51 protein-coding genes and 2 pseudogenes (2 of these 53 running past the window's edge) are annotated in these 55,474 nt (G+C 72.8%); 31 read left to right on the top strand and 22 right to left on the bottom strand.

Translation table 11 applies throughout. The features are described from left to right. Positions 1–3,278, top strand: partial view of an SAV_2336 N-terminal domain-related protein gene (locus tag ACFVWY_RS09430; protein WP_389868984.1) — the 3' portion only. It extends 64 nt beyond the left edge of the window; 3,278 of the gene's 3,342 nt are visible here — the last part of the coding sequence; its start codon lies off the left edge, out of view; it ends in the stop codon at positions 3,276–3,278. A 171-nt stretch (positions 3,279–3,449) separates the two neighbouring features. Here ACFVWY_RS09430 and ACFVWY_RS09425 read toward each other — a convergent pair whose 3' ends face one another. Next, positions 3,450–4,655 carry a lipid-transfer protein gene (locus tag ACFVWY_RS09425; RefSeq protein WP_389869032.1) on the bottom strand — a complete coding sequence of 402 codons (1,206 nt, stop codon included), beginning with the start codon at positions 4,653–4,655 and terminating at the stop codon, positions 3,450–3,452. Between the two features lie 29 nt (positions 4,656–4,684). Next, positions 4,685–6,868: an acyl-CoA dehydrogenase gene (locus ACFVWY_RS09420; RefSeq protein WP_389868982.1), complete on the bottom strand. Its 2,184-nt coding sequence runs from the start codon at positions 6,866–6,868 to the stop codon at positions 4,685–4,687. A 327-nt stretch (positions 6,869–7,195) separates the two neighbouring features. Here ACFVWY_RS09420 and ACFVWY_RS09415 point away from each other — a divergent pair. After that, positions 7,196–8,893 (top strand): annotated as a pseudogene (locus tag ACFVWY_RS09415) (MFS transporter); the annotation flags it as partial. Between the two features lie 224 nt (positions 8,894–9,117). Here the strand turns inward: ACFVWY_RS09415 and ACFVWY_RS09410 are convergent. Next, positions 9,118–10,215: a hypothetical protein gene (locus tag ACFVWY_RS09410; RefSeq protein WP_389868979.1), complete on the bottom strand. Its 1,098-nt coding sequence runs from the start codon at positions 10,213–10,215 to the stop codon at positions 9,118–9,120. A 160-nt stretch (positions 10,216–10,375) separates the two neighbouring features. Between ACFVWY_RS09410 and ACFVWY_RS09405 the strand changes: the two genes are divergently transcribed. Beyond that, positions 10,376–10,939 carry a hypothetical protein gene (locus ACFVWY_RS09405; RefSeq protein WP_389868977.1) on the top strand — a complete coding sequence of 188 codons (564 nt, stop codon included), beginning with the start codon at positions 10,376–10,378 and terminating at the stop codon, positions 10,937–10,939. Between the two features lie 30 nt (positions 10,940–10,969). Then, the gene (locus tag ACFVWY_RS09400; protein WP_389868976.1) at positions 10,970–11,608 is read left to right on the top strand and encodes a hypothetical protein; all 639 of its coding nucleotides are present in this window, start codon (positions 10,970–10,972) and stop codon (positions 11,606–11,608) included. Between the two features lie 141 nt (positions 11,609–11,749). Here ACFVWY_RS09400 and pepE read toward each other — a convergent pair whose 3' ends face one another. Together pepE and ACFVWY_RS09390 are read right to left on the bottom strand one after the other, a co-directional pair. Then, on the bottom strand, positions 11,750–12,478 hold the full coding sequence (gene pepE, locus ACFVWY_RS09395) for a dipeptidase PepE (protein WP_389868973.1): 729 nt from the start codon (positions 12,476–12,478) through the stop codon (positions 11,750–11,752). A gap of 38 nt (positions 12,479–12,516) precedes the next feature. Continuing rightward, the gene (locus ACFVWY_RS09390) at positions 12,517–13,344 is read right to left on the bottom strand and encodes an IclR family transcriptional regulator (RefSeq protein ID WP_389868971.1); all 828 of its coding nucleotides are present in this window, start codon (positions 13,342–13,344) and stop codon (positions 12,517–12,519) included. A 164-nt stretch (positions 13,345–13,508) separates the two neighbouring features. Here ACFVWY_RS09390 and ACFVWY_RS09385 point away from each other — a divergent pair, with 164 nt between their 5' ends. The 4 genes from ACFVWY_RS09385 (at position 13,509) to ACFVWY_RS09370 (ending at position 18,169) form a co-directional block, all read left to right on the top strand. Next, the gene (locus tag ACFVWY_RS09385; protein WP_389868968.1) at positions 13,509–14,465 is read left to right on the top strand and encodes a DUF1177 domain-containing protein; all 957 of its coding nucleotides are present in this window, start codon (positions 13,509–13,511) and stop codon (positions 14,463–14,465) included. Then, positions 14,465–15,853 (top strand): cytosine permease, encoded by a 1,389-nt coding sequence (locus ACFVWY_RS09380; RefSeq protein ID WP_389868967.1) that lies wholly within the window; start codon positions 14,465–14,467, stop codon positions 15,851–15,853. Before ACFVWY_RS09385 ends, ACFVWY_RS09380 begins: the two co-directional genes overlap by 1 nt. Further along, on the top strand, positions 15,850–17,184 hold the full coding sequence (locus ACFVWY_RS09375; protein ID WP_389868965.1) for a M20/M25/M40 family metallo-hydrolase: 1,335 nt from the start codon (positions 15,850–15,852) through the stop codon (positions 17,182–17,184). Before ACFVWY_RS09380 ends, ACFVWY_RS09375 begins: the two co-directional genes overlap by 4 nt. A 223-nt stretch (positions 17,185–17,407) precedes the next feature. Then, entirely contained in the window at positions 17,408–18,169 is a 762-nt protein-coding gene (locus ACFVWY_RS09370; protein ID WP_389868963.1) for a MerR family transcriptional regulator, read from the top strand. A gap of 93 nt (positions 18,170–18,262) precedes the next feature. On the opposite strand, the gene ACFVWY_RS09365 is transcribed toward ACFVWY_RS09370, so the two are convergent. Further along, on the bottom strand, positions 18,263–18,832 hold the full coding sequence (locus tag ACFVWY_RS09365; RefSeq protein WP_389868960.1) for an SMI1/KNR4 family protein: 570 nt from the start codon (positions 18,830–18,832) through the stop codon (positions 18,263–18,265). A gap of 446 nt (positions 18,833–19,278) precedes the next feature. Here ACFVWY_RS09365 and ACFVWY_RS09360 point away from each other — a divergent pair, with 446 nt between their 5' ends. The 6 genes from ACFVWY_RS09360 to ACFVWY_RS09335 all read left to right on the top strand — a co-directional run bounded on the left by ACFVWY_RS09360 (position 19,279) and on the right by ACFVWY_RS09335 (position 23,514). Continuing rightward, positions 19,279–19,869 (top strand): hypothetical protein, encoded by a 591-nt coding sequence (locus ACFVWY_RS09360; RefSeq protein WP_389868957.1) that lies wholly within the window; start codon positions 19,279–19,281, stop codon positions 19,867–19,869. A gap of 452 nt (positions 19,870–20,321) precedes the next feature. Continuing rightward, entirely contained in the window at positions 20,322–20,723 is a 402-nt protein-coding gene (locus ACFVWY_RS09355) for an ArsR/SmtB family transcription factor (RefSeq protein ID WP_389868955.1), read from the top strand. Continuing rightward, complete coding sequence (locus ACFVWY_RS09350; RefSeq protein WP_389868952.1) at positions 20,720–21,181, top strand: SRPBCC family protein; 462 nt, start codon at positions 20,720–20,722, stop codon at positions 21,179–21,181. Before ACFVWY_RS09355 ends, ACFVWY_RS09350 begins: the two co-directional genes overlap by 4 nt. Before the next feature lie 47 nt (positions 21,182–21,228). Beyond that, positions 21,229–21,588 carry a VOC family protein gene (locus ACFVWY_RS09345; RefSeq protein ID WP_389868950.1) on the top strand — a complete coding sequence of 120 codons (360 nt, stop codon included), beginning with the start codon at positions 21,229–21,231 and terminating at the stop codon, positions 21,586–21,588. An 84-nt stretch (positions 21,589–21,672) separates the two neighbouring features. Beyond that, the gene (locus ACFVWY_RS09340; RefSeq protein WP_389868947.1) at positions 21,673–22,596 is read left to right on the top strand and encodes a 4-hydroxybenzoate octaprenyltransferase; all 924 of its coding nucleotides are present in this window, start codon (positions 21,673–21,675) and stop codon (positions 22,594–22,596) included. A 27-nt stretch (positions 22,597–22,623) separates the two neighbouring features. Further along, complete coding sequence (locus tag ACFVWY_RS09335) at positions 22,624–23,514, top strand: oxygenase MpaB family protein (RefSeq protein WP_389868945.1); 891 nt, start codon at positions 22,624–22,626, stop codon at positions 23,512–23,514. A 139-nt stretch (positions 23,515–23,653) separates the two neighbouring features. Here the strand turns inward: ACFVWY_RS09335 and ACFVWY_RS09330 are convergent, their stop codons facing one another. Further along, positions 23,654–25,849, bottom strand: coding sequence for a tetratricopeptide repeat protein (locus ACFVWY_RS09330; protein ID WP_389868942.1), 2,196 nt, complete (start codon positions 25,847–25,849; stop codon positions 23,654–23,656). A 146-nt stretch (positions 25,850–25,995) separates the two neighbouring features. Beyond that, complete coding sequence (locus ACFVWY_RS09325) at positions 25,996–26,469, bottom strand: hypothetical protein (protein WP_389868941.1); 474 nt, start codon at positions 26,467–26,469, stop codon at positions 25,996–25,998. A 691-nt stretch (positions 26,470–27,160) separates the two neighbouring features. Here ACFVWY_RS09325 and ACFVWY_RS09320 point away from each other — a divergent pair. Beyond that, positions 27,161–27,415 (top strand): hypothetical protein, encoded by a 255-nt coding sequence (locus ACFVWY_RS09320; RefSeq protein WP_389868938.1) that lies wholly within the window; start codon positions 27,161–27,163, stop codon positions 27,413–27,415. Positions 27,416–27,799: 384 nt separating this feature from the next. Here ACFVWY_RS09320 and ACFVWY_RS09315 read toward each other — a convergent pair. Next, positions 27,800–28,623 (bottom strand): annotated as a pseudogene (locus tag ACFVWY_RS09315) (IS5 family transposase); the annotation flags it as partial. Positions 28,624–29,307: 684 nt separating this feature from the next. Here ACFVWY_RS09315 and ACFVWY_RS09310 point away from each other — a divergent pair. Continuing rightward, positions 29,308–29,469 (top strand): hypothetical protein, encoded by a 162-nt coding sequence (locus ACFVWY_RS09310; protein WP_389868935.1) that lies wholly within the window; start codon positions 29,308–29,310, stop codon positions 29,467–29,469. Positions 29,470–29,664: 195 nt separating this feature from the next. Here the strand turns inward: ACFVWY_RS09310 and ACFVWY_RS09305 are convergent, their stop codons facing one another. From ACFVWY_RS09305 to ACFVWY_RS09295, 3 genes are read right to left on the bottom strand one after another with little or no spacing between them, the layout of a single operon-like run. Beyond that, a complete protein-coding gene (locus tag ACFVWY_RS09305) occupies positions 29,665–29,889 on the bottom strand; it encodes a DUF397 domain-containing protein (RefSeq protein ID WP_389868933.1) in 225 nt (74 codons plus the stop codon). A gap of 42 nt (positions 29,890–29,931) precedes the next feature. Further along, the gene (locus ACFVWY_RS09300; protein ID WP_389868931.1) at positions 29,932–30,141 is read right to left on the bottom strand and encodes a DUF397 domain-containing protein; all 210 of its coding nucleotides are present in this window, start codon (positions 30,139–30,141) and stop codon (positions 29,932–29,934) included. A 5-nt stretch (positions 30,142–30,146) separates the two neighbouring features. Further along, positions 30,147–31,019: a helix-turn-helix domain-containing protein gene (locus ACFVWY_RS09295; RefSeq protein ID WP_389868929.1), complete on the bottom strand. Its 873-nt coding sequence runs from the start codon at positions 31,017–31,019 to the stop codon at positions 30,147–30,149. Positions 31,020–31,303: 284 nt separating this feature from the next. Here ACFVWY_RS09295 and ACFVWY_RS09290 point away from each other — a divergent pair, with 284 nt between their 5' ends. From ACFVWY_RS09290 to ACFVWY_RS09280, 3 genes are all read left to right on the top strand, one after another. Beyond that, the gene (locus tag ACFVWY_RS09290; RefSeq protein ID WP_389868926.1) at positions 31,304–31,663 is read left to right on the top strand and encodes a hypothetical protein; all 360 of its coding nucleotides are present in this window, start codon (positions 31,304–31,306) and stop codon (positions 31,661–31,663) included. Positions 31,664–31,665: 2 nt separating this feature from the next. Beyond that, positions 31,666–31,866 carry a hypothetical protein gene (locus tag ACFVWY_RS09285; RefSeq protein ID WP_389868924.1) on the top strand — a complete coding sequence of 67 codons (201 nt, stop codon included), beginning with the start codon at positions 31,666–31,668 and terminating at the stop codon, positions 31,864–31,866. Between the two features lie 97 nt (positions 31,867–31,963). Next, positions 31,964–33,142, top strand: coding sequence for a methyltransferase domain-containing protein (locus tag ACFVWY_RS09280; protein WP_389868922.1), 1,179 nt, complete (start codon positions 31,964–31,966; stop codon positions 33,140–33,142). Between the two features lie 18 nt (positions 33,143–33,160). On the opposite strand, the gene ACFVWY_RS09275 is transcribed toward ACFVWY_RS09280, so the two are convergent. Next, positions 33,161–34,486 carry an MFS transporter gene (locus tag ACFVWY_RS09275; RefSeq protein ID WP_389868919.1) on the bottom strand — a complete coding sequence of 442 codons (1,326 nt, stop codon included), beginning with the start codon at positions 34,484–34,486 and terminating at the stop codon, positions 33,161–33,163. Beyond that, positions 34,483–35,094: an ArsR/SmtB family transcription factor gene (locus ACFVWY_RS09270; RefSeq protein ID WP_389868918.1), complete on the bottom strand. Its 612-nt coding sequence runs from the start codon at positions 35,092–35,094 to the stop codon at positions 34,483–34,485. Before ACFVWY_RS09270 ends, ACFVWY_RS09275 begins: the two co-directional genes overlap by 4 nt. A 465-nt stretch (positions 35,095–35,559) precedes the next feature. On the opposite strand from ACFVWY_RS09270, the gene ACFVWY_RS09265 reads away from it, so the two are divergent. The 4 genes from ACFVWY_RS09265 (at position 35,560) to ACFVWY_RS09250 (ending at position 39,321) form a co-directional block, all read left to right on the top strand. Continuing rightward, entirely contained in the window at positions 35,560–36,147 is a 588-nt protein-coding gene (locus ACFVWY_RS09265; RefSeq protein ID WP_389869030.1) for a class I SAM-dependent methyltransferase, read from the top strand. A gap of 37 nt (positions 36,148–36,184) precedes the next feature. Beyond that, positions 36,185–37,141 carry an N-acetylmuramoyl-L-alanine amidase gene (locus tag ACFVWY_RS09260; RefSeq protein ID WP_389868917.1) on the top strand — a complete coding sequence of 319 codons (957 nt, stop codon included), beginning with the start codon at positions 36,185–36,187 and terminating at the stop codon, positions 37,139–37,141. Positions 37,142–37,341: 200 nt separating this feature from the next. After that, positions 37,342–38,187, top strand: coding sequence for a DUF5336 domain-containing protein (locus ACFVWY_RS09255; RefSeq protein ID WP_389868916.1), 846 nt, complete (start codon positions 37,342–37,344; stop codon positions 38,185–38,187). 123 nt (positions 38,188–38,310) lie between these two features. Further along, the gene (locus ACFVWY_RS09250) at positions 38,311–39,321 is read left to right on the top strand and encodes an LLM class F420-dependent oxidoreductase (RefSeq protein ID WP_389868913.1); all 1,011 of its coding nucleotides are present in this window, start codon (positions 38,311–38,313) and stop codon (positions 39,319–39,321) included. 15 nt (positions 39,322–39,336) lie between these two features. On the opposite strand, the gene ACFVWY_RS09245 is transcribed toward ACFVWY_RS09250, so the two are convergent. From ACFVWY_RS09245 to ACFVWY_RS09225, 5 genes are all read right to left on the bottom strand, one after another. Beyond that, positions 39,337–40,122, bottom strand: coding sequence for a maleylpyruvate isomerase family mycothiol-dependent enzyme (locus tag ACFVWY_RS09245; RefSeq protein WP_389868911.1), 786 nt, complete (start codon positions 40,120–40,122; stop codon positions 39,337–39,339). A 40-nt stretch (positions 40,123–40,162) separates the two neighbouring features. Then, a complete protein-coding gene (locus tag ACFVWY_RS09240) occupies positions 40,163–40,729 on the bottom strand; it encodes a hypothetical protein (RefSeq protein ID WP_389868910.1) in 567 nt (188 codons plus the stop codon). A gap of 131 nt (positions 40,730–40,860) precedes the next feature. Then, positions 40,861–41,934 carry a prenyltransferase gene (locus ACFVWY_RS09235; protein WP_389868908.1) on the bottom strand — a complete coding sequence of 358 codons (1,074 nt, stop codon included), beginning with the start codon at positions 41,932–41,934 and terminating at the stop codon, positions 40,861–40,863. Next, positions 41,931–42,686, bottom strand: coding sequence for a class I SAM-dependent methyltransferase (locus ACFVWY_RS09230; RefSeq protein WP_389868907.1), 756 nt, complete (start codon positions 42,684–42,686; stop codon positions 41,931–41,933). The genes ACFVWY_RS09235 and ACFVWY_RS09230 overlap by 4 nt, the downstream gene beginning before the upstream one ends. A 73-nt stretch (positions 42,687–42,759) precedes the next feature. Continuing rightward, a complete protein-coding gene (locus ACFVWY_RS09225; protein ID WP_389868904.1) occupies positions 42,760–44,067 on the bottom strand; it encodes a glycosyltransferase family 4 protein in 1,308 nt (435 codons plus the stop codon). Between the two features lie 237 nt (positions 44,068–44,304). Here ACFVWY_RS09225 and ACFVWY_RS09220 point away from each other — a divergent pair, with 237 nt between their 5' ends. From ACFVWY_RS09220 to ACFVWY_RS09185, 8 genes are all read left to right on the top strand, one after another. Beyond that, positions 44,305–44,922 carry a TetR family transcriptional regulator gene (locus ACFVWY_RS09220; RefSeq protein WP_389868902.1) on the top strand — a complete coding sequence of 206 codons (618 nt, stop codon included), beginning with the start codon at positions 44,305–44,307 and terminating at the stop codon, positions 44,920–44,922. Between the two features lie 177 nt (positions 44,923–45,099). Beyond that, positions 45,100–45,477, top strand: coding sequence for a DUF4190 domain-containing protein (locus ACFVWY_RS09215; protein WP_389868899.1), 378 nt, complete (start codon positions 45,100–45,102; stop codon positions 45,475–45,477). 218 nt (positions 45,478–45,695) lie between these two features. Next, the gene (locus ACFVWY_RS09210) at positions 45,696–46,937 is read left to right on the top strand and encodes a substrate-binding domain-containing protein (RefSeq protein WP_389868898.1); all 1,242 of its coding nucleotides are present in this window, start codon (positions 45,696–45,698) and stop codon (positions 46,935–46,937) included. Positions 46,938–46,940: 3 nt separating this feature from the next. Further along, positions 46,941–47,732 (top strand): ABC transporter ATP-binding protein, encoded by a 792-nt coding sequence (locus ACFVWY_RS09205; protein ID WP_389868896.1) that lies wholly within the window; start codon positions 46,941–46,943, stop codon positions 47,730–47,732. After that, entirely contained in the window at positions 47,729–48,502 is a 774-nt protein-coding gene (locus tag ACFVWY_RS09200; protein WP_389868894.1) for an ABC transporter ATP-binding protein, read from the top strand. The genes ACFVWY_RS09205 and ACFVWY_RS09200 overlap by 4 nt, the downstream gene beginning before the upstream one ends. Next, complete coding sequence (locus ACFVWY_RS09195; protein WP_389868892.1) at positions 48,502–49,389, top strand: branched-chain amino acid ABC transporter permease; 888 nt, start codon at positions 48,502–48,504, stop codon at positions 49,387–49,389. Before ACFVWY_RS09200 ends, ACFVWY_RS09195 begins: the two co-directional genes overlap by 1 nt. Beyond that, positions 49,386–50,546: a branched-chain amino acid ABC transporter permease gene (locus tag ACFVWY_RS09190; RefSeq protein WP_389868890.1), complete on the top strand. Its 1,161-nt coding sequence runs from the start codon at positions 49,386–49,388 to the stop codon at positions 50,544–50,546. The genes ACFVWY_RS09195 and ACFVWY_RS09190 overlap by 4 nt, the downstream gene beginning before the upstream one ends. After that, positions 50,543–51,427, top strand: a complete 885-nt coding sequence (locus ACFVWY_RS09185; protein WP_389868889.1) for an alpha/beta fold hydrolase — start codon at positions 50,543–50,545, stop codon at positions 51,425–51,427. The genes ACFVWY_RS09190 and ACFVWY_RS09185 overlap by 4 nt, the downstream gene beginning before the upstream one ends. A 4-nt stretch (positions 51,428–51,431) precedes the next feature. Here the strand turns inward: ACFVWY_RS09185 and ACFVWY_RS09180 are convergent, their stop codons facing one another. From ACFVWY_RS09180 to ACFVWY_RS09170, 3 genes are all read right to left on the bottom strand, one after another. Next, positions 51,432–53,405, bottom strand: a complete 1,974-nt coding sequence (locus tag ACFVWY_RS09180; RefSeq protein WP_389868886.1) for a helix-turn-helix domain-containing protein — start codon at positions 53,403–53,405, stop codon at positions 51,432–51,434. Positions 53,406–53,434: 29 nt separating this feature from the next. Next, complete coding sequence (locus tag ACFVWY_RS09175) at positions 53,435–54,265, bottom strand: 3-hydroxybutyrate dehydrogenase (RefSeq protein ID WP_389868885.1); 831 nt, start codon at positions 54,263–54,265, stop codon at positions 53,435–53,437. 243 nt (positions 54,266–54,508) lie between these two features. Beyond that, on the bottom strand, positions 54,509–55,474 hold the 3' portion of the coding sequence (locus tag ACFVWY_RS09170; RefSeq protein ID WP_389868883.1) for an aldo/keto reductase. 21 nt of this gene lie beyond the right edge of the window; the window shows 966 of its 987 coding nt (coding positions 22–987); its start codon lies off the right edge, out of view; its stop codon occupies positions 54,509–54,511.

Below are 55,474 nucleotides of genomic sequence, written 5' to 3'. Positions count from 1 at the left end.
TGGACGCGGACCAGTTGCTGGACGTGCTGTGGCTGGCGCGGAGTCTGCCCGCGGGGCCCGGCGCCCCGCTGCACCGGGAGCGGGCCGAGGAGCCCTCGCCCGTCACCGGTCCGGACGCGGACGGGCAGGAGGCGCCGGTGCCCCGGCCCCCGGCGGAGTCCGACGACAGCGGTCTGCCCGATCTGACCGCGCCGTCCCTGTACGCGGCGGCGCGCCAGCCCGCGGCGCCGGAGCCGGCCCGTGCCAGGCCCGGCCGCGATTCCCGCAAGGCCATGCCGGTGCGGATTCCCAAGGAGAAGGCGCTCGCCGACGAGCTGGCGCTGGGCCGGGCGCTGCGGCCGTTGCGCCGCCGCCGGGACAGCCGCCACCTGATGGAGATCGACGAGGAGCTGACGGCCGCCGAGTTCGCGCAGACCGGGCTCGCCGACGTGGTGCAGCGGCCGGTGCGGGAGCGCTGGCTGAGCCTGGTCCTGCTCGTCGACGACGGGTTGTCGATGCTGTTGTGGCACCGGCTCGGGGCGGAGCTGCGCGCCCTGCTGGAGCGGCTGGGCGCCTTCCGGGTGACCCGGGTGCTGGGGCTGGACACCGGGGGCGTGCGGCCCCGGCTGCACGCCCGGCCGTTTCGTCCGGACGGTCCCGGACTGCCGCTGAGCACGGTGAACGACGCTTCCGGCCGGACGCTGCTGCTGGTGGTGAGCGACGGGATGGGAGCCGCCTGGCGGTCCGGGGCGATGCACGCTCTGCTGACGCGGCGGGCGGCGCGGGGGCCGGTCGCCGTGCTGCACACGCTGCCCCCGGAGATGTGGGAGTCATCGGGGATCTCCGCCGAGCGCTGGCAGGCCACCACCCGGCGGATCGGCGGCGCCAACGCCTCCTGGCAGATCGCCGACCCGGTGCTGCCGCCGGGGATCGCCCGCTTCGAGGGCGTGCCGGTGCCGGTGCTGGCACCGGAACCGGCCTCGCTGCGCGACTGGGCGCGGCTGCTCGCCTCGCCCGGTACGACGGTGGAGCTGCCGCTGCTGGTCCGGCCGGACCAGTACGGGGCGCCGGACGTGCCGTCCCGGGACTCGGGCAGCGCGCAGCACTTCCGGGACGCGGCGACCCCGGAGGCGTACCGGCTGGCGGCCCATCTCGCGGCGGTGGCGCCGTTGTCGGTGCCGGTGATGCGGCTGGTGCGGAGCGCGGTGCCGTGGCAGGCCAGTACCTCGCATCTCGCGGAGGTCTTCCTCGGTGGTCTGATCCGGCCCCGTCCGGCGCCGGTGCCGGGGCCGTTGCCCGCCAAACACCGGATCTTCGACTTCTCCGAGGAGACCAAGACCGTCCTGCTCGACGCGGTACCACCGGCCGAGCTGCTGCGGACGAGCCGCCGGATCGGCCACCGGCTCGACGAGCTGGCCGGTCACTCGCCGGACTTCCCGGCCTGGCTCTCCCATCCCGACGGCCCGGCGGAACTGCTGGACTCCCAGCAGCCGTTCACCCATGTGGAGCGGCGGCTGCTGACCCGGTTCGGGGTGTCGTTCGGTGATTCCCCGACCGGTCTCGGTCTCGGCCGGGACACGGAGCCGGAGGCGCCCGAGGAGGCGGACGGCTGGGGGCCGCTGCGGCCGGAGGACCCCCGGCGGATCGGCCCGTACACGCTGCGCGGGCGCCGCCGGGGCCACCGCACCGTGGTCTACCGGGGCTTCGACGCGCAGGGCGGCGAGGCGGCGCTGCGCATGACGCACCCCGGGGTGCCGCCGGTCCACCAGTGGCTGGTGGAGGTGGAGGCGGAGGCGCTGGCCCGGCTCCAGGGGCGGTACGCGCCCGCCCTGCTCGGCACCGGCGAGCTGGACTCCGTGCCCTGGCTGGCGATGGCCACGGTCGCGGACACGGACGCCCCGCAGGCGCAGCCGCCCCGGCTGGAGGACATCCTCAACCGGGCGCTCACCGACGGGGTGGCCCCGTTCGACACGTTGCGCGGGCTCCTCGTGTCGTTCTATCTCGCGAACGCGCTGGCGCTCTGCCATGTCAACGGGCTGGTCCCGGCGGAGTTCGGCGCCGACAGCGTGTTCGTGCTGCGCCGCTCCGTGGTGCTGGGCAACCTGTCGGACTGCGCTGTGGACGGGGAGTACCGGGGGCAGGGGCCGGTGCCGACCCGTGAGGACAACATGCGCTCGCTCGGTGAGCTGCTCCAGCTCATCAGCAGCAAGGCGGGCTGGGATCTTCCGGGCATGCCGGAGGGGATGCACCAGTGGCAGGGCGACACCTGGGCGGAGCTGCGGCTGCTGGTGCTCCGCTGCCTCGATCCGGACCCGGCGCGGCGCCCCATGGCGGGCGAGGTCGGCGAGGTGCTCGGCAAGTACATCGCGCGGGCCCGTGCCCAGCAGCGGGAGCGGGCCGGGGCGCCGGGGCGGCCGGTGCCGGTCCGCCGGGCGGCTCCCGTCCCGCTGGCCCCGCAGCCACAGCCGGGTGCTCCGGAGGGCGGGGGGAAGGGGCCGCGGCTCGCCCGGTTCGGGGCGACCAGGAAACGGGCGCTGGAGCAACTGGCCCGCTTGCAGGCCCCGATGACGTACGGCAGGCGACTGGCCCTGATGGGCGCGTACTACTACGGCGGGCGGGCCACCACGACGATGGTGCTGGGGCAGCTGCTGGCGTCGGTGCGGGACGAGCCGGTGCTGGCCCTGGACGCCGCCGCGTCCGCGGGGGACCTGTCCTCCTTCCTTCCGTCCGGGAGCCGGCCCGTGCTCCGCGACCTGGCGGCCCTGCCGCCCTCGGCTCCGTACGAGGAGGTCAGGGCCTGTACGGCCCGGCTGGCCTCGGGGCTGGAGCTGGTCGCGCATCCCCGGGGCCATGTCAGCCCGAGTCCCACGCACGACCACGACTACGTGCGCGCCCTGGAGCTGATCGCCCCGTACTACTCCTTCGTGCTGAGCGACTGGGCGCCGCTGCGACTGAGCGGCGCGGCGGACGTGGTCCTGGACCACACCGACGAGCTGATCGTCTGCTGCAGCACCACCGACGTGTCCGTGGAGGCGGCGGCGCGTCTGCTGGTGGAGCTGCGGGAGTCGGGGCGCGCGGAGACGGCGGACCGGGCGGTCGTGGTGGTCACCGACATCGACGGCCGCAAGGGGCGGATGCCGGCCGGCCTGGCCGACCGGCTGGGTACCGCCCCGGACCAGGTGGTGCGCGTCCCCTTCGATCCGGTGCTCCGCTCCCCCGGCTGGGACCTCGGCCGGCTGAAGCCCGCCACCACGGAGGCACTCCTGGACCTCGCGGAACGGATGATGCCGCCCGCGTGACCCCGGTTCCTAGGGCCTCTCGTTTGGATCATGCCGGGCTCGCGGGGGCCGGCACGCACATCTGCCGCGTTGTCGTCAGTCACCGACGCTCCGCGTCGGCTCCTTCCTCCGCCTTGCAGCTGCACGCACCAGCCCCCGCTCCCTGATCCAGCCTGATCCAAACGAAAGACCCTAGGCGTCCGGGCGCCGGAGCAGGGTCACCACGGCGGCGCCGCCGAGGCCGATGTTGTGGGCGAGACCGGTGCGGGCGTCGTGCACCTGGCGGTCGCCCGCCTCACCCCGCAGCTGCCAGGTGAGCTCCGCCACCTGCGCGATGCCGGTCGCGCCGAGCGGGTGGCCCTTGGAGATCAGACCGCCGGAGGGGTTGACCACCCAGCGCCCGCCGTAGGTGGTGGCGCCGGACTCGACGAGCTTCCCGGACTCGCCCTCGCCGCACAGCCCGAGCGCCTCGTAGGTGAGGAGTTCGTTGATGGAGAAGCAGTCGTGGAGCTCGATGACGTCCAGGTCGGCGGCCGAGATCCCGGCGGACTCGTACACCTGGCGGGCGGCGTCGCGCGACATCGGCAGTCCCACCGTGTCGATGCAGGTGCCTGAGGCGAAGGACTCGCCGGTGTCGGTGGTCATGGCCTGGGCGGCGATCTCCACCGCCCGGTCGCCGAGCCCGTGGCGCTCGACGAAGCGTTCCGACACCACGACGGCGGCGGCGGCGCCGTCGGAGGTGGGTGAGCACTGGAGCCTGGTCAGCGGGCGGTGCACGGTCTTCGCGGCCAGGATCTCCTCGACCGTGTACGGGGCCTGGAACTGGGCGTACGGGTTGTTCACCGAGTGCCGGTGGTTCTTGGCGCCGACGGCGGCGAGCTGCGCCTCGGTGGTTCCGTACCGTTGCATGTGCTCGCGGGCCGCGTTGCCGAAGATCTGGGCGGTGGGCGGGCTCATCTCGAAGCCGTGGGCGGCGGCCATGACCCCGTAGTGCCGGGCGACCGGCGAGGTCGCGAAGTCGGCGGCGCCGCCGTCCGCTCCTTTGCCGCCGAGCGACCCGCGCGCCATCTTCTCGAAGCCGAGCGCGAGGACGCAGTCGCTGCCGCCGCCCTCGACGAACTGGCGGGCCGCCATGAGGGCGCTGGAGCCGGTGGCGCAGTTGTTGTTGACGTTGTAGACGGGGATGCCGGTCAGGCCCAGTTCGTAGACCGCGCGCTGTCCCGCGGTGGAGGGCTGGAAGCAGTAGCCGACGACGGCCTGCTGGATCTGTCCGTAGTCGAGCGCGGCATCGGCGAGTGCGGCCGTCCCGGCCTCCTTCGCCATGTCCCAGTACTGCCAGTCGCGGGACTCGGGCTTCTCGAACTTCGTCATGCCGACGCCGACGACGTACGCCTTCATGAGCTTCATCGGTTTCATGGGGAGTTCCTTCAGTCGCGCGGAAGGCCGAGGATGCGCTCGGCGACGACATTGAGCTGGACCTGGGTGGTACCGCCCGCGATGGTCAGGCAGCGGGACATCAAGAAGCCGTGCAGGGCCCGTTCCTGGGGTCCTTCGCCGGTGGCGCCCGCCGGTCCGAGGAGTTCGAGGACGAGTTCGGCGACCTTCTGCTGGTGGGTGGTCTGGACGAGTTTGCGTACGGAGGCCCCGGCGCCGGGTTCGAGGCCGGAGACCTGCCTCAGGGTGGTGCGCAGTCCGATGCAGCCGAGCGCGTGGGCCTCGGCGGCGAGCGCCCCGATTCGGGCCCGGCAGGCGCCGTCGAGTTCGCCGGAGCGGGCGATCAGCGCTTCGAGGCCGGTGTCGAAGGTCATCTGGTCGGCCATGTGGACGCGTTCGTTGCCCAGCGTGTTGCGGGCGACCCGCCAGCCGCCGTCGGGTGCGCCGACGAGGGCGTCGGCGGGCAGCAGGGCGTCGTCGAAGTAGACCTCGTTGAAGAGGCGGTCGCCGGTGATCTCCCGCAGCGGCCGGATGTCGATGCCCGGGGTGTTCTTCATGTCGACGAGGAAGTAGCCGAGGCCCTGGTGCTTGGGGGCGTCGGGGTCGGTCCGGGCGAGCAGGATGCCGTGGTCGGCCCACTGGGCGGCGCTCGTCCACACCTTCTGGCCGCTGATCCGCCAGCCCTCCTCGGTGCGTTCCGCCCGGGTGCGCAGCGAGGCGAGGTCGGAGCCCGCGCCGGGCTCGGAGAAGAGCTGGCACCACAGGAGTTCGCCGCGCAGGGTGGGCAGCAGGTAGCGCTCCTGCTGCTCGGGCGTGCCGTGGGCGATGAGCGAGGGCACCACCCAGGTGGCGATCCCGAGGTCGCTCAGCCGTACTCCCTGTTCGGCCAGCTCCCGCTGGACCGCGAGCTGTTGTACGGGCCCGGCCCCCAGTCCGTGGGGGGCGGGGAGGTGCGGGGCGGCGTAGCCGGTGGGGGCGAGGGCGCGGCGGGCGGCCTTCGGGTCGAGTCCCCGGGCTCCGGCTACGGCCTCGCGGGCGGCGTCCCGGTACGCGGTCGCCCCGGCGGGCAGTTCGAGGGCGAGCCCGCGCCGCGCCCCGCCCTCGGCGAGCCGGACGGCGCGCAGCCGGTGGGTGTCGCCGGAGCCGAGCAGCTGGCGGGCCACCAGGGCGCGGCGCAGGTACAGGTGGGCGTCGTGCTCCCAGGTGAAGCCGATGCCGCCGAGGATCTGGATGCAGTCCTTGGCGCAGCCGTACGCGGCTTCGAGGGCTTCGGACGCGGCGAGGGCGGCGGTCATGGACCGTACGTCGGGGCCGGTCCCCTCCTCGTCGGCGGCGCGGGCGGCGTCCCAGACCAGCGCGCGGGCCCGTTCGACCCGTACGAGCATGTCGGCGCAGAGGTGCTTGACGCCCTGGAACTGCCCGATCGGGCGGCCGAACTGTTCGCGCACCTTGGCGTGTTCGGCCGCGAGGTGCAGGGTCTGGGCGGCGGTCCCGCAGGCTTCGGCGGCGAGCAGGACGGCGGCGAGGTCGCGGACGCGGGCGGTGTCGGCCGGTACCAGCCGGGCGGCGGGGACGAGCACCCCGGAGGCCTGGACCTCGGCGGTGGGCCGGGTCGGGTCGGCGCCGTGGTGCGCGCGGACGGCCAGGCCCTCGGTGGCGGTGTCGACGGCGAACCAGAGGGTGCCGGTGGCCGAGGCGGCGGGCAGGAGCAGCAGGTCGGCGTCGGCGCCGGAGAGCACGGGGGACGCGGTGCCGTCGAGGAGATGGCCGTCGCCGTGCTCGACGGCGGTCAGGCTGCCGGGGCCGAACGCCACGGCGCCGACGCGCGCTCCCGACGCGAGGGCGCGGGCCTGGCCGGGCGGCCCGGACTCGCCCAGGACGGCGGCGGCGAGGGAGCTGGCCAGGTAGGGGCCGGGGAGGGCGGCCCGTCCGGCCTCCTCAAGGACCACGGCCAGGTCGAGGAGACGGCCTCCCGCGCCGCCGTGCTCCTCGGGGAGGTGGAGGGAGAGCAGGCCCTGTTCGGCGAGGCCGTCCCAGTATCCGGGGCGCACGCCCGGGGTAGTGGGGGCCTTCGCGTCGAGCAGCCTGCGCACCTCCTGCGGCGGTACGGCGCGCGCCAGCCAGCCCCGTACGGACTGCGCCAACTCCCTGTGCTCTTCGGTGATACCGATGCCCATGCGGATCCTCGCCGGTCGCAGCCACTGGAACGGGCGCAAGAGTAGAACACGTTCCATTCTGACGGAAGGTCAGACGCGGAACAGGACAGCGGAAGGCCGGACGAGGGGGCGCGTGGCGGAGGTCCGGGCGAAGCGCCGGGCCGGGCGGCCAAGGCGCCCCGCGCGCCCAACGAGTGCGCCGTCGTGCCCCGTTCGTACCGCGGTCACCGGAATACGCCGCGCGCCAGAAAGGTTTCATGCTGCACACAGTCGGCGGCCGGGGCTGCCCGCCCGCACCGCCCGCACGCCTCTTTCCGACCCCGACCACGCCGCCCGGAGGCCGCACGCATGCCACAGACGAACGAACAGCACGCCGGGGAAGTCCTCGCTCCCCGACCGCGCGGGACCGGCCACAGGGCCGGTCGCGGGATCGTCCCCGTGCTCGCCTTCGCGGGCATCACCGTCGCGGTGATGCAGACCCTGCTCGTCCCCGTCATCAAGGATCTGCCCGCCCTGCTGCGCACCGACCCGTCGAACGCCACCTGGGTGATGACGGCGACGCTGCTCGCGGGGGCTGTCGCCACCCCGATCATGGGGCGGCTCGGCGACCTCCACGGCAAGCGGAAGATGCTGCTCGCCAGCCTCGCCGTGATGGTGACCGGCTCCCTGATATGCGCCTTCACCGACGAACTCGTGATCATGATCGGGGGACGCGCCCTCCAGGGCTTCGCCATGGGCGCCATCCCGCTGGGCATCGGCATCATGCGCGACGAACTGCCCCGTGAGCGGCTCGGTTCGGCGATGGCGCTGATGAGTTCCTCGATCGGGGTGGGCGGTGGGCTGGCGCTGCCCGCCGCCGCGCTGGTCGCCCAGCACGCCGACTGGCACACCCTGTTCCTCGGCGCGGCCGGTCTCGGGGTGCTGTCGATGGCGCTGACCGTCGTGGCCGTGCCGGAGACCACGCTGCGCGCCCCCGGTCGCTTCGACCTGCCCGGCGCGCTGGGGCTCTCGCTCGGGCTGGTCTGCCTGCTGCTGCCGGTCACCAAGGGCGGCGACTGGGGCTGGACCTCGGCCGCCACGCTCGGCCTGCTCGCCGCCGCGCTGCTGATCCTGGTCCTGTGGGGCCTGTTCGAGCTGCGCAGCCCGACCCCGCTGGTCGACCTGCGCACCAGCGCCCGGCGCGAGGTACTGCTCACCAACCTCGCCTCGATCATGGTCGGGGTCGCGTTCTACGCGGTCTCCCTGGTACTGCCGCAGCTGCTCCAGCTGCCGGAGTCCACGGGCTACGGGCTCGGTCGGTCGATGGTGGTCGCGGGGCTGTGCGTGGCGCCGCTCGGCGTGACGATGATGCTCGTCGCCCCGCTGTACGCCCGGCTCTCCGCCCGCAGGGGCCCCAAGGTCTCGCTCATGCTCGGCATGCTGGTGATGGCCGTCGGCTACGGGGCGGGGCTGGGGCTGATGAGTGCCGCCTGGCAGACCGTGGTGATCGCGGTGGTGCTCGGGGCGGGCATCGGGCTGGCGTACTCCTCGCTGCCCGCGCTGATCATCGGGGCGGTGGACCCGTCCGAGACCGGTGCGGCCAGCGGACTGAACACCCTGATGCGGTCGATCGGCACCTCGGTGTCGAGCGCCGTGATCGGCATGGTGCTGGCGGACACCTCGGTGCGTTCGGGCGGGGCGGAACTTCCCTCGATGGAGGGGTTCCGCATCTCGTTCCTGATCGCGACGGGTGCGGTGGTGATCGGGCTGGTGCTGGCCGCTTCGCTGCCGTCACGGCGCGAGGCGGTGCACCCGACGCTGCTGGCGAGCAGCGAGGAGGAGGCCCCGGCGCCCGTCACCTCGCGCCCGGTGGCCGGCTCGGGGGGCTTCCGGGGGCGGGTGCTGGCCCCGGACGGCGCCCCGGTGGCCCGTGCCAATGTGACGCTGATCGACCACCGGGGGCGGCAGGCCGGTCTCGCCGTGGCGGGCGAGGACGGCCACTACGTCCTGGCCGCCCCGCACGGCGGGAGTTACGTACTGGCGGGCTCGGCGAGCGGGTTCGCCCCGTGCGCCCGCCCGGCGGCGTACCCGGGCGACGGGCGGGCGGTGGACGCCGATCTGGTGCTGGAGGTCAGCGCGCCGGAGCGCCGGACCGCGGTGTCGTCGTAGGCGGCCACGCGGATCCGGCCCCCGGCGCCGGTTCGTGCGGCGGGGAAGGGGGCGCGGACCATCGGTGCGCAGACCATCGGTGCGCGAACCGGAGGGCGCCGGTTCCCTCGCCGCAGCGGGGCTCAGCACGGGACGTCCCCCCGGCAGCGCCACCGCACATCGCGCGGATACGCGTGCGCGTTCGGCGAGAGCTGGTGCACGGCCCAGTCCTGCGTGTCCCCCAGGGCCAGGAGGCCATCGGCCTGATAGGCGGCCTGCGTGCGGTCGGCGACGCAGTCCGCCGGGTCGGTCACCTGGCTGTCATGGGCGGGAACGGTGCCCCGCCACAGGCCGTCGGCCTTCTGGCACGCGTGGTACTGCCCCGCTCGGACGTAGCTGAGCTTCGTCGTGACATCGACGGCCTCCGGTCCGGGATTGGTGATCTTCAGGGCGAAGAGCACCCTCTCGTCCTCGACCCTCAGACACGTACGCAGCAGCACCCCGGCCGTAGTGGAACGAGCGGGACCGCACCGGCTCTGCGGCCCGAGTGCGTCGATCTGGGCCTGATCGGCCTGCTCGTCCCCCGTCCGGGCAAAGGACGAGCCGCCGGGAGACCCGCCCCGGTCCGCACCGGCCTCCGCCGCCACGGGCCGGGCCAGGTTCTTCCCGGTCCACACGGCCAGGCCCAGCATGGCCAGCAGGCCGGCCATGGCGAGCCCCTGACGGCCGCGCGAACGACGGGGCGCGGGAGCTCCTCGCGAGTCCCGCCCAGGGCCCCCGTCGGCCGGCGGGGCGGGCGAGGGGGGAGAGGCACGCGCCCGCTCTTCGCCGGGGACGCCGCCGGGCCGTGACGAGGAGGTGCGGCCGGACGGTACGGGCGGGTCCGTTCCGCGCGCGGTGCCGCTGTCCGGGACCGGATCCGGGGGCGGTGCGAGGGCGGCCTCCAGCTCCCGCCGCCGCAGGGTCCACTCCTCGACCGCGGCGGTCATCCGGTCACCGCTGGACTTCGCGTACCGCAGGCAGGCGCTCACGTACGCCAGCGTGATCTCCGGCGAGGGCGGCGCCTGTCCGCTCGCCGCGCCGGACAGGGCCGAGGAGGAGTACGGCGCGAGTCTCCCCATCTCCTTGTACGTGGGGTTCCCGCATGCCGTGCGCAACTCCCGCAGCCCGCAGGCGAACCTCTCCACAGGCCCGTCATCGGGATCGACCGGCCGTTCCTTGCGCCCCTGCCTGTTCGCCACCCGCGTCCTCCGCTCCACAGCTTGATGACCAGTTCGATGACCGGCCCGCCCAGAGGTGCAGGTCATCAAGGGCCGGGCCAAGCTTCGGACACCGAGCCGCCCGGCCGCCAGCCAGAGGCCGGAGACGGGTTACGGAGAGAAAGGGAGTTCGATGATCAGCATGCGCAAGCGCCTGACGCAGACGGCGGTGTCGGCAGCGGGAGCAGTGGCGATCCTGGCGGGGGGCGCCGTGGCGACCCCCACCCCCGCACGGGCGGGGTCGGCCGACTGGGGCCGGGCGTGCATGTTCAACGCCCCGAAAGTCGTGCCCAAGGCGGGCCATGTCGCCTGGGCCGTCAAGGTGCCCAAGGAGAAGGACCACTGGATCTGGGGCTCGTTCAACCGGAACGAGGCGTGGATCCACGGCGGCACCTGGAAGAATGTGCGGGCGTCCTTCAGCCCGGCCGCGGGCTACACCCGCTACCGCTGCACCTACACCCGCGACGGCAACGTCCGTAACGCCCAGGCCGCCTACAAGGCCGTCCGCGGCAGGGGCTACAGCCTCCTCACCAACAACTGCCTGCACATGTCGATGGCCGTCTTCAAGGGATACAGCTCCATCCTGCGACGTGACACACGGCTGCCCTCGGCAACACCCGGGGCGGGGACCATGGGCCGCCCCAACGACTACTTCACCACCACTCTGGACAAGGCCCACTGGGAGCGGATCCACCGTCTGCCCTGAGCGGCCGCACAAGAGAGAAGGCGGAATCGAATGAGCGAGCTCCTTCGAGTCGTGGCCCCGGCCGGGTCCTGCATCGTCGCTTTCGCGGCTTTGATGGTCACTCTTCGCGCCTGGCGGAGATCACGCCTGACCGCCCGGCTGGAAGTCGTCCGCGGCCTCCACGCGGAACTCGTCACCGACGCGGCGGCCAGGGACCGGCACACTCTGGGGTCGCTGCACTGGCAGAACCGTGACATCAACCCCGACGGGGCGGAGCGCGGTGACGTCATGTGCGCCTACTTCGCGATGCTGTGGCGCTTCGAACAGCTTCACGCGGGCCGGAGGGTGCTCCTCGAAGAGGTGAACAGCAAGCGGGATGTCGCACTGAAGATGCTGGACGAGCAGGTCTACACGCATGTGGCCGAGTACGTGTGCACCTTCTCGACCATCAAGGAGAAACTGACCGCGTCGAACAGGGACGACACGGTGTTCGACGGCACGTACGTCAAGACCTTCGACCAGCTTCGGGAATCGCTCGCGGACAGCTTCGAGGACCCCGAGAAGAGGGCGCGGCTCGGGGCGCACACCAACAACACCGAGAAATGCAACTGCAAGTGCCACGAGGTGTCGGCGAAGCCGCCCCTCCCGCCGCAGCGGCCCGGCGGGGCACCGGTGCGGACGGGCGCCTGAGCGGCCCCGGTCCGTGCCCCGGCGCTCGCGTCGGCGACCAGCCCTGTCCGCGCGACGCGGACAGGGCTCCGGCGCGGGGCCACCGCCCGAGAGGGCCGCGGCCCCCGGGCACGGCAAAGACGGCCGGTCCGGTGCCGGAGGTCAGCGCGCCGGGGTGTCGAACCGCGGTGCCGTCGCGAGGAGTCCCGAGACGTCCGAACCCGCCGCCAGCTCCCGGGGCGGCGCGCCCCGGGTGAACAGCCGGGCGGGCCGGGCGCCGTCCACCCGGGCCCGGTTCCCCTCGACGCGCAGCCACGAGCCCTCGCGCAGGCCGAGTACGGGTACGTCGTTCTCCTCCAGGAACTCCGTCAGCCGCTCCTCACGGGTCTCGCCCTTGTGGGTGCTGGCCGGATCCGGGTCCAGGTAGTGCGGGTTGATCTGGAACGGGACGAGCCCGAGCGTCTCGAAGGACGGCGGCTGCACGATGGGCATGTCGTTGGTGGTACGCAGGGTGGGCGCGGCCATGTTCGTCCCCGCGCTGGCCCCCATGTACGGCAGCCCGTCCCCGGCCGCCTCGCGCACGGCCTCGCGCAGACCGGTCCGGTACAGCGCGCTCAGCAGCCGGAAGGAGTTGCCGCCGCCGATGAACACGGCGTCGGACGCGGCGAGTCCGGCCACCGGGTCGGCGTCCTCGTGGATCCCGCGGACGGTGATCCCGGCCGGTTCGAGGGCGGCGCGGACACGCGCGGTGTACGCGTCGTGGTCGGCAAGCGCGTAGGGGACGAAGGCCAGCCGGGCTCTCTCGGGCAGGAACGCGGTGACGGTGTCGAGGGCGTGCTCCAGATAACCCCGGCCGTGCTGGGTGGAGTTGGAGAGCAGCAGCAGATTCATCGGGTACCTCTCGGTTCTCTTCCGGTCTCTTGCGGACGTCAGGTCGTACGGGGGCGGCGGGCGCGCGCCTTCGGGCGCTGAGGCGGACGGGTGAGCCGCTGCTCCAGCAGCCCCGCCGCGTGGCGCAGCGCGTCGAGCCGGTCCTCCGGCGCCCCCGCGAAGAGCTGCTCGGCGCCGCCGAGGCTGAGGCTGCCGTAGGGCTCGCGGCCGAGGAAGACGGGCACGGCGACGGTGGCGATGCCGGTGTCGTACTCGCCGACCGTCCAGGCGTACCCCTGGGCACGGACCTTGAGGAACTCCTCCTCCAGGCGGTCCGGGTCGGTGACCGTCCGGTCGGTGAAGCGGGCCATCGGGCGGCCCCGGAAGAGCCGGTGGCGCTGTTCGTCGGGCAGGTAGGCGTAGTACGACTTGCTGGTCGCCCCGGCGTGCGCCGGGTAGAGCTCACCGACCAGCGGGTAGTAGCGCAGCGGCCCGGCCTCACCCTCCTCCGCGGCGACGCACCGCATGTGGAAGCTGTCCGGCAGGCAGAACAGCACGGTGTCGCCGGTGACCCGGCGCAGTTCCTCCAGCACCGGCCCGGCCAGCAGTTCCAGTGAGCCGGAGCGCTCCCAGAGCCTGCCCAGACGCAGCACGGCGGAGCCGATGCGGTAGCGGCGGGTGGCCGGGTCGGAGACCAGGAAGCCGCGCCCGGCGAGGGTGGCGAGCAGCCGCTGGGCCACCGAGGTGTCCCAGCCGAACTCCTCGGCGACCTCGGTGACGCCCCAGTCGGGCCGGGTCCGCTCGAAGGCGAGCAGCACGAGGAGCGCCCGGTCGACGGTTTGCAGGGCCCCGGCGGGGGTGCGCCGGTCCAGATCGAAGTCCGCCATCGTCATCTCACCATTCAGACCTGAATTGCAAATAACGGGAAACTGTTGCGCTCAACGCTATCCGATCCCGAATGTGGCCTCAGCACCCCGCCCCGCGCTTCTCCCCCGTCGAGCGTCGGCCGGGGCCCGGATCAGCGGGACCGGATGAGCGAGAAAGGCCCCCCATGTTGAAGTACGTGCTGGATGTCGTCGACCTTCTGGACGATCCCCAGGCCCAGGGCAGGACGGTGGTCGAGTACCTCGACTCCGTGAGCGGGGCCGAGGGCTCGTCCGCCGAGGTCACCACGGTCGCTGGCGAGCAGGGCTCGACGGACTTCGTGAGGGTCCGCATCCCGGGCTCCTGCGGCCGCGCGTCCGGCGGCGAGGCCCGCACCCTCGGCGTGGTCGGCCGGCTCGGCGGCATCGGCGCCCGGCCCGAGGTGACCGGCATGGTCTCCGACGCCGACGGCGCGGTCGCCGCGATCGCCACCGCCGCCAAGCTGCTCGACATGCGCCGCCGCGGCGATGTGCTGCCCGGAGACGTGGTCGTCGCCACCCACATCTGCCCGGACGCGCCGACCGAGCCGCACGACCCGGTGCCGTTCATGGGCTCGCCCGTGGACATCGCGACCATGAACCGCCACGAGGTGACCGACGAGATGGAGGCCGTGCTCTCCATCGACACCACCAAGGGCAACCGGATCATCAACCACAAGGGCCTCGCCCTCTCGCCCACCGTCAAGGAGGGCTGGGTGCTCCGGGTCAGTGAGCGGCTCGGCGAACTGCTGGCCGTGGTGACCGGTGAGCCGTTGGTCACGTACCCCGTGACCACGCAGGACATCACCCCGTACGGTAATGGGGCACACCACATCAATTCGATTCTCCAGCCCGCCACCGCGACGGCCGCCCCGGTCGTCGGCCTGGCCATCACCTCGGCCGCCGCGGTGCCCGGGTGCGGCACGGGCGCGAGCCACGAGACGGACATCGCGTCCGCCGCCCGCTACGCCGTCGAGGTCGCCAAGGCCTTCGGCGGCGGCCACCTGGACTTCCACGACGCGGTGGAGTTCGGCAACCTCGTCCACCGCTACGGGTCTCTGGCACACCTCCAGACCCTCGGCCGCACCCCCCAGCAGGAGTCCTGATGGCAGCCACCCCGCAGGCCGAGGCCGTGGCCCACGAGACCAAGAGCATCGGCAGCGACGACTACGCGCTCTCCCGCGTCCCGCGTGACAAGCGCTTCGGCTTCTGGTCCATGCTGCTCCAGTGGCTGGCCCAGTCCGGTTCGATCTCGCAGTTCACCCTGGGCGCCACCATCGGCGTCGGGATGACCTTCGGGGACGCCTTCCTCGCCTTCACGCTCGGCGCGGTGATCCTGGAGATCGTGATCTTCGCGATCGGCCTGGCCGGGATGCGCGAGGGCCTGGCGACCCCGATGCTGACCCGCTGGGTCGGTTTCGGCCGCAACGGCTCGGCACTGGTCAGCTTCGTGATCGCGGTCAGCCTGGTCGGCTGGTTCGGCGTCCAGAACACGATCTTCGGCAACAGCGTCTCGGCGCTGGTCGGCGGCCCGTCCTGGATGTGGTGCGTGCTGGCCGGTGTCGCCATCACCGCCCTGGTGATCTTCGGCTTCAAGTACATGGCCGTCTTCGCCAAGATCGTCACCCCGCTGTTCTTCGCGATGGTCGCCTGGTCGGTGATCTCCACGCTGAAGGACCACTCCCTGAGCGAGCTGATCAGCTCCCCGCCGCCGGGCCAGACCATCCCGCTGGCCGTCGCCGCCACCGCCATCGCGGGCGGCTTCATGACCGGCGCGATCGTGGCCCCGGAGATGACCCGGTACAACAGCAAGGGCTCGCACGTCTTCGTGCAGAGCGCCTCGTCGATGATCCTCTCCGAGTACATCGTCGGCATGACCGGTGTGCTCCTGGGCCACCTGGTGAAGAGCAGCGAGGTGTCGCACATCGTGCTCTCCACCTCCGGCGTCTTCGGCGTCCTGGTGGTCCTGATGTCCACCGCGAAGATCAACGACTGGAACCTGTACGGCTCCTCGCTCGGCGTCGTCAACTTCTTCCAGGTCGTCTTCGGCAAGCGGCTGCACCGCGGTGTGGTCACCATCGTCCTCGGTGTGGCGGGTACGGTCCTGTCCGCCGTCGGGATCATGACCCACTTCACCGAGTTCCTCTCCGTGCTCGGTGTGGCGATCCCGCCGATCGGCGGGATCATCGTGGCCGAGTACTGGATCGTGAAGCGGATGCGCAAGCCGCTGGACGAGACCCGTGCCTCGGAGACCCTGCCGGCCTCCTCACCGACCTGGGTGCCGATGTCCCTCGCCATCTGGATCGCCGCGTTCTGCGTCGGCAAGTTCTACGACGGCGGCATACCGGCCCTGAATTCCCTGGCCACCGCCTTCGTCCTGTACTGCGTCCTCGGCCTGCTGGGCTGGGTGAAGCCGTACGGCACCTCCGCCCTGGACGACGCGGACGACAGCGCCCCCGCCGCCCGCGCGACAACCTCTGTGGGAGCAGCATGACCACCCCCGACCCCACCACCACCGCCCCGCTCGTCCCGGCGTCCGCCGAGGCCCAGGACGAGGTCATCGGGCTCTGCGCCGAACTGATCCGCTTCGACACCTCCAACCCGACCAGCGACGAGCGCGCCTGTGCCGACTGGGTGGTCGGCCGCCTCGCCGAAGTCGGCATCGCGTCCGAGCTGGTCGAATCGGCCCCGGGCCGGGCCAGTGTGATCGCCCGGATCGCGGGCGCCGACCCGGAGCGCGGCGCGCTGCTGGTCCACGGCCACCTGGACGTCGTACCGGCTGACGCCGCCGAGTGGCAGGTCCCGCCGTTCTCCGGCGAGATCCGCGACGGCTATCTGTGGGGGCGCGGCGCGATCGACATGAAGGACACGGTGGCCGTCATGCTGGCCACCGCCCGCCACTTCGCCCGTTCCGGCACCCGGCCCTCCCGGGACCTGGTCCTGGCCTTCGTCGCCGACGAGGAGGCGGGCGGAAAGTTCGGCGCGCACTGGCTGGTCGAGCACCGCCCGGAGCTGTTCGCCGGGGTCACCGAGGCGATCGGCGAGGGCGGCGGCTTCTCCTTCGCGATCGACGGCACCCGCCGCCTGTACCCGATCGAGAACGCCCAGCGCGGCATGGCCTGGATGGAGCTCACCGCCACCGGCCGGGCCGGTCACGGCTCGTCCCCCAACGACGAGAACGCCGTCACCGACCTCGCCGAGTCACTGGCCCGCATCGGCCGCGAGACCTTCCCGGTCCGGCTGATCGAACCGGTACGCGCCCTGCTGGAGGAGGCCGCCCGGCTCTACGGTGTCGAGTTCGACGAGCACGACATCGAGGGCAGCCTCGCCAGGCTGGGACCGGTCTCCGACTTCATGCAGGTGGTGCTCCGCAACTCCGCGAACCCCACCATGTTCACCGCGGGCTACCAGACCAACGTGATCCCCGGAAAGGCGACCGCCCGGGTGGACGGCCGCTTCCTGCCCGGTCACGAGCAGGAGCTGATCGACACGATCGACAGGCTCCTCCTCCCCTCGGTCAGCCGGGAGTGGGTCAACCACGACATCGCGATGGAGACCACGTTCGACGGCCCGCTGGTCGACGCCATGTGCGCCGCCGTACGCGCCGAGGACCCGGACGGCCACCCCGTCCCGTACTGCAACCCGGGCGGCACCGACGCCAAGGCCTTCACCCGCCTCGGCATCCGCTGCTTCGGTTTCAAGGGCCTGAAGCTCCCGCACGACCTGGACTACGGCCGCCTCTTCCACGGCGTGGACGAACGCGTCCCGCTGGAGGGCCTGCGCTTCGGCGTCCGCGTCATGACCCGACTCTGGCAGAGCTGCTGACTCCCCACTCGGCACTCTGCCAGGGGCCCCGACCCGGGCCCACCCCCCGTACGCCCCCGCCGGAACCATGCCTCCGGCGGGGGCGTACGTACGGGGCCGCCCCGGTTCGCGCGGTTCACGCGGACGCGCGGAGTACCGGTTGCGGCTTGCGGTTTCCGCTGCGTCAACTTCTACCGTCCTCGGTGTGGCCGGAGAGACCGGCCCGGCGATGTGAGGCGGGGCCATGACCTGGTCGATCGCGGATGTGGCCCGGATGTCCGGCGTGACGTCCCGGACGCTGCGGCATTACGACGAGATCGGCCTGCTGCCACCGGCGGGGACCGGGAGCAACGGGCACCGCTTCTACGAGGAGGCCGATCTGCTGCGGCTCCAGCAGATCCTGCTGATGCGGGAGCTGGACCTGGGGCTGCGCGAGATCCGGGCGGTCCTGGACAGCCAGGTGGATCAACTGGCCGCGCTCCGCGAGCACCACCGGCGGCTGCTCGCCGAACGCGACCGCCTGGACACGCTCGCCCGCACGGTGGGCCGGACCATCGCCGAACTGGAGGAAGGCAAGGACGGCAACGACATGGCAGAGATCAACAGGCCGGAGAACCTGTTCGAGGGGTTCGAGCCCGGCCGCCACGAGGCGGAGGCACGCCAGCGGTGGCCGGAGCAGTGGGAGCAGTCCCAGCGGGCCGTCGCGGGGATGACCGCCGAGGGCATGGAGCAGTGGCAGCGTGAGGTGACGGCGCGGATGATCCGCATGGCGGAGTTCATGGCGGCCGGCACACCCGTCGCCGATCCCGCGGTGCAGGCCGAGGTGGATGCCCTCTACCAGGGCGTGTGCCGGTTCTGGACCCCGTGCGCGGACGCGTACAAGGGGCTGGGCCAGACCTACGTGGACGACCCGGGGTTCCGGGCGAACTTCGACAGGGTCGCCGACGGACTGGCCGTCTACCAGCGCGACGCGATGGCCGTCTACGCCGACACACGGCTGAGCTGACCGGCGGTTGACGCGGCCGGGGGCTGCGGACCCCCGGCCGCGGGCGACCAGCGGCTCCCGCCTGTGTCACCGGCCCGCGGACGGCACCGGGCTTCATCCCCAGCCCGGCGGCAGCAGGTCCCAGGAGTCGCGTCCCAGCCACTCGCCGAAGGTCACCGGCCGTGCGCCGCCGGTGTGGTCGAGGGACAGCGGAAGAATCCGGTCGCAGGTGGCCCGGCCGTCCCACCACATCGTGCCCGCCAGCGGGCCGGTGACCGCCAGCAGCGTGGCGAAACCGCAGCCGTGCTCCCTCACGACCACGGCCCCGGCCGTCTTCCGGTCCTCGAACGCGTCGTACTCCTCGCCCCAGGCCGCCATGGCCCGTGCGAACGCCGCCTCATCCGGGTGGTCCCCGGCCCGCGGCTCGCGCCGCCAGAACTCCTCGTCGGCTTCCGCGTAGGAATCGGGATGGGGGAAGGGCACGGACAGCAGATCGCGCCGCCCTTCCTCGTTCTGCGCCCACCACCAGCCGGTTTCCGTCTTCGCGAGCCGGGATACGGCCCCACCGGCACTCACCTGGGACAAGTGGCGGCGGTACTCCCGCGGGAAGGACACCTTGAGCTGGGCTTCGGCTTCGGCTATCTCCGCCTCGGTGAGCGGCGGGGGCACAGCGGGCAGTTTCATGGGGCCTGAGGCTAGGCGACGTCCCATGCCGACGGGGACCTGGGGCTCGGGCGCCGTACTCGGACCACGCCCACCAGCACGGTGACCAGCCCGGGCACTGCCCCGTGCGGGGAGCTGGACAGATCTCGCGCCGCCCGCGCCCGTTCCATGGCTGCTGTCCGGCCCGTTGCCGGACGCGGCTTCCTTCATGGACCAGGGCTACGAGCTCCTGACGAGGGCCGGACGCGGCCGAGCGCCGTACGCACGTGACGGACGACCGCTGGCGTCGGCGGACCGCGCTGCCCTCTGGCCGGACGCCGGGTGCCGGGTGCCGGGCGGCCATGGTCGGCTCTGCCTGGCCGATACCCCGGTCAGGGGCCCTGACCCGGGCCCACCCCCCGTACGCCCCCCGCCCGAACCCATGCCTCCGGTGGGGGGCGCGTCTCCTGGTCGGTAGAGTGCCGGGCATGGGTGCAACGTCCGCGAATCGGCCCGCCGGGCGCCCCGCCTCGTGGTGGCGCGAACAGTGCCTCCGGCTGCTCGACGCGGATGAGGGGTACGAGCTGTATCGCGCGGCGAAGTCCTGGCGCGTCAGCGGCGGAGGATCGTTCACCCCGGATGCCTGGCTGATGGATGTGTGCTCGGCCCTGCTGCTCCATCAGCCGAAGATCGCGCTGCACTGCTGCGACCTGGCGCTGAGCACCTGGATGGAACGGCCCGGCGACCGGGCCGTTCTGCGCTTCGTCCGTGGCCTGGTGATCGCCGACCACATCAGGGATCCGCTGCGCGCCCTGGACGACCTGGAGTGCGCACTGCACGGCCCGGACTGGCTGGCGGCGCAGGCCGCGCCCGAGCTGGACCGGGTAACGGCGCAGGCGCGGCGTTCACGGGTGCGCGGGCCCCGCGCCACTCCCGCGCCCGAGCTGGACACGGACTACCGGGAGCTGATCTCCTCCCGGGCTTCGTCCCCCGCTCCGGCCCGGACGGCTCCTCTGTCGCCGGACGGAGCGGTTCCCTCGCTCTGGAGCCCGGCCATGAGCCGCCTTCGGCGTCCCTGACCTCCGCGCGTCACGCTGCCCCCGGGGCTCACCCCAGCCCGGCGGAAGCGTGACGAAACCGCAGCCGTGCTCCTGCGCGACCGCGGCCCCGGCCCCGGCCCCGGCCCTGGCCCCGGCCGTCTTGAGGCCCTCGATCGGACCCCTCGCGCTCGTGACGCTCGTCGCACGCGTCGTTCCACGCGGCCGTGGCCTGCGAGAACGCCGCCGCCTCCGGGTAGTCCCCGGCCCTTGGCCCGCGCCGGTCGAGTGTCCCGTCGGCTTCGCGTAGGAGCCGGGACGGGGGAAGGGCACGGACAGCAGGTCGCGCCGTCCTCCCCATGAAGACGTCAGCGGCTGCGGCCTCTCCCGGCCCGCCGCCGGACACCAGGTGGTCCGGTCCGGGCCGGATCCGCCGACGACAGAAACTTAACCAATCTCTTGACTATTGAGGGATCGGCGTCATAGTTAAGTACATGCCTAAACAACAGGTGGATCTTGACCGGGTCTTCCAGGCACTGGCGGACGCCACCCGCAGGGACATGGTCCAGCGGCTGGTCGGGGCACCAGCCTCGGTCAGCGCGCTGGCCCGGCCCTACGCCATGTCGCTGCCCGCGGTGATGCAGCACCTCCAGGTGCTGGAGGAGTGCGGGCTGGTGCGCTCGGAGAAGACGGGCCGGGTCCGCACCTGCCGGATCGAGCCCGCGGCGCTGCGCCTGGCGGAGTCCTGGCTCGCCGCCCGGCGCACCGACTGGGAGAAGCACCTGGACCGGCTCGGTGACCACCTGGCCGCCGACTCCGCCACCCCCGCCGACGCCCCCACCAGCTCCGCCGTCCCCGACGGTCCCACCGGCTCCGGACACGGGAAGAGAACATGACCGATCACCAGACCGCACACGCCACCTTCTGCCTCGAACGCCACTACCCGGCCCCGCCCGCCCGCGTGTTCTCCGCGTGGGCCGATCCGCAGGCCAAGGCCGGCTGGTTCTCCGGCGCCGACGCCACGCACGAGCTGGATTTCCGGGTCGGCGGACGCGAGGTCAACCGGGCCCGCCGCGCCAACGGCCCGGAGCTGGTCTTCGAGTCCTGGTACCGCGACATCGTCCCGGACCGGCGGCTCGTCTACACCTCCACCCTCAGCACCGGCGACGAGCTGACGACGGTGTCACTGACCACGGTGGAGTTCCACCACGAGGGCACCGGCACCCGCCTGGTCCTGACCGAGCAGGGCACCTTCCTCAGTGGCGCCGAGGAGCCGAGCTGGCGCGAGCAGGGCACCGGTACGTGGCTCGACGCGCTGGACGCCTTCCTTCACGTCGACGCGTCCGGAACCTGAGCACCCGGCACGCGCACGGCACCGAACAGAGCTACGGAGGAACCGACATGACGATCCAGCGCCTGCTCGCCCAGATGACCGTCACCGATCTGGACCCGGCGACCGCCTGGTACACCGCGCTGTTCGGGCGGGGGCCCGACGCCCGGCCGATGCACGGCCTGGCCGAGTGGCACCTCTCCGACACCTACGGCGTCCAGGTCTGGGCCGAGCCCGGCCGTGCCGGACACTCGACCGTGGTCCTGGCCGAGTCCGACCTCGACGAACGCCTCGCCCGGCTCGCGCGGGCGGGCATCGACCACGGCGGAGCCCAGGACGCGACCGCCTTCCACGTCCTGCCCGTCACCGACCCCGACGGCAACCGGATCGTCTTCACCGGCCCCTCCGCCGCCACCGGAACCGGCCGCTGACTCGCCGACGGCCGGATCGAACTCCCCCTCGGTGTGTGACAGTTCACGAGGAAAGCAATCCCCCGGAAGGGGACCTGAACCGCCATGGACACCGTCTCACGCACCCCGGTCCAAGGCCGTGCCGCCCGATGGGTGGGGCGGAGCCCCACCGGGGTGCGGCCGTATCTGGAGTTACTGCGGCTGGACCGGCCGGTGGGGGCCTGGTTACTGGTGGTGCCCGGGTGGATAGCGCTGGGCGCGATCGCCGGGCCGCGTGACGGACTCCTGCTCGGGACGCTGCTCCTGGTGTACGGAGTGCTGTCGCGAGGGGCCGCCTGCGGGCTCAACGACGTGCTGGACGCGCGGTTCGACGCGCAGGTGCCGCGTACGGCCGGGCGGCCCGTCGCGTCCGGGCGGCTGACGGCCGGGCGGGCACTGGCGCTGTGTGTCGTGGTGGGGGCCGCCGCTCCGCTGGTGTGGGGGTTCTGGAGCCTGGAGGCCGTGGTGTGGGCGGCGGCCGGGGCGCCGCTGGCGGCGCTGTATCCGTACATGAAGCGGATCACCCACTGGCCGCATGTGTGGCTGGGGATCACCATCAACTGGACGGTTCCGCTGGTGTACGTCCTGCTCACCGGACGGCTCGGGCCCGGGGGCGGGGTGCTGTACGGGGCGATGATCTGCTGGGCCGTGGGGACGGACGTGATCTACGCCTGCCAGGACCGGGAGGCCGATGTGCGGGCCGGGGTGCGGTCGGCCGCCGTGCTGCTGGGGCGGCGGGGCAGCCGGGTGCTGGTGGGCGGTGTGTACGCGGGATGCGCGGGCCTGCTCGTCCAGTTCGGGTTCACGGCCGGGCTCGGGCCGCTGTACTGGCCCGGACTCTGTGTGGTCGCCGGGCAGTTGGGATGGCAGGTGTGGCGGGCCGACCCCGCGGACACCGGAGCCTGCGGGCGCGCCTTCGCCACCAATCCGCTGTGCGGACTGCTCATCCTCGTGGCCGTGCTCGCCGGACGGGTCGGTACGCTCGGCTGAGGAACACGGCCCCTGGAGGTGCTGGCGGTGCTGGCGGGACTGCGGGAACGGATCGCGAGGGAACTCACGGCGACCATGCACGGCGGGGACCTCAGGCTGGAGCGGTACGCGAAGCCGTCAGGTGATCCCGGCCTGTTCGGGATCGCGCCGGGCGATCCGGTGTGGCGGGTGCACGGGCAGGCCACCGGGATGCTCACCGGCGGGTTCGCCGCACTCATGCTCCAGTCGCTGCACCCGCTGGCCATGGCGGGGGTCGACCAGCACTCCGACTTCCGCGCCGACCCGGTCGGGCGGCTGAACGGAACCGTACGGTTCATCACCACGACCACCTTCGGCTCCTCGGCCGCCGCCCGCGAGGTGATCGGCCTCGTCCGCCGGATCCACACCCGCGTGCACGGCACCGCCCCCGACGGCCGCCCGTACCGCGCGGACGACCCCGACCTGCTCACCTGGGTGCACACCGCCGAGGTGCACAGCTTCCTCGCCGGTCACCAGACCTACGCGCCCCGGCCGCTCCGGCTGACCCCCGCCGAGTGCGACGCCTACTACGACCAGGCCGCCCCCATGGCCGAGGCCCTGGGCGCACGGAACGTGCCGCGCACCTCCCTGGAAGTGGAGCGCTACCTGACCCGCCTTCGTCCTGAACTCCACGCCACGAAGGCGGCGTTGGAATCGGTGCTGTTCCTCCGCCGCTTCGGACGCACCCCACGGGAGCGGCTGGTCGTACACCTGCTGATGAACGCGTCGGTCGGGCTGCTCCCCGGCTGGGCCCGCACCGAACTCGGCATCCACCGCCCCGCCCTCGTCCGCGCCGGCTGGGACCGGCCCCTGGCGACGGCGGTCGGACGCACCTTCCAGTGGGCGATCGGTCCCTCCCCGATCCAGGCCGCCGCACGCGGGCGGCTGGCGGGGAGCTGACGTCGGCTTCAGGCCGTGGCTGACACGAGGGGCGCGATCGCATGGGGTCTGAGCCCCGGCTCCCCAGTGCGCCGCGCCCGCCAGCGTACGGCCGGGGCTCGTCGGCAGGGCGCGCCGCTGGAGGAACCGTTCTCCCTCGTCAGCCGTGCGGTTGACGAGCGGTCGTGTCGCCCACCACCCCGCGGCAGTGGGCGAGGCTGCTCCGGGTGTTGCGGGTCTCGGGGTGGCTCGGGCCCAGCACGCGTTCCCTGTCGGCCAGCAGCGTGGTGTAGGCGGTGACGGCGCTGGCCGTGTCTCCCACGGCCGCCTGCGCGTAGGCGAGGTCGTGTCGCAGGGACAGCACCGCGGGGTGGTCCGGATCCATCCTCCGCAGGGCGTGCTCCAGAAGCTCGGTGAGCGCGCGGACCGCACCCGCCGCATCCCCCGACTCCCCTCGCGCGCAGGCGAGGTGGTGGCGGATGGTCAGGGTGTCGCGGTGGTCCGGCCCGAGGACCCGGGACGCGTCCAGGAGCAGCTCGGCGTAGGCGGTGACCGCACCGGCCCGGTCACCTGCCTCCCCCCGGCAGTAGGCGAGATCGCACCGGACCGTCAGGGCACAGAGGTGGTCCGGTCCCAGCACCCGCAGCACGCGCTCCAGCAGTTCGGTGAAGGTGGTGACCGCACCGGCCCTGTCCCCCGCTTGCCCCTGCCACCAGGCGAGGCTCTTCCAGGTGCCAAGGGTGGAGAAGGCGTCTGCGCCCCGTACCCGCTTCTGGTCGGCCAGCAGCTCGGCGTAGGCGGTGGCAGCGGCGGCGGCGTCACCAGCCTCTCCCCTCGCGCTGGCGAGACGACTCCGGGCGGTGAGGACCGCGCGGTGATCCGGGCCCAGGATCCGCCGCATGCGCGCTATCAGTTCGGTGTAGGAGGTGACCGCCTCCGCCACGTTCCCCGCCTCCTGCCGCCAGTGGGCGAGATCGCAGCTGATGATCAGGGTGTCGGAATGGTCCGGTCCGAGATGTTCGCGAGTGGCGTCCACGAGGTACTCGAAATACTCGACGGCGGCGGTGACCTGGCCGCAGTCGCCCAGACTGGTCCCGGCGCGTTGGAGTACCCGGTGGCCGTCGGGCCGCCACAGGGCGGCGTCGCAGGAGTGACGTATGAGTGCGTTGGTGTTGGCGCGCAGAGCCTGGGCCAGGACGGTGTCGCGCTCGACCTCGGGCCAGGAGGCGAGCAGGGCATCGGCGGCGGCGAGGGCCGTCTGATCGTGCTGGCCGGGGGTGAGGGTGTCCCGGGTGGCCCGCTGGATGAGCTGGTGGAGACGTACGGCCTGCCGGGGGGCACCCGGGGTGTGGTCGATGAGATGGAGCCGGTGCAGGGTACGCAGGGCGCGCACCGCTTCCCGGGGGGTGACCGGGGCCGGTTCCCCGGTGGGCTCCTGGCCGGTGCGGGTGCTGTGCGCGGTGAGGTGAGCGAGGGCAGGCCCGCTGGTCAGAACGGCCTGGGGGATGCCGTTGGGGTCGAGCAGGGCGGCCAAGTGAAGCAGTGGGCGGGCCAGACCGGCAGGGCGGATCGTGTCGGCGCGCTCGATGGACAGGGACCAGGTGGCGGCCACGGTGGTGACCTGGTCGTCAGGCAGCGAGCCGGGTTCCGGCAGCAGGTCGGCCAGCTTCTCGACCCGGTCGGCCAGCATCCGCCGGTAGGAAGTGCAGGTCAGGTTCGCGTCGATGAGGTACGCGGCGGCCTGGGCCAGGGCGAGGGGAAGGTACCCCAGGTCGGCGGCGAGGCTGTTGATCTGGTCGGCCGGCTCGTGGCGGTCGTGCGCGGCGAGCACGGCGGTGAGGTACGCGGATGCCTCCTGGGGGGTGAACAAGCCCACGGTCACGCTGCGTCGGCCCGCACCGGTCAGGGCCGCCTCGCGGCGGCGCGTGGTGACCAGGGCGCGGCCGTGCGGGCTGGCGGGCGGCCACCAGCCGCGCATATCGGCAGGGTCCGCAACGTCGTCCAGTACGACCAGCCACCGGCACGGCCTCTGCCCGGCTTTGGGTTCCAGCCAGGCCAGGAACGCGTGCGCGGCCCGCTCAGGGTCGCTGGGGTCGGCGGCCAGGACCTCGGCCCCGGCCTGCGCGTACCCGGCGGTGATGGCCGAGCGGCTGCTCGCGCTGATCCACACCAGCAGGTCGACCCCGGCGCTGTCCCAGACGGTGCGGGCGTAGTCGGCGGCCAGTTGGGTCTTGCCGACCCCGCCGGTCCCGGTCAGTACCTGGGTGAGCACCGCGGTGCCCCCGCTGTCGACCGCCGTCCGCACCTGGTCGGCCTCGGCCCGGTGCTGGAAGGACGAGGCGCGGGGTGGGATCACGCCGACCTGGTGCGGCCAGGCGGCCGGGGTACGGGGCGGGGCGTGGTGGTGGACTTGTCCGGCGTAGCCGACGGCGAGGCCGCCGTGGTCGGCGAAGACGCCGCTGACGGTGTGAGTCGGCGCGGCCGAGAAGGCTCCGGGTCCGCTCAGTCCTGGTGCGGACCCGGCTGGGAAGGGCTGCCCAGTGTCACGTTCCCCATGGTCACAGCGGCGGCGGACCCGTGGTCGGCCCGGACGTTCACGTTTCCGCCGACGGCCAGCCCGCTCCGGCCGGCCGACACGCCTCCGTGGGAAGCCTGTTGGGCCAGCAGAGCGCGCAGCTCATCCGCGACCTGGCCGCGCTCGACGTCCTCAAGTCCTTCCAGCAGGGCTTCGATCCGGCCCTGCCACACCGCCTCCTGACGGATGCGCAGCCGCTCCGCATCGGTCGGCGGAGCCGCCTCCAGCTCGGCCACGGTCTGATCGAGGCGCTCCAGCTGGGCGTGCTCGCGCTGCGGATCTCCCCGACCGAACCAACGGGCCACCTGCTGGCGTACCCCTGTCCACGCGTCCGTGCCCACGGCCTGCGCCACCGCGGTGCCTCCCGCCGCGGCCAGCGCGGTCATCGCCTCCGACAGCATCCTCGGTCGTCCTCCTGAACGATCAGTCCTGGGCTGGGGCACGCGGTGCACCGGTGCCTTCATCACGTCACTCCATCAGATGCCGCCGCCGTTGTCCCTGGTTCCGTCACGAGTGCGTCCGAACTCGCACCAGGCCCCTGCCCGGACCCTCACCGGCGGACGGGGTCCGGGCGTTCGAGCGTCAGGGTTCCGCGCACGCACGCGCTTTCGAACGGGCAGAAGGCAGAGCAGGTCAGCACCTGGGCCTGGCACCGCCCTTGGCCGTGATCACACGGACCGGTTCCCGCTCGGTCCGGCGTCCCGCCCGGGAGGCCGCACCCGTCCGTCCGCGTTCGGCCCTCTCGAAGCGGCGAGGGCCCGCGGCGGCTGATAGACGTGGCCGTATCCGCAGAGACCACAGAAACCACAGAGGCGCGGAATCCGCAAAGCCGAGGAAGGCCCCTGGATGAAGAGCGGCCGAAGACTCTCCGCCGTCGCCGTCACTGCCGCCGTCGGTATCGGCGCCCTGAGCGCCCAGCCGGCCTTCGCGCGTGGGGACGGGGACCACGGCCCCTGCCACCAGCGCGACGGAGGATGCCAGGGGCCCCCTGGACCGGTAGGACCCGAAGGACCGGCAGGACCCCCTGGGCCGGCGGGACCTCCCGGACCGGCAGGCCCCCAAGGGCCGGCGGGTCCTCCCGGCCCTCCCGGCGTGTCCGGACCCAGCATCACGGTCAACGGCCCGTCCGTCCCCACCGACGGCATGGCCGTAGCGACAGCCGAGTGCCCGACCGGCTACACCGTGGTCAGCGGCGGGTACACGTCGGACGGCCCCCACACCTACGGGGGGATCGGGGAGAAGGGCCACCCCAACAGCACCAACACGGGCTGGGTGGTCCCCACTCCGTTCGGCTCCACTCCTGGAGCGGCGATCCACGCGTGGGCGATCTGCCTGCCCTACGGATAGGCCCCGCGGACAGACCCCGCCCGGGTCGACCTGGGCTCGGCAGCCGTCCACGGCCTGGTTCCGGATGGAGCCACGGGGGCTTCATCGCGGCCTGGGCGCTGGGCCACGCGGACAGGTGCAAGGCCGCCATGACGGGCGCGGGCATCAGCGGGCTGGGGCATGCGGGCCGTGAACGGCGACTGGGGATTCCTCGGAGCGGCGCTCAGCCGCAGCACCGGCTGGGAGGGCCCAGGGCCACACATCCACGACCGGCACAGTCCGATCTCCTGCGCCTCCAGGATCCGCACCCCTGCCCTGATCCTGCACGGCGAAGAGGACACCAACGTTCCGCTCTGCCGGGCCATCCACGTCCCTCACGCCCTGCGCCACCTGGACCGTGTCCTGGGTGGTGAGGCGGATGAGCTGTCTGTGGTGGCGGCAGAGGGTGGCGGCGAGGCTGAGGAAGGCCAGGTAGTGGCGGGGTTGGCGCTCGTAGCGGTGGTTGATCCAGCGATATCCGGTCAGCCACGGCAGCGTGCGCTCGATGCCTCACTTCGGCGTCCGAGCCGTTCACTGGATTCGATTTCCTCGCGGGCGATGCGGACGCCGACGCGTTTCCCGCGATGCCATTTCCGTAGGGCTGGGATGTCGTGGGCCTTGTCCACGTGGAGCTGGCCGGGTTTTTCATGCCAGACGCGGTGGGATTCGCGTCTCGACGGGAGACCGGCCACCACGGGCTTCAGACCTTGGCTGTCGTGGGTATAGGCGGCGGAGATGCCGACTACCAGAGGCAGTCCGTTCGCGTCCAACAGGACGTGCGTCGTGAAACCCGGTTTACCGTGGCCCACGGGGCTGGGGCCTGTGAGTTCACCCCTTTTTTGGCCCGTACGCGGGCGGAGTCGAGGACCACGCGGGTCAGGCCGCGCAGGCCGCACTCGTCGATGCGGTCGAACACAGCCTCGTACAGCCGCCCCAGACACCGGCCCTGGACCAGATGACAAAGCGCCGGTGCACGGCTGCGCGGCGGACTTCGAGACCCCACAGCACGGTGGCAGAGCCCGCCAGGCGCACCCGCTCACCAGCACATAGGCGATCGCCGCGAACAGCGTCTCCTCAGGCGTGTCCTGCGTCCCACCTCCCCGCGGACGCACCCTCGACGGCGGGATCAACGGCTTCGCGATCTCCCACAGCCCGTCCGGAGCAATCCAACTCCACGTATCCCGCCCCATGAACAGCTGAACAATCGCTCACCGCACAGGACACGGTCTTGGTCATCGAAGATCCGAAAATCCTCCACAAAACCCTCTGGGCGCATAAACCCTTCAGAACCTGTGAAAGGCGTCTGAGACCGGGGCGCGACTCCGGGCGCTAGGCATCTGGGTCGAAATGATCCTCCTTTGGAGGCGTCACCCGACGAGGTAGATCCACCTCACCCAATCAAGCTAAATAATCAGATGCCTCGTACCGATACCAGCCCCCTGGGGAGCCGACGTGCTCTTATGTGAAATACGTCACCGACGATTCAGGACGTGGTGAACCCGGCCACTTTCCCAGGAATCTGGGTAGTGGAAATGTCTCGGAGAAAGGCGCTCTGGATGAAGATCGCACGCAGGCTTGCCGCCGTCGCCCTCACCGCCCTCACCGCCGTCGGCGCAGGTGCCGTCGCCGCACAACCGGCCTTCGCGGACGAGTACGGATACAAAGGCCCCTGCAAGCAGGGATGTACGGGTCCGGCAGGCCCTCAGGGTCCGGCCGGTCCGGCAGGCCCTCAGGGTCCGGCCGGTCCGGCAGGCCCTCAGGGTCCGGCGGGTGTCACTTCCTTCACCGTGATCCAGGAGACTGTGCACATCCCGCCATCCACCCCTGACAACGTCCCCGTTCCCACCCCGCTCTGCCCGGCGGGGTCGGTAGCTGTGAGCATCGGGGGCGATGTCGCCGGTGAAGGGCTCTCCAGCACTTTCCGGGAGAGCGGTACGCGCCTCAACCCCGACGGGACCGGCTACGTACGGTTCACCACCGGTACGGCCGAAGGCGATGTCGTCGTCTACACCGTGTGCGCCGAGATGTCCGCCTGACACCCCCGGCACGTGGGCACCTGAGCCGCGTCGACTCGGGTGCCCACTGGTCTCCAACAACCCCTCGCCTGGTACGACCGCTGGCTGTAGACCAGCGCCGGGGCGTACACCGCGGTGTGAAATCAGACCGGGACGCACCGGGAGTGTGACGGAGGTCCCTGCCGGTGCATGGCGGGGACCTCCGCTGGTGAGGCCTCAGGCGACGGGGCCGCCGGACGCGACCCCCGCGACGAACGCGCGCCAGGCCGCGACCGGGAAGACACAGACGCCCCGCCCGGGATCCTTGGAATCCCGGACAGCCATCACCCGCCCATCGAGTCGCGCACCCTCGACGCACTGGCCGCCCTGGTCGTTGCTGTAGCTCGACGTGAACCAGTCAGCCCCACGCAGGGAACCAGCCGTGATGGTCCTGAGGTTCATAGCTCCTCGATTCCTCGATTGCCACCCGGATCACCAGCACCATCAGACAACGACGTCGGCAGCCTTCACCTCAGCAACGAACGCACGCCAGGCGACAGCCGGAAAAACACAGACACCCCGCCCGGGATCCTTGGAATCCCGGACAGCCATCACCCGCCCAACAAGCCGCGCACCCTCGACGCAGTTACCACCCTGGTTATTGCTGTAGCTCGACGTGAACCAGTCGGCACCAGTGGGCTCATGAGTGGTCATGTAGATCAATGCTCCTTGATAGCTTCTCTGATCAGGCCGAGAGATTCCTGTGGCCCCACGGCAAGAATCTGGAGGTCGTTGAACGCCTCTTCGTACAGACCCACATCGGCACGCTTTCGAATGACTGAAGCCCCGCCCAGGTACTCCAGGTAGACGATGGACTCCGCTTCGTTGAGCCGGAACAGAGTGAAGGCGCCATTCATCCCAGGGTGCACACCCGCCTTGAAGGGAACCACCTGCACGCGCACCGAGGGCCGCTCGGCCACCTCCGCCAGATGCTCTATCTGCGCCCGCATGACGGCCGGGCTGCCGACCTGTCGGCGGAGAACCGCCTCGTTGACGACCGCCGCGAACTTGAGCGGCACCGAGGCGCGACGAAGCACTTCCTGCCGCGTCATCCGTACGTCGACGAGCCGGTCGATCTCGTCAATGGAGAGCCTCTCGTGCTCGCGCTGGTAGATCGCTCGTACGTAGGCCTCGGTCTGGAGAAGGCCAGGGACGAACTCGCCCTCGTAGGTGTGCAGAGCGGAGGCGGTGGCCTCCAGGCCCAAGTACGCCTTGAACGTGGGGGCGATGGCCAGCCGATACTCGGGTGACTGCCACCAGTCCCTCTTGGTCTTGGTGACGGCCGCGTACCCCATCAGCAAGGCACGCTTCTCGGGGTTCGCCCCGTAGATCTCGCAGAGCGCCATGACATCCACGGCCTCGACGACCGAGTTCTCTCCCGTTTCCAGCCGCGTCAGCTTCGACGGACTACAGAGCAGAGTGCGGACGACCTGGGTCGAGGTGAGACCGGCCTCCTGCCGGAGCTGTCGAAGCTCACGTCCTAACTGAAGACGGCAGAGTGCGGGCGTCGCCGACTCCACATCCGTAATCATCTTCTGCCTCCCAGGACTTGTTACCCAGTGTGACGGAGAATGTTCCGCTGCCGCAAGGAGCGTTCTGTGCCAACGCAGAACGCTCCACCAGGGGGCGCGAACGCACAGACGCAGCGCGGATATTCACGCAGGAATCTGCTTGCAGAATTCCGCCGCGATGGCCCCAGATTACCGTCCGCGCTGACACGATTACCAAAGGTTGCCGAAACGGTGCGCACCACGACAACGACACCGTCGCGCAGCCCGTCCGTCTGCCGCCCCCACCCCAGATCCGGGAGCCCCCCATGCCCTACCCCTCCCCCGACCAGCAGCCGGAAGTGACCGGCCGTCTCGTGAACGTCGGGACCGCGCTGCGGACCGCCGATGACGTCCTCGCGATCCGGCTCGGCGCCGTCACGCGACGCGAGATCGACGCCCGGAACGCCGAACTTCATGTGCTGGTGGGCCTCTTCGCCGACGCGGTCCTCGACCATGCACGGGACGCCGCCACACGCTCCGTCCGGTGGGAGGTCGATCGGCTTCTCGCTTCGGCGCCGGGGGAAGGCGCGCTCGTCTTCAGCGCCTACCAGCACATGCACGACCTCGCCCGGATGCTGCGCCGGCTGGCCAGCTCCGCTCCGGCCCAGGGCGGGGTGACGGTGTGAGCATGGACGTACGGCCGTGGGAATACGCCACGTTCGCGCCCTCGGGGCACACGTGCTCCGCATGCCTGCGCCCGGTCCAGCGGCTCGACCGCTGCCTCCGGGGCGAGATCCCCCGGCAGAGCGGAGGGCCCGTCACGCTCTACCGGCACATCGACTGCGCCAACCCGCAGCGCCCGTCAGCCCCGTCCCGGTTGACCGGCTGACCGGCTGACCGCCTGCCGTGGCGCGCTCCTGCCATCCGGGGTGCGCTGCGGCCGGTTCGCGCGCGCCGTGCCCGAATCCAACCGCTGGGAGCCCCGCATGAGCACCCCGACCCTCGATCAGGCCCGGCCGCACATGGCCGCGCTCACCGACGCGCTGACCCGTGCCGGTGCCCTCCGGACGCCCGTGTGGTCGCGGGCATTCAGCAGTGTGCCCCGCCATCTGTTCGTGCCCCGCTGGTTCGACCAGGAGCGGAACGAGCGGGGCATCGCCGTGTGGCGCGAGCACCACGGCACGACCACCGCCGACGGCCTCGCCGCCGCCTACCGTGACAAGACGCTCGTGACCGCCCTCGACCCGGACACCGCCGAGCGGGTCGACGAGACGGCGTGGACCGGCGTCCCGACCTCGTCCAGCACCCTGCCCGGACTCATGGCCGGAATGCTCGAAGACCTCGGCGTCGGGGACGGCCACCAGGTCCTCGAAATCGGCACCGGGACGGGTTACAACGCCGCCCTGCTCTGCCACCGGCTCGGCGAGCGCCTGGTGTGCTCCGTCGACATCGATCCCGCCCTCGTCGGCGCCGCACGGGACCGGCTGGCGGCTGCGGGCTTCGCGCCCCGGCTCGTCTCCGGCGACGGAACCCGGGGCAACGTCACCGGGGACCGGTTCGACCGCATCATCGCCACCTGTTCCGTACCGGCCGTACCCGGCGCCTGGATCGAGCAGAGCAGACCCGGCACGGTCCTGGTCGCCGACATCGCCCTCGGCGTCGAAGGCGGACTCGTGCGCCTGGAGGTCGACGAACAGGGCCGCGCGCTCGGCCACTTCACGACGACCGGTGGCCGCTTCATGCCCGCCCGCGCGCAGGCCCGTACGTATGCCGTGCCGCGACGGCCGAGGCCCGCCGCGCAAACGGGCGTCCGGCCGTCGCAGGTCACCGCCGCGGACGTGCGCGCGCACTACGCCTTCCGCCTGGTCCTCGCGTTCCACCTGCCCGGGGCGGAGATCGTCCACCACCTCGACGACGCCGGGACCATGGCGTTGCAGATCCAGGGTCCGGACCGTTCGTGGGCGCGTACGCCCCTCGCGGGCGAGGGCACGGGCACCGTCACCCATGGCGGCGACCCCGGCCTCTGGGCCCGGGTGGAGGAGGCGTGGCAGTGGTGGAACGGCGCGGGCCGTCCGTCCCACGACAGGTTCGGCTACGCCCGTGAGGCGGACGGAGCCGCGCGCGTCTGGTACATCCCCGACGGAACCCGGTGGAGCCTTACGTAACGGCCTTACGTAACGGTCTTACGTAACGGCCTTCCGCGCACCCGCGCGGTCCGTGCGGCGCGTGCGGTCCATCTCCCGCCACTCCGGGCGCAGTCCGGCCAGGTTCGTGGTCAGGAAGTAGGCGGTCGCGCAGGCGATCAGCACCGGGGCGAGTCCGGTGGCGGCCACCGCCGCCCCGGCGAGCAGGCCGCCCAGCGGAATCCCGGCCCAGGCCAGCGAGTCACCGAGGGCGTTGACCCGGCCCAGCATGCGGCGCGGCACCCGTTCGAAGAGGACGGCCCCCAGGACAGGGTTGATGAACCCGGCGCCGAACCCGCTGACGGCGAAGACCGCCAGCACCACCCCCAGCGGGGCACCGGAGGCGAGGACCAGGAACCTCGGCGCCCCGGCCAGCAGGAACCCTGCCAGCACCACCGTCCGGCGCCGCAGCCGGGACGCGACCGCCGCGGCGATCAGGCTCCCGGCCACCGCGGCGGCCCCCATCGCACTGCCCATCAGGCCGATCGCGGCCGGGCCGTTGCCGGACTCCCTCGCCCAGACGGGGATGAGCACCGAACCGATCGCCGCGTCAAGCAGGTTGGTGATCCCCACCATGACGATGACGGTGAGCAGCAGCGGCTCGCCGCGGAGGAAGGTGAAGCCCTCGCCGAAGCGCCGCCAGTAGCCCGGTTCCGCCTCGCCGTCCGCCCGCGGCGGGGCTTCCTCGGCCGCGCGCCCCACACCGCGCGGCAGCAGCAGTGCGATGACCACCGATCCGAGGACGAGGCAGCCCGCGTTGACGACGAGCCCCGTCATCGGGCCGACGAGCGCCACCAGAGCGCCGCCGGTCGCCGGGCCCACGGTGGAGGCGAGCCGCTCGATCACCCCGGACAGACCGGTGGCCCGCTCCAGCGGCACCCTGCCGCGCTCGGCGGCCTCCGGCACCATGACCTCCTTGGCCAGATCCCCCGGGCCACGGGCCGCGCCGATCACCGCGACCAGGAACAGGAGGACCGGGAAGGCCAGCAGGTGCAGGACGTGGAGCAGGGGGACCAGGGCCGCGGCGGTCGCGCTCGCCAGGTCGGCGGTCCAGGAGACGGCCCGGGGGCCGGTCCGGTCCACCACAGGTCCGGTGAGGGCCTTGACCAGCACGTAGGGCGCCATCTCGCAGAAGACGACCAGTCCGGTGCGGGTGGCGCTGCCCGTCGTGACGAGGACGAACCAGGGCAGCGCCACGAGGGAGATCCGGGTGCCGGTCAGCGACAGGGCCATGGCCGTCAGCACCCCGCCCAGCGGCCGTAAGGAACGGGGGCCGGGTATCCGGGCGGCGTCCGCTTCGGCGCCCGTGGCGTCCCGCGCCGTCATGTCGCGTCCGGCTCGGGCAGCAGGTGCGTGAGGAATCCGACCCGCCCGGCCCCCTCGGGGGCGCTCGCCGCCGCCTCCGGTGTGTCCTGCCGGTAGCGGGCGATCAGCTCCCCCAGCTCCTGGCGCAGGGCGATGGTCTCCTCGGGTGTGAGCAGCAGGTTCCAGTCGCTCAGGTCGAAGGTGCCCCGCCAGTCGGGGGGCATCGTACGGAGCCGGTTCAGCATCTGCTGGGTGCGCAGCGTGTACATGGCGGCGACCGACTGCAGGTACGCCAGCGTGGCCTCGGGTTCCTCCTCGGCCAGGTCCCGGCCCCTCAGCTCCGTCGTCCGGTGCACCGAACGCCACCAGCGCTCCCGGGCGTTGCCGCGTTCCGTGTCCTCCTCGACGAAGCCCGCCGCGCCGAGCTGGCGCAGGTGATAGCTGGCCGTCCCGGAGTTGACCCCCAGCCGCTCCGCGAGGCGGGTGGCGGTCGACGGGCCGTGGCTCCGCAGCAGCTCGACCAACTGCACCCGTACCGGATGCGCCAGGGCGCGCAGCCCCTTGGCGTCCAGGACAACCGATTCCGTTTCAACGGCGGGCCGGTCCGGCCCCTCCCACGTATCTGCCATGCGGCACAGACTAAACCACAAAGAGTTCTTCGCGAAGGTTTCTTCGCGAAGAACTCTTTGCGGTCCGCGGGGCGGTACAGAGGGGATCGGCCCACGCGACCTGCGCGCCAGGCCGAAGGAAGACACGGACGCCGGGGATCGCTCCGTACCGGGCCGCGGGCTGTGCGGCCACCGGGACCGGCGGCGGCCCTGCCGGGCGGGGCGGGCCGCGGGATCGTGGCGGCCGATGAGGAGACCCCCCGCCCCCGATGGGGAGACACCCGCCGCCGCTGACGCGCCGCCGGAGCCAGGGGTACGCCCCGACGCGGGGGCGCCCGCGCCGCGGTGCGGGGCGTGCGGCACGATGGGGCGCCGTCCGAACCGCGTAGCCCTACCCGTCGTCCCCAGGAGGAACCCGTGTCCGCCGAGTCGTTTGTCGAGCCGTCGCCGGAGGTTCTCGCCGCCTTCCGGGAGGCCAAGGGCTTCATGCCGGTGGGCGAGGGGCTCGCCCTGTACGCGGCCGCCACCGGGGCCGCCGCGCTGGGGCTGCCGTTGCTGGAGGTGGGCACCTACTGCGGGCGGTCCACGATCCTGCTCGCCGACGCAGCGCGGGCGGCCGGGGTGACGGCCCTCACCGTCGACCACCACCGCGGCAGCGAGGAGCAGCAGCCCGGCTGGGAGTACCACGACCCGGCCGTCGTGGACCCGGAGGTCGGGCGGATGGACACGCTGCCCACCTTCCGCCGCACCCTGCACGCGGCCGGGCTGGAGGACCACGTGGTGGCGCTGGTCGGGCGGTCGCCGCAGGTCGCGGCCGTCTGGGGCGGGAAGCTCGGCTTCGTCTTCATCGACGGCGGCCACACCGACGAGCACGCCACCGGTGACTACGAGGGCTGGGCGCCGCATGTCGCCGAGGGCGGGCTGCTGGTGATCCACGACGTGTTCCCGGACCCGGCGGACGGCGGGCAGGCCCCGTACCGGATCTATCTGCGAGCCCTGGAGTCCGGCGCGTTCGCCGAGGTGTCGGTGACGGACTCGCTGCGGGTGCTGCGGCGGACCGGCCCCGGGATCTGAGACCGGGCCGCCCGGCCGCCCCCGATAGCATCGCGTGATGCCGTACGACGAGAGTGTTCCCCCCACCCGCCGCCGCCGTACTCCGACAGCCGCCGCCGCGCTCACCGGCGTGTGCCTGCTGGGCGCCGCGGGGTGCGGCGGGGCCGGGGGCGGGGGCGGGGGCGGCGTGGCCGCCGGACCCGGACCGGACGGCGGCGCCGCCGCGTCCGCCTCGGCGCCGCCGTCCCCGGCCCCGTCCTCCGCGCACACCTCGCCGCCGGGGAAACCGTCCCGGAACGCCTCGTCCGCCTCCGGGCCGCCGCCCGCCGGTGCCGTCCCGGGCCCGCTGTCCGGCAAGACCGTCGTCATCGACCCCGGGCACAACCCCGAAAACCACCTGCACACCCGCGAGATCAACCGCCAGGTGGACATCGGCACCACCCGCAAGGAGTGCGACACCACCGGGACGTCGACCAACTCCGGTTACGCGGAAGCCCGGTTCACCCTGGACGTCGCGCACCGGCTGCGCACGCTGCTGCGGGCGCAGGGCGCGAAGGTCGTGCTGACGTACGACGACGACCGGGCGTTCGGCCCGTGTGTGGACGAGCGGGCCAGGATCGGGAACCAGGCGCGGGCCGACGCGGTGGTGTCGGTACACGCGGACGGCTCGACGCCCGGCAACCGCGGCTTCCATGTGATCGTCCCCGGACCGGTGCGGGGCGGTGCGGCGGACACCTCGAAGATCGTCGCGCCTTCGCGCGACCTCGGCACCCGGATCGCCGGGCTATTCGTCCGCGCCACCGGAAGCGCGCCCTCCAATTACATCGGCGGCAATACCGGATTGGACACCCGCAAGGATCTGGGCGGGCTGAATTTGTCGACCGTGCCCAAAGTGTTCATCGAATGCGGCAATATGCGAGACCCGAAGGACGCCGCCCTGCTCACCAGCGCGGGTTGGCGCCAGAAGGCGGCACAAGGCATCGCGGACGGCATCAGCAGCTATCTCAACGGGTAGCAAGAGGTAGTTCTGCGGCGAAACCGGGGGGATATGCGTCCGTCTTGCGGGCACGAACACAACCCGTCCAGGCAGACGATAGATTCATCCGTACGATGGGGGCCGCCCCCGAGCTTCGTGCCATGCCCGCCATGCCTGCCGTGCCCGTACCGGCGGCAGCGACGACCGCCCCGACGAGACGATCGACTAAGGACCTTCACGTGAATATCCGCTCCCTCACTCGAGGCGACGGCGTGGTGATCGGAGCAGCGGTCGTGCTGTTCATCGCCTCTTTCCTCAGCCTCTACGGCTGCCCCGTGGGCAGCTGCGTCGGCCTCCGTGCGAACGCCTGGGACGCCCTCGGACTCCTGATGAGCGTCTACCTCGCCGGAATCATCGCGGCGGCGCTGATCATCGTGAGCCGCGCCACCCCGAACCGCAAGGTCGCCGGCTTCGACCTCGGCCAGTTCGGCGCCGCGCTCAGCGTCTTCGCGGTATGGACGTCGTTCTGGACCGTGATCGACGCCAGCAACACGGGCGCCGGACTGATCCTCGGCCTGCTCGCCACCCTCGTGCTCGCGGGCGGCGCGGTCGCCACTCCGCTGGTCCCGGCACTCAAGGCCCCGCTGATGAGCGCCTCCTCCCCGCGCGGCGTGCAGTCGCCGTACGGCGGACAGCCGGGCCAGCCCGGACAGCCCGCTCAGGGGTACGGCTACCCGGGCGGCCAGCAGCCGTCGTACGGCGGCCAGCCCGGACAGCCGCAGCAGCCCTCGTACGGCGGTCAGCCGCACTCCGGCCAGCCCGACCCGCAGGCCCAGCAGGCCCAGCAGGCCCCACAGGCGGCGACGGGTGCGGGTGCCCCGGCCGGGGACTTCACCCCGTTCTGGTTCGCGGTGCCGGTGGCCCGCCCGCTGTACGGGGAGGACGGTTCGCCCGCGCCGATCGCCGAACTGGCGCCGGGCACCTGGTACCTCGCGGTCGAGCAGCGCGGTCCGGGCCTGGTCGCCCAGACCCAGGACGGCCGTCGTGGCGTGCTCCAGGACACCACGGGCATCCAGCGCGGCTGAGCCAGCACGCCGAAGCGGTGCGCAAGCGGCCCTCCGCCCCTTCCGGGCGGGGGGCCGCTGCCGTACCCTCCGTCCTGCGTCACGTATCTGACGTATCGTCAGAACTGCTGGGAGGCGGCGGACATGAGGCTGGGACTGGCGCTCGGGTACTGGGGCCGCGGCCCGAACCCCGCCCATCTGGAGCTGGCCCGGGAGGCCGAGGCGCTGGGGTACGCGTCGGTGTGGACGGCCGAGGCGTGGGGTTCGGACGCGTTCACCCCGCTGACCTGGATCGCCGCGCACACCTCCCGCATCCGGCTCGGCACCGGCATCGCGCAGATGGCGGCGCGCACCCCGACCGCGACCGCCATGCACGCCCTCACCCTGGACCACCTCTCCGGCGGCCGGATGATGCTCGGCCTCGGGCTGTCCGGGCCGCAGGTGGTGGAGGGCTGGTACGGGCGGCCGTTCCCGAAGAGCCCGCTGACCGCGACCCGGGAGTACGTCGACGTCATCCGTCAGGTCCTGCGCCGGGAGGCCCCCGTGTCGCTGGACGGCCGCTTCCACTCCCACCCGTACGCCGGTCCGGACGCCACCGGGCTCGGCAAGCCGCTCAAGCCGATCACCCACCCCCTGCGGCCGGGACTGCCGGTGCTGCTGGGGGCGGAGGGGCCGAAGAACATCGCGCAGACCACGCGGATCGCCGACGGCTGGCTGCCGCTGTACTGGTCGCCGACCCGCACCGATGTGTACGCGGCCTCGCTCACCGGCCTGCCCGACGGGTTCATGATCGCGCCGATGGCACGGGCGCGGGTCTGCGACGACGTCGCCGAGGGACTGCTGCCGGTGAAGGCGATGCTCGGCTTCTACATCGGCGGCATGGGACACGCGGCCCGGAACTTCCATGCCGACCTCATGGCGCGGATGGGTTTCGAGAAGGAGGCGCGGCACATCCAGCGGCTGTTCCTCGAAGGGCGCAAGGAAGAGGCGGTGCTGGCGGTTCCGGACGCCTTCGCGGACGAGATCTCCCTGGTCGGACCGCGCGAACGGATCGCCGAGCGACTGGAGTTGTGGCGCGGGGGGCCGGTGACCGACCTTCTGGTGACGGCACCGGACCCCCACACCCTGCGGGTGCTCGCCGAACTCAACGCGTAGCGCCCGGCCGGGCGCTCAGAACTCGGTGTTCTTCAGCCAGAAGTCCAGCACCCCACGGTCACCGGCCACCTCGGCCCCGCCGTGCTCGACGGGCAGACGCCGCAGGAGGACGAGCAGCAGGTCGGTGAGCGGGGCGCGCAGCGCCACGTCCGCCGTCCCGTGGACACGGCTCCAGCCGAAGCCGCCCTCACCGAACTCGATCAGCCACTCGGCGTCCGGTACGTCGGTGGCGTGCAGGTGGAGGGAGTGACCGGTCCCGGAACCGGGACCGGTCAGGCCCGCGGCCCGCTCGTGGCCCGAGGACCGCGCGAAGTCGAGGATCTGGAGCCACTCCTCGATCGCGTCGGCGGCCAGCTCCGGGTCCACCTCGTAGCCGGTACCGGTGGCGAGCGCGGCGTCGGCGTGGTGGACGATCGTCTCGTGTGCCATCCGGCGCGCCCAGAAGCCCGTGGTGCCGTCCCAGCCCCAGGCCCACACCTTCACCTCCGGGCCCGCGGCCCGCAGCGCCTGGACGGCCGCGGCAGCGCCCTCGGCCAGCCAGGCGTCGAGCGCGGCGGCGTCCTCGCCCTCCGGGGCGGTGCCCGGCACCTGCTTCAGGTCGATGGCCTCGGCGGAGCGGGTACGGACGATCTCGGCGACCCAGTGGTGGACCCGGCCGATGTGGAGGGCGAGTTCGCGCAGGTCCCAGTCGGGGCAGGTCGGGACGGCGGCGGAGAGGTCGGCGCCGCGGAGCGCGGCCCGGAGGGCGTCGGTACGGCTGATGACCTCGTCGCAGTAGCGGTCGTGCGTCAGTGAGCTCATAGCCATACCCTAAGCATGACGGATGGTTGAAATCCCGTGATTAACCGCCGAGTTGGGAAGTGGTGGGCACCTTGTCCTTCACCTCGGCGCCCACGCTGCTGCCGGCCGACTTGATGCCGTTGATCACGCTCTCGAAGGCGCCGATGTCGCCCTCGCCCGCCTGACCGCTGCGGAGTTTGCTGCCGAGGCTCTTGAGCGATTCGATGCCCGCGGTCAGCGGAGCCACCGCCTTGGAGAGCAGCGGATCGCCCTTGGCGTTCTCCGCCGCGGCCTTCAGCCGGTTGTAGGTGAAGCCGCCCGCGAGCCCGGCCTTGACCAGGGCGAACGTCCGCCCGTCCGCGCCCTTCTTGAACGTGCCCGCCCGGTACGGCTTCACGATCCACTGGTACGCCGCCCCCGCCGCGAGCCCCGCGTTGGCGACGAACCGCGTCTTGGCGAACTTCTGTGCCTGGGCGGACGAGGTGGCGCTCGGCGAGGCCGAACCGCTCGCGCTGCCTCCGCCGCTCCCGCCGCAGGCGGTGGCCCCCACGACCAGGGTGCCGGACAGCAGCAGCGGGACGAACAGACGGCGGACCGGCACCGGACCGGTCGCGGCGGAACTGGGCACGGCGGGCCTCCCTGGCCGGGGCCTCGGGACGGCCCCACGACGGGTGGCCGCTGCGGCCACTCGCGGTCAGGCTCGCCCGCCCCGGGGGCCTGCGCCACCCGGACCGCGCCATCCGGGTCCGGGTACCCCTTTCAGCGGCAGCAGTCCGGCTCCAGGCCGCGCGGGAGGTGTTCGCCGCCGAAGACCGCGGTGGTCGCCTCGTGGCCGCCGAGCGCGGCCACCGCGAGGAGCAGGGAGCCAGCCGTCCAGGTGGTGAGCTCCTGGGGCCAGAAGGCCCGGTCGCCCTCGAAGACGTACCCCGTCCAGTACAGGCCGCCCCCGGCGCGCAGGTGCTGGACCGACTGGAGGATCTCCAGCGCCCGGTCGGACTCCCCCACCGCCCAGAGGGCCAGGGCGAGTTCGCAGCTCTCGCCACCGGTCACCCAGGGGTTGGGCACGACGCAGCGCACCCCGAGGCCGGGGACCACGAAGCGGTCCCAGCCGGCGTCGATGCGCTCCTTGGCGGCCGGTCCGGTGAGCGCGCCGCCGAGGACCGGGTAGTACCAGTCCATCGAGTAGCGGCTCTTGTCCAGGAAGCGTTCCGGGTGCTCGCGGATCGCGTGGGCCAGCGCCCCGGCGGCCAGCTCCCAGTCGGGCTGGGGCTCCTCACGGCGTTCGGCCAGCGCGAGGGCACAGCGCAGCGCGTGGTGGACGGAGGAGCAGCCGGTCAGCAGCGCGTCGTGCACGGGGGTGCCGTCGGCCTCGCGCTTCCAGCCGATCTGGCCGCCGGGCTGCTGGAGGCCCAGGACGAACTCGACGGCGGCGTAGACGGTCGGCCACATCCGGTCGACGAAGGCGTCGTCGCCGGTGGCGAGGTAGTGGTGCCAGACGCCGACGGCCACGTACGCGCAGAAGTTGGTCTCCAGCGAGCGGTCGGTGGGCCGGTCCGCGTCCCCGTCGTGGTAGGCGGCGTACCAGGAGCCGTCCGGGTTCTGGTGCCGGGCCAGCCAGTCGTAGGCGCGGGCGGCGGCCCCGTGCTCACCGGCCGCGTCCAGGGCCATGGCGGCCTCGGTGTGGTCCCACGGGTCGAGGTGGTGGCCGCGGAACCAGGGCAGGGCCCCGTCCTCGCACTGCGCGGCGAGGAGCGCGGCGACGGTCTCGGCGGCCTCCTCGGCGGTGAGGACACCGGGCAGGACGAGGTGTTCGGTCTGCTCGGGTACGGTCACGCCTCGGCCCCGGCCAGATCCTGGGCGGTGGCCGCGGGGAGGTGGGGCTTGGTCGCGTACGCCACGAAGCTCTTGCCGACGACGGGGTTGAGCAACTGCTCGGCGACCCGGGTGGCCATCGGCTTCTTCATGATGTCCCAGACCAGGAGCTTGTGGTACGCGCGCACCGGCAGCGCCTTGTCGTTGTCCACGCCGAAGGCGCACTTCAGCCACCAGTACGGCGCGTGCAGGGCGTGGGCGTGGTGGGTGCCGTACGGCTTGAGTCCGGCGCCGCGCATCTTGCCGAGGAGTTCGTCGGCCTTGTAGATGCGGATGTGGCCGCCCTCGACCTCGTGGTAGGCGTCGGAGAGCGTCCAGCAGACCTTCTCGGGGCCGTAGCGCGGGACGGTGACCGCGATCCGGCCTCCGGGCCGGAGGACCCGGACCATCTCGGCGAGGACGCCCTTGTCGTCGGGGATGTGCTCCATCACCTCGGAGATGATCACGACGTCGAAGGAGGCGTCGGGGAACGGCAGGTTGAGCGCGTCACCCTCCATCGCGGTGGCGGTGGCGCCCGCGGGGGCCTCCCCGGCCTCCTTCATCGCGGCGAACCACTTGGCGACCTCGCGGATCTCCTCGCCGTTCCGGTCCAGGGCCACCACCTGGGCGCCGCGCCGGTAGCACTCGAAGGCGTGGCGTCCGGCGCCGCAGCCCAGGTCGAGCACCCGGTCACCTGCGGCGAGCGGGAAGCGGGTGAAGTCCACGGTCAGCACGAGTGCCTGCTTTCGCGGTCGAGGGGTGGGGTCGGGCGGAGGGACGAGTGCGCGGGGGCGGTGCGGGGCCGGGTCAGCGACGGCCGCCGGAGCGGGCGGCGATCGCCTCGCGGTACAGGGCGGCGGTGCCGAGGGCGGCCTGCTTCCAGGTGAAGCGGGAGAGCACCCGGTCGCGGCCCGCGGCGCCGAGCCGGGCGCGCAGCTCCGGGTCGCCGAGCAGGCGGCCGAGCGCGTCGGCCAGGGCACCGGCATCGGCGGGCGGGACGGCCAGGCAGGTCTCGCCGTCCTGGCCCGCTACCTCGGGGATGGCGCCGCCGGTGGTGGCGACGAGCGGGGTGCCGGTGGCCATGGCCTCGGCGGCGGGCAGCGAGAAGCCCTCGTACAGCGAGGGGACGCAGGCGATCTGGGCGCCGCGTACGAGGTCGACGAGTTCGGCGTCGGTGATGCCCTTGACGAACTCGACGGCGTCCCCGAGGCCGTGCCGTTCGATGGCCTGGGCGACCGGTCCGTCCTCGGCCCGCTTGCCGACGACGACGAGGTGCGCCCGCGGGTTCCCGGCGCGGAGCTTGGCGAGCGCCTCGACGAGATGGACCAGGCCCTTCAGCGGTACGTCGGCGCTGGACGTGGTGACGATCCGGCCGGGCACCTCGGCGACCGCGGGGTCGGGCGACCAGAGGTCGGTGTCCGCGCCGATGTGCACGACGTGGATCCGGTCCGGGCGCACCCCGAGGTGGTCGACGATCTCCTGCTGGGAGGAGCCGGAGACGGTGAGTACCGAGGGCAGTCGGCGGGCGACCCGCTTCTGCATGCGGGTGAAGGCGTACCAGCGGCGCACCGAGGCCCGTCGGCGGCGGTCGGCGGCGGCGTCCAGTTCGAGCTGCCGGTCGACGGTGATGGGGTGGTGGATCGTGGTGACGAGCGGGGCGCCGAGGTCCGCCAACAGCCCGTAGCCGAGCGTCTGGTTGTCGTGGATGACGTCGAACTCGCCGCGCCGGGCGGCGAGATGGCGGCGGGCGCGCAGGCTGAAGGTGAGCGGCTCGGGGAAGCCGCCGGTCCACATGGTGGCGACCTCGGCCAGGTCGATCCAGTCCCGGTACTCGCCGCGGCCGGGGGTGCGGAAGGGGTCGGGCTGGCGGTAGAGGTCCAGGCTGGGCAGTTCGGTGAGCGGGACGCCCTCGTCGAGCACCGGATAGGGCTGGGCGCCGATCACCTCGACGTGGTGGCCGAGCCGGGCGAGTTCACGGGAGAGGTGGCGTACGTAGACGCCCTGGCCGCCGCAGAAGGGGTTGCCCTTGTAGGTGAGAAGCGCGATGCGCAACGGGCGGTCGCCGGACGCGCCGCCGCCCGCGCGGGGGCCCGACTCTATGGCCTCAGCGGTCACACTCGGCCCCCTTCTCACTGCGCTTCAGCCGGAGCGTAACCGCTCGCGCTAATCTAGAACAAGTTTCAGACTGGATCGTTCAATGAGCTACGAATCTACCGGCAGGTAGCGTCGGTGCAACGGCCGGATCAGGTGATTCGCGCCACCACCGGGCGCGCTGGCATGCTGTGCGCGCCCGGGAGACCGAAGCGTCTCCCGCCGGTCGCGGACAGAAGCCATGGATGGGGACGGGGACACATGACAGCGGAAGCCAAGCCGGCATCGCCGCCCCTGACCGAGCGCCAGGAGGCCCGTCGCCGCCGCATCCTGCACGCCAGCGCCCGGCTCGCCGGCCAGGGCGGCTTCGAGGCGGTGCAGATGCGCGAGGTCGCGGAGGACGCCGGGGTCGCCCTGGGCACGCTGTACCGCTACTTCCCGTCCAAGATCCATCTGCTGGTCGCCACCATGCAGGACCAGCTCCAGCACCTGCACTCCACGCTGCACCGCCGCCCGCCGGCCGACCGGGGCCCGGCGCAGCGGGTCGCGGACACCCTGATGCGGGCGTTCCGCGCGCTTCAGCGCGAGCCGCACCTGGCGGACGCGATGGTGCGGGCGCTGACCTTCGCGGACCGCAGCGTCAGTCCGGAGGTGGACACCGTCTCGCGGATCACGACGGCGATCATCCTGGACGCGATGGGGCTGGAGGACCCGACGCCGGAGCAGTTGTCCGCGGTCCGGGTCATCGAGCACACCTGGCACTCGGCGCTGATCACCTGGCTGTCGGGGAGGGCGTCGATCGCCCAGGTGAAGATAGACATCGAGATGGTGTGCCGCCTGATCGACGTGACCTGGCCCGAGGGCGCCCCGCAGGCGTGACCCGGCCCGGGAGCGCCCGCGGCCGTGCCCCGGCCCGGAAACCGTGGCCGCCGTCGCACGCCCGCCAGGGATTACGGGACAGCCCCTAGCACAGGAAGTGACCGGACCGCAGCCCTTTCATCACATTCCTCTCACCGTTCTCTCCGAAAGGGCCACAGGCCGCCGCCTAGCATGGCCATGACCAGCACCGATGGAGAGGACGACATGGCTGACCAGTCAGGTATCGCAGGCGGCGCGGCCGGGGCCCAGGCCCCGGGCGGACCGGGATTCGGCGCGCAGCCGCCGGCCGGTTACGGGTATCCCGGCGGCGCCGTGCTGCCCAGCGGCAAGGCCACCGCCTCGATGGTGCTCGGCATCCTCGGCCTGGTGCTCATCCCGATCATCCTGCCGATCATCGCCCTGGTCCTCGGCGTCTCCGCCAAGCGGATGGCCGACCGGGGAGAGGGCGGCGGCCGCGGCCAGGCGGTCGCGGGCATCGTGATGGGCTGGGTGGGCATCGCGTTCGCGCTGCTCGGCGTCACCGTGGCCACGATCCAGGGCATCAGCGCGATGTAACGGGCGGCACTCCGCCCTGCCGGCCGCGTCGCAGAACCGTACGATCCGGTTCCTCGGCGCGGCTTTCGCATACCCGCGTACGGCTTTCGCGTACCGGCTCCATGTGCCGGGGCCACATGTGCATCGCGCCAGGTGGGGCGCCCGGCACCATATCGACGGCGGCGCGCTGTTCATACGGTTCGGCGACATCACAGGAACACGCCGAGGAGCCGGTCACCATGCGTCGCAGAGCCACGGGCACCCCCCGTCACCGCGGATCACTCTCCACCGCCCTGTCACTGGCCTGTGCCGGTCTGCTGCTGACCGGGTGCACCGCCGCCGGGAAGGCCGGTGAGGGCGGCTCCGGCGGGGAAGCGAAGGACGGCACCGTCAAGGTGGGCCTGGTGTACTCCCGGACCGGGCTGCTCGCCGACTACGGGAAGCAGTACCGGGACGGCTTCATGGCGGGCCTGAACCACGCCACGAACGGCACCCGCGAGGTGGCCGGGCACCGCATCGAGGTCGCCGAGCAGGACGACGCGGGCGACCCCGGCAAGGCGGTCGCCGCGGCCAAGACCCTGATCGGCAAGGGCTACAAGGTGCTGGCGGGCACCACCGACTCCGGGGTGGCGCTCCAGATGGCGCCGCTCGCCGCCCAGAACAAGGTCCTCTACATCAGCGGTCCGGCCGCCACCGACGCCGTGACCGGCATCAACGACTACACCTTCCGCTCGGGCCGCCAGTCCTACCAGGACATCCTCACCGCCGGGTCGATGCTCGGCGAGGCCAAGGGCAAGAAGGTCACGGTGCTGGCCCAGGACTCCACGTTCGGCCAGGCCAACGTCGCCGCGGTCAAGGCGGTCCTCGGCGCCGGGGGCGCGGAGGTCGGCTCCGTACTGGCCCCGCCCAGCGCCACGGACCTGACCCCGTTCGCCCGGCAGGTGAAGGCGGCCCGCCCCGACCTGGTCTTCGTCGCCTGGGCGGGCTCCACCGCACCGGCCCTGTGGACCGCGCTGGACCAGCAGGGCGTGCTGGAGGCGGGCAAGGTCGTCACCGGACTCGCGGGGACCGCCTCGTACCCGGTCTTCGGGAACGCCGGGACCAAGGTGTCGTTCCTCGCGCACTACTTCCCCGGGGCGGGCGGCGGCAACGCCGTGGAGAAGACCATGCTCGACGCGGTCACCAAGGCGGGCGGCACCCCCGACCTGTTCACCCCCGACGGCTTCACCGCCGCGCAGATGGTGGTGCGGGCGGTCGAGGAGGGCGGCGCCACCGACACCGCCGCCATGGTCAAGGCCCTGGAGGGCTGGAGCTTCGACGGGGTGAAGGGCAAGGAGCAGGTCCGGGCCGGGGACCACGCCCTGGTGCAGCCGATGTTCGTCGCGAAGCTCAAGGGGAAGGGCACCGCCGCCCGCCCGGAGCTGGTGGACACCGTGCCGATGGCCGAGGCCGCGCCGCCCGCGAAGCCCTCGGCGGGCTGACCGATGGCCGCACCGGACACCACCGCGCCGCGCGCGGACCGGGCCCCGGACACCGCCCCGGTGCTCCGGCTGGCCGGGATCGGCTGGAGCGTCGGCGGGGCGACGATCGTCGAGGACGTCTCCCTGAGCGTCCGCGAGGGCGAGTTCCTGGCCTTCATCGGCCCCAACGGGGCGGGCAAGACCTCCCTGTTCAACCTGATCAGCGGGGTCACCACGGCCACCTCCGGCACCATCGAGCTGGACGGCGCCGACCTGACGCAACGGCCCGCCCACGCGCGGGCCCGGCTCGGCCTCGGCCGCACCTTCCAGACGTCCAGCCTCTGGCCGGGCATGAGCGTGGCCGAACACGTCCGGCTGGCCGCGCAGGCCGCCAGGGGCGGCTCCCACCGGCTGTGGCGGCGGGCCCCCCGCTTCGCCTCCGAGGTGGAAGGCGTCCTGGAGCGCACCGGCCTCGGCCACCGGGCCGCGGCCACCGCCGCCGAACTGTCGCACGGCGAGAAGCGGAAGCTGGAGCTCGCCGTGCTGCTGGTGGGCGAGCCCCGGCTGATGCTGCTCGACGAGCCGATGGCCGGGGTCAGCGCCGAGGAGGTCCCCGCACTGACCGAACTCATCCGCACCCTGCACCGGGACGAGGGGCGCACCGTCCTGATGGTCGAACACCACATGGACGTGCTGCTGGGACTGGCCGACCGGCTCGCCGTGATGCACCACGGCAGGCTGCTCGCCCTGGACACCCCCGAGGCGGTCACCGCCGACCCGACCGTCCAGCAGGCCTACCTCGGGGAGGGGCTGTGACGGCCGGACCCCTGCTCGCCGTACGGGACCTGAGGGTCCTGATCGGCGGGCGGCACATCCTGCACGGCGTCGACCTGGACGTCGCCCGGCACGGCGTGACCGCGCTGCTGGGCCGCAACGGCGCCGGAAAGACCACGACCGTACGCGGCGTCCTCGGGCTCGTCCCGCGCACCGGCAGCATCCTGCTGGACGGTGCGGAGACCGTGGCGATGCCCACCCACACCGTGGTGCGCCTGGGCATCGGCTACGCCCCCGAGGACCGGGGGATCTTCGCCGGACTGACCGTCGCGGAGAACCTGCGGCTGGCCGAACGGCGCGGAGCGGAGGGGCCCGCGTACGGGCTCGTCCACGAACTGTTCCCCGAACTGGAGCGCCGTGCCGGGCAGTTGGCGGGCACGTTGTCCGGCGGGCAGCAGCAGATGGTGGCCATCGGCCGGACCCTGCTCAACGGCAACCGGCTGATCATCGCCGACGAGCCCACCAAGGGCCTGGCGCCCAAGGTGGTCACCGAGGTCACCCAGGTGCTGGAACGGGCCGCCGAGGCGGTGCCGGTACTGCTCGTGGAGCAGAACCTCGCCGTGGTACGGCGGCTCGCCCGGCACTGCGCGGTGCTCGCCGACGGCCGCACCGCCCACCAGGGCCCGGCCGCCGAGCTGCTGGGCGACGCGGAGACGGCCCGGCGGCTGCTGGGCGTCGGACACGGTCCGGCCGCCGGAGCCGCCGCCCACGGACCTGCCACCGAAGCACCGTCGCGGGAGGCGGATTCCTGATGTCCACCGTCGTACTGCTCACCATGACCGGACTCGGTCTGGGAGCCCTCTATTTCCTGATCGCCTCGGGCCTCTCGCTGATCTTCGGCCTGATGGACGTGCTCAACTTCGCGCACGGGGCGCTGCTGTCGATCGGCGCGTACGGCACCTGGTGGGCGGCCTCCGGCCATCTGCCGGGCGCCGGACCCGGCGGGGCGGGCTTCGTCCTCGCGGTCCTGTTCGGTACGGCGGTGGGCACCGCGGCCGCCGTACTGCTGGAACTCGCCGTCGTCCGCCCGCTCTACACCCGGCCGCGCGAGCAGGTGCTCGCCACGGTCGGGGTGGGGCTCGCCGTCCCGGCGCTGCTGTCGGGGATCTGGGGCTCGGACGCCCGCACCTTCCCCGGGCCGAAGGCGCTGTCCGGCACGTTCGGGCTGTTCGGCGCGCAGGTGCCGGTCAACCGGCTGGTGCTGGTCGCGGCGGCCGTCGTGGTGCTGGTGGCGCTGCGGCTCTTCCTCGGCCGCACCCGGCACGGTCTGGTCGTACGGGCCGGGGTCGAGGACCGGGCGATGGTCACCGCGCTCGGCATCGACGTACGCAAGGCGTTCACCCTCGTCTTCGCGATCGGCGGCAGTGCCGCCGCGCTCGGCGGGGCGCTCGGCGGCCTGTACTTCGGCTCGGTCGACCCCCGGCAGGGCACCTCGCTGCTGATCTTCGCGTTCGTCGTGGTGGTCACCGGCGGCATGGGATCGGTGAGCGGCGCCGCCGTGGCGTCCGTCGTCATCGGCCTGGTCCAGCAGTTCGCCAACTACTACACCGCAGCGGGCCTCGGCGATCTGGCCGTCGTGGTCCTGCTGGCCGCGCTGCTGCTCGTCCGGCCGCGCGGACTGACCGGGAGGCTCGCGTGAGCACCGTCACCGAGACACGTCGCCGCACCGGCGAGGAGACCGCCGCCGGGCACACCCCGGGGAGCACCGTCCGGCTGCTGCGCCGTTGGTGGCCCGCCGCCGCCCTGCTGGTGCTGGCCGTCGCACCGTTCAGCGCACTGCCGCTGCCCGGACTGCTGGACGGGCCGCTCGGCAGCCCGGGGAGTCTTCAGCTCCTCGCCACCTGCCTGCTGTTCGGCGCCCTGGCGACCGGCTACGACCTGCTGCTGGGCCGTACCGGGCTGCTCTCCTTCGGGCACGCGCTGTACTTCGCGACAGGCAGCTACGCCACGAACATGTTCCTGCTGGAGGCGGGGCTGCCGTTCGCGGTGTCCGCGCTGCTCGGCGTCGGGTGCGGGATCGGCCTCGCGCTGGCGCTGGGCTCGGTGAGCCTGCGGGTCACCGGGATCGGCTTCTCCATGGTGACGCTGGCGTTCGCGCAGGCCGGGTCGATCCTGGTGTCCCGCAACCCCGGCGGGCTGACCGGCGGCGAGGAGGGCCGGGCGGCCCCCGCCGAACTGCTGCCGTCCGGGTTCGTCGGCATCGAGAACACCGCGAACCTGTACTGGCTGGCGCTCGGCTACCTGGTCCTCACGCTGGCCGTCGTCCACTGGGCGGTCAACTCTCCCACCGGGCGCGTCTGGGAGGGCGTCAAGGAGAACGAGCGCCGGGTGGAGGTACTGGGGCTGAAGCCGTACGGGTTCAAGCTCATGGCCTTCGTGCTGGCGGGCGCGCTGGCCGCGCTGGGCGGTCTGGTGCACCTGCTGCTGACCGGTGGCTCGACCCCGCAGACCACCACCTCCGACTTCACCCTGTCGCTGCTGGTGATGGTGGTGCTGGGCGGATCCGGCACCCGGTGGGGGCCGATGGCCGGAGGCATCCTGTACACCTGGGCCGATCACCGGCTCGGTGACCTGGCGGGCTCCGGCGCGGTCGCCGATCTGCCCGCGGTGCTGCGGGTGCCGCTCTCGCAGCCGCTGTTCCTGCTCGGTGTGGTGTTCGTGGCCGTGGTACACCTGCTGCCCGGCGGACTGGCCCGGCTGCCGTCCCGGCTGGCCGCACCGCGCCGTCGCCGCACCGGCACCGACACCGACACCCCCGCGGACCGCGGGGCCCGGAAGGAGAACGCACGCCCATGACCGCGTACGAAGAGATCCGAGTGCCCGTGACCGGCGGCGAGCTGGCGGTGCTGCGGTGGCCCGCCCGGCAGCCCGGCGCCCCGGTCGTCGTGGCCCTGCACGGCATCACGGCGAACGCCCTGTCCTGGGGGCCGGTGGCCCGGCTGCTGGACGGCCGGGTCACCCTGGTCGCCCCGGACCTGCGGGGCCGGGCCGGGAGTTCGGCGCTGCCGGGCCCGTACGGGATCGCCGCGCACGCCGACGACGCCGCGGCGGTGGCCGACGCGGTGGCGGAGCCGGGCCGGGTGGTGCTGGCGGGCCACTCGATGGGCGCCTTCGTGGCGGCGCTGGCCGCGGTGCGGCACCCGGAGCGGTTCGGGCCGCTGCTGCTGGTGGACGGCGGGGTCGGCTTCCCCGCCCCCACCCACCTCTCCCCCGACGAGCTGCTGACCGCGGTGATCGGCCCGGCCATGGACCGGCTGTCGATGACCTTCCCGGACCGGGCCGCGTACCGGGCGTTCTGGCAGGCGCACCCGGCGTTCGCGCGTGGCTGGTCCGCGGAGGTGGACGCGTACATCCAGCGCGACCTGACGGGGGGCGAGCCCGCGCTGCGCTCCTCCTGCCGGATCGAGGCGGTGCGGGCCGACGGGATCGGCCTGTTCGGCGAGGACGTGCTGGCGGCGGTGCGGCGGCTGCCCGTGGAGGCGACGCTGCTGTGGGCGCGGCGCGGCCTGATGGACGAGGACCAGGGCCTGTACGACGAGGAGCGGCTGGCGGTGGCGGACCTGGGCGGTACGCGCGTGACACCGGTCCCGGTCCCGGACGTCAACCACTACACGCTGCTCACCGGGGACGCGGGCGGCGGGCAGATCGCCGAGCGGCTGGTGACGATGGCGACGTGACCGGTCAGGGAGCCTTGCCCGTCAAGAGGTGCAGGCGGAGGGCGAGCTGGAGTTCGAGGGCTCGGTCCGGCGCGTTCCAGTCGTGGCCGAGCAGCGCCTGCACCCGGTCGAGGCGCTGCACCACCGTGTTGACGTGGACGTGGAGTTCGTCCTTGGCCCGCACGAGGCTGCCCCCGGAGCCGAAGTAGGCGCCGAGCGTGCGGACCAGGTGCGTGCCGCGCTGCGCGTCGTACTCCAGGAGCGGCCCGAGGGTCGCGGTGACGAAGCCGTCGACGTCCTGGGCGTTGCCCAGCACCACGCCCAGGAAGCCGAGTTCCTCGACGCAGGCGCCCTCCCCGGTGCGGCCGAGGACCCGCATCGCGCGCAGGCAGCGGGAGGCTTCCCGGTAGGCGTCGGCCAGCTCCCCGACGCCGCGCGCCGGGCCGGTGGCGGCGACGGTGACGGGGGCCTGGGCGAGCTGGCCGAGCTGGGCCGCCGCCGCGCGCGCCGCGTCCCCGGCCGCCGGGGCCCGGTCCCCGGCGGCGACCAGCAGCACCACGGTCCCGGCGTGCTCCGCGCTCACCCCGTGGACGCCGCCGCCGAACAGATAGCGCACCGCGGCGGGGGCCAGGCGTTCGCGGGGGCCGCCCTCGGCGACCAGCAGCAGGTGGGGGCGGTCCAGGTCGATGCCGAGGCGTCGGCCGCGTTCGGTGAGCCCGGCCGGGTCGCGGCCGGCGTCGGTCAGCAGGTCGGTGATCAGCTCGCCGCGTACCCGGTTCTCGGTCTCGGCGACCGTACGCCGCAGCAGCAGCAGGAGCCCGGTGACCACCGAGGCCCGTTCGAACAGCCGCCGGTCGGAGTCGTCGAGCGGGCCGCGCCGGTGCAGGACCAGACCGGCCAGCAGCTCCCGCCCGGCCAGCACCGCGCAGATCCACCGGCCGTCGCGCTGCACGGCGCGGGCGCCGGTACGGGACTCCTCGGCGGTCTCGGCCAGCCAGCCCGCGTCCATGCTGTCGGCGGCGAAGTCCCCGCCGTCGGGCCGGACGGCGGCCAGCGGACGGCCGACCGGATCGTGAATGGTCAGCGGGGAGTCCAGCAGCCCGGCGACCGCCGCCGCGACATCGGCGACGTCCCGGCCGCGCAGCACCAGGTCGGTGAGCCGGTCGTGGGACTCCTCGGCCCGCCGCATGGCCGCCGAGTGAGCCCGCACCGCCGCGTTGGCCCCGGCCAGTTCGGCGTTGGCCCCGGCCAGTTCGTCCAGGGCGGTGCGGGTGTCGGCCAGGGCGCGGGCGGTGTCGATGGCGATCGCCGCGTGGGCGGCGAGCGAGCAGAGCAGCGCGACCTCGTCGGGGCTGAAGACGCGGGGCGCCCGGTCGGCGGCGAAGAGGACGCCGATGACCTTGCCGGTGCCGCCGCGGCTGGAGCCGAGCAGCAGCGGTACGCCGAGGATGGCGACGAGCCCTTCGTCGAGCACCCCGGCGTTGATGTTGCGGGTGTGGTGGAAGCGGTCGTCGGTGCGGTAGTCGGGGGTGGCGTACGGGCGGGCGGTCTGCGCGACCAGACCGCCCAGCCCGTGGCCGAGCTCCAGCCGCAGCCGCTGGAAGACCACCGACACGGAGCCGTCGGTGACCCGCATGTAGGTGTCGCCCGCCTCCTCGTCGGGGAGCGTGAGGTAGGCGGTGTCCGTGCCGAGCAGCATCCTGGCCCGGCGGACGATCGCCTTCAGCACCTCGTCCAGGTCGCGGGAGGCCGCCAGGTCGCCCGCGGTGTCGAAGAGCGCGGTGAGCTGGAGCTCGCGGCGGCGGTGCTGGCGCAGGGCCCCTCTGATCCGCAGCGCGGTGGCGGTCGCCCGCTCCACCTCCGCCAGATCGCCCGCCGGCACCCCGGCGGCGCGCGCCCGCGAGAAGACGGCGCCCAGTGCCTCGGCGGGGGCGTCGTCGGCCAGCAGGTCGAGCAGGTGGCGCAGATGGGGTGCGGCGGAGGCGGACGGTTCAGACATGAGGGGCCGGTCTTCGTCGGGGGCGGGGGTCAGTTGGCGGTCCAGCCGCCGTCCATGGAGAGCGAGGTGCCGGTGATGTGCCCGGCGCGCGGCCCGCAGAGCCACAGCACGGCCCCGGCCACGTCCTCCGGCTCGATCAGCCGCTTGACCGCGCTGCGCTCCAGCATGACCCGGCCGACCACGTCCTCCTCGGAGATGCCGTGAGTGCGGGCCTGGTCAGCGATCTGGTTCTCGACCAGCGGAGTGCGTACGTAGCCGGGGCAGACGCAGTTGCTCGTCACCCCGTGCTCCGCCGCTTCGAGCGCGACCACCTTGCTGAGTCCCTCCAGTGCGTGCTTGGCCGTCACATAGGCCGACTTGTAGGGGCTGGCCCGCAGGCCGTGCACGGACGAGATGTTGACCACGCGCCCCCAGCCGCGTTCGTACATGCCCGGCAGGGTCCGGCGCAAGATGCGGAACGGGGTCTCCACCATCACGCGCTGGATCAGCGCGAACCGGTCCGGCGGGAAGGTGTGCACCGGCGCGACGTGCTGGAGCCCGGCGTTGTTGACCACGATGTCCGCGTCGGCGGGCAGGGTCTCCACCACCTCCGGGTCGGCGAGGTCGGCCACCCACGCCGTCCCGCCGATCGCCTCCGCGAGGCTCCGCGCGGCCTCCTGCGCCTTGTCCACCACGTGGACCCGGGCGCCCGCCGCCGCCAGGGCCTCGGCGCAGGCCCGTCCGATCCCGCTCGCGGCACCCGTGACCAGGGCGGTGCGCCCGGCGAGGAACCGGTCGGCGGGCGAGGGCGCGGCGCCCGGGGCGGGCGGCGGAACGGTGAACGGGGCGGCCTGGGCGTCCGGGCGCTGGGGAGTCTCCATGGCCGTCACCGTAGGGAGGCCGGGGCCCGCGTCACACGGGGCCGGTGCACACACCGTGGTACCCCGGCATGGTGGCGGACCACATGGTGCGGGTGGGGCGGCGGGCGGCGGCGGGCCACCCGGCGCGGGTCCACGGCGGGCCACCCGGCACGGGTCCGCGGCGGGCCACCCGGCACGGGTCCGCGGCGGGCCACCCGGCACGGGTCCGCGGCGGGCCACCCGGCACGGGTCCGCGGCGGGCCGTCAGTGCGCCGCGTCCAGCAGGGCCCGCTGCTCCTGTGTCAGCTCCAGCTCCACCGCGGCCAGGCTCTCGTCCAGCTGCGCCACCGAGGACGCCCCGACCAGCGGGACGAAGGGGACCTCGCCGCCGATGAGCCACGCCAGCACCACCTGGTTGACGCTCGCCCCGGTCTCCTCGGCGACCTTCCGCAGCGCGGCCTGCCGGACCGGGGTGCCGGGGTGGTCGTACTCCGGACCCAGCGGCTTGTCGTCACGGACGTAGGCCCCGGCCAGCAGCGGGGAGTACGCCACCGGCACGAGCGCGGGCTCGGCCCGCAGATAGCTGAGCAGGTCCCCGGAGGCCACACCCTCCTGGCCGTCGGGGGAGCGCCAGCTGGGCTGGTCGGTGCGGCGGCGCAGATAGCTGTGGTGGTACTGGAGGACCTCGTACCCCGGCAGCCCGGCGTCCGCCGCGATCCGGCGGGCACACTCCACCTGCCAGGCCCAGTGGTTGCTCACCCCGAGCAGTCCGACGGTGCCCTCGATGACCAGCTCCGCGAAGGCCCCGACGGTCTCCTCCAGCGGTACGCCGCGGTCCTGGACATGGGCGTACAGCAGGTCCAGCTTCTCCACGCCGAGGCGTTCGCGGCTGCGTTCCGCCGATTCCCGGACCACCTCGGCGCTGAGGCCCACGATGCCCTTGGTGAAGTCGGTGGCGGGGACGGCGGGCCGGGCGCCGAGCTTGGTGGCGATGACGATCTCGTCGCCGACGCCCCGGCTGCGGCGCCAGCGGCCGAGCAGTTCCTCGCTCTCGCCGCCCCGGGTGCCGTTGACCCAGAACGCGTAGTTGTCGGAGGTGTCGATGAAGGTTCCGCCCGCCTCGGCGTACCGGTCGAGGATGGCGAAGGAGGTCGCCTCGTCGGTGAGGGTGCCCATCAGCATGGCGCCCAGGCTGAGCACACTCACCTCCCGGCGGGTGGTGGCGTCCGT

The organism is Streptomyces sp. NPDC058195 (genome assembly GCF_042883525.1).
Taxonomy (GTDB): domain Bacteria; phylum Actinomycetota; class Actinomycetes; order Streptomycetales; family Streptomycetaceae; genus Streptomyces.
The sequence above is the reverse complement of the archived record's forward strand: the minus strand, read 5'-3'. Positions and strand labels throughout refer to the sequence as shown.

Bases quoted from the DNA above. Each gene is read 5' to 3' on its own strand.
- ACFVWY_RS09340 (WP_389868947.1), top strand. From the start codon at position 21,673: ATGGACACCGTCTCACGCACCCCGGTCCAAGGCCGTGCCGCCCGATGG.
- ACFVWY_RS09305 (WP_389868933.1), bottom strand. From the start codon at position 29,889: ATGAACCTCAGGACCATCACGGCTGGTTCCCTGCGTGGGGCTGACTGG.
- ACFVWY_RS09365 (WP_389868960.1), bottom strand. From the start codon at position 18,832: ATGAAACTGCCCGCTGTGCCCCCGCCGCTCACCGAGGCGGAGATAGCC.
- ACFVWY_RS09210 (WP_389868898.1), top strand. From the start codon at position 45,696: ATGCGTCGCAGAGCCACGGGCACCCCCCGTCACCGCGGATCACTCTCC.
- ACFVWY_RS09205 (WP_389868896.1), top strand. From the start codon at position 46,941: ATGGCCGCACCGGACACCACCGCGCCGCGCGCGGACCGGGCCCCGGAC.
- ACFVWY_RS09350 (WP_389868952.1), top strand. From the start codon at position 20,720: ATGACCGATCACCAGACCGCACACGCCACCTTCTGCCTCGAACGCCAC.
- ACFVWY_RS09355 (WP_389868955.1), top strand. From the start codon at position 20,322: ATGCCTAAACAACAGGTGGATCTTGACCGGGTCTTCCAGGCACTGGCG.
- ACFVWY_RS09400 (WP_389868976.1), top strand. From the start codon at position 10,970: ATGAGCGAGCTCCTTCGAGTCGTGGCCCCGGCCGGGTCCTGCATCGTC.
- ACFVWY_RS09175 (WP_389868885.1), bottom strand. From the start codon at position 54,265: ATGGAGACTCCCCAGCGCCCGGACGCCCAGGCCGCCCCGTTCACCGTT.
- ACFVWY_RS09245 (WP_389868911.1), bottom strand. From the start codon at position 40,122: ATGAGCTCACTGACGCACGACCGCTACTGCGACGAGGTCATCAGCCGT.
- ACFVWY_RS09385 (WP_389868968.1), top strand. From the start codon at position 13,509: ATGTTGAAGTACGTGCTGGATGTCGTCGACCTTCTGGACGATCCCCAG.
- ACFVWY_RS09185 (WP_389868889.1), top strand. From the start codon at position 50,543: ATGACCGCGTACGAAGAGATCCGAGTGCCCGTGACCGGCGGCGAGCTG.
- ACFVWY_RS09195 (WP_389868892.1), top strand. From the start codon at position 48,502: ATGTCCACCGTCGTACTGCTCACCATGACCGGACTCGGTCTGGGAGCC.
- ACFVWY_RS09295 (WP_389868929.1), bottom strand. From the start codon at position 31,019: ATGATTACGGATGTGGAGTCGGCGACGCCCGCACTCTGCCGTCTTCAG.
- ACFVWY_RS09390 (WP_389868971.1), bottom strand. From the start codon at position 13,344: ATGGCGGACTTCGATCTGGACCGGCGCACCCCCGCCGGGGCCCTGCAA.
- ACFVWY_RS09420 (WP_389868982.1), bottom strand. From the start codon at position 6,868: ATGGGCATCGGTATCACCGAAGAGCACAGGGAGTTGGCGCAGTCCGTA.
- ACFVWY_RS09405 (WP_389868977.1), top strand. From the start codon at position 10,376: ATGCGCAAGCGCCTGACGCAGACGGCGGTGTCGGCAGCGGGAGCAGTG.
- ACFVWY_RS09265 (WP_389869030.1), top strand. From the start codon at position 35,560: ATGCCGGTGGGCGAGGGGCTCGCCCTGTACGCGGCCGCCACCGGGGCC.
- ACFVWY_RS09220 (WP_389868902.1), top strand. From the start codon at position 44,305: ATGACAGCGGAAGCCAAGCCGGCATCGCCGCCCCTGACCGAGCGCCAG.
- ACFVWY_RS09290 (WP_389868926.1), top strand. From the start codon at position 31,304: ATGCCCTACCCCTCCCCCGACCAGCAGCCGGAAGTGACCGGCCGTCTC.
- ACFVWY_RS09425 (WP_389869032.1), bottom strand. From the start codon at position 4,655: ATGAAGGCGTACGTCGTCGGCGTCGGCATGACGAAGTTCGAGAAGCCC.
- ACFVWY_RS09260 (WP_389868917.1), top strand. From the start codon at position 36,185: ATGCCGTACGACGAGAGTGTTCCCCCCACCCGCCGCCGCCGTACTCCG.
- ACFVWY_RS09370 (WP_389868963.1), top strand. From the start codon at position 17,408: ATGACCTGGTCGATCGCGGATGTGGCCCGGATGTCCGGCGTGACGTCC.
- ACFVWY_RS09180 (WP_389868886.1), bottom strand. From the start codon at position 53,405: ATGTCTGAACCGTCCGCCTCCGCCGCACCCCATCTGCGCCACCTGCTC.
- ACFVWY_RS09280 (WP_389868922.1), top strand. From the start codon at position 31,964: ATGAGCACCCCGACCCTCGATCAGGCCCGGCCGCACATGGCCGCGCTC.
- ACFVWY_RS09270 (WP_389868918.1), bottom strand. From the start codon at position 35,094: ATGGCAGATACGTGGGAGGGGCCGGACCGGCCCGCCGTTGAAACGGAA.
- ACFVWY_RS09360 (WP_389868957.1), top strand. From the start codon at position 19,279: ATGGGTGCAACGTCCGCGAATCGGCCCGCCGGGCGCCCCGCCTCGTGG.
- ACFVWY_RS09285 (WP_389868924.1), top strand. From the start codon at position 31,666: ATGGACGTACGGCCGTGGGAATACGCCACGTTCGCGCCCTCGGGGCAC.
- ACFVWY_RS09380 (WP_389868967.1), top strand. From the start codon at position 14,465: ATGGCAGCCACCCCGCAGGCCGAGGCCGTGGCCCACGAGACCAAGAGC.
- pepE (WP_389868973.1), bottom strand. From the start codon at position 12,478: ATGAATCTGCTGCTGCTCTCCAACTCCACCCAGCACGGCCGGGGTTAT.
- ACFVWY_RS09375 (WP_389868965.1), top strand. From the start codon at position 15,850: ATGACCACCCCCGACCCCACCACCACCGCCCCGCTCGTCCCGGCGTCC.
- ACFVWY_RS09345 (WP_389868950.1), top strand. From the start codon at position 21,229: ATGACGATCCAGCGCCTGCTCGCCCAGATGACCGTCACCGATCTGGAC.
- ACFVWY_RS09215 (WP_389868899.1), top strand. From the start codon at position 45,100: ATGACCAGCACCGATGGAGAGGACGACATGGCTGACCAGTCAGGTATC.
- ACFVWY_RS09250 (WP_389868913.1), top strand. From the start codon at position 38,311: ATGAGGCTGGGACTGGCGCTCGGGTACTGGGGCCGCGGCCCGAACCCC.
- ACFVWY_RS09325 (WP_389868941.1), bottom strand. From the start codon at position 26,469: ATGCTGTCGGAGGCGATGACCGCGCTGGCCGCGGCGGGAGGCACCGCG.
- ACFVWY_RS09300 (WP_389868931.1), bottom strand. From the start codon at position 30,141: ATGACCACTCATGAGCCCACTGGTGCCGACTGGTTCACGTCGAGCTAC.
- ACFVWY_RS09275 (WP_389868919.1), bottom strand. From the start codon at position 34,486: ATGACGGCGCGGGACGCCACGGGCGCCGAAGCGGACGCCGCCCGGATA.